The sequence below is a fragment of the Pseudomonas sp. NPDC087612 genome, from assembly GCF_044743505.1.
Taxonomy (GTDB): domain Bacteria; phylum Pseudomonadota; class Gammaproteobacteria; order Pseudomonadales; family Pseudomonadaceae; genus Aquipseudomonas.
On record NZ_JBIUWO010000010.1, the window covers coordinates 1 to 57,107 of the forward strand.

Genomic DNA, 57,107 nt, shown 5'->3' on the forward strand with positions numbered 1-57,107 from the left:
ACTCGGCATCGGCGAAGGTCATTTGCTTCATTGAAAAGCTCGGCGATTGGTGTCCGGGGATTTTGCCAAATCAGGAAGTCTTTTTCAGGATTTCCCTAGCAGTCTCGGCTTGACTCAAGCCAGCCTCCTTGCATTCCAGCACACTCTTCAGTTTGTTCAGATTCGTTGGCCGGGCTGCAGGTCGCTTCGCTACATCAACGCCAGTTAGGTGCGCCCTGATAGTCTGGCCCTGGTGGTCTAGTACATGAGAGCCTGGGCATCCGCCACGGCTCAATCACCGCGATTCATGACCTGAGCGGTGGCACCGATTTTTCGAGGCTTCATGCTTGTCCATATCTGTTCGGTTCTATTTAATGACTGCATTGTTTAGCCTTGGTGCAGAAATGCGAGGGAGAGCTACGAGTGAGCACGGAACCAAAGGGAGCTGGCATGGGCGGGGTGTTTGGACGTGCGTTAAATGACGTGGAGCATGCGCTAGGGATGTATGCTTATAGCTACTGCACCATTCCTGCAGAAGCTATTTATGACAAGGAACTTCTGCAGCCTATGATGGAAGTTATTGATAAGTGTCATATCTACTGCATCGGATATACGCCGATCGTAGATTTTGTTGGGGCCGAACAAATTGATGATAGGTTGACTCTTAAGCTCAAAGTGCTTGGGCAAGAGTATGGCGTTGACTATCAAGTGCCTGGCTTGACTCTGAAGGAGGATGAGGGATATTGGTGCATGGAGGACGCGGAAGGTGAACGTTACTGGCCAGATATGGAGCAGGCCCAGTCTCGCTTGAGCAGCGAATTCAAGGCCGTGACGTTCGAAGTCAAGTACATCGGACAAGCCTACGGGAAAGAGGGATCAAGGAATGCGATTGATCGACTCTTGAAGCACGAAACCTTGCAGAAAATCGCGCTAAAGGGTGTCCCCGCAGGCTATAAGTTGACATTGTTGTTGCTGGCAATTCAGCCAAGTAACCAGCTTATTACGATGCTTAATCCGTACGCAAAAAACGGAGATAGTGGCGATGCCCGGATAAAGCAAGGTATTGACAAAGCCTATAATACTACCGAGGCTGAGAAGATATCTTTGTACGAGGCTGCTTTGATCAGATATTTTTATCCTGAATTCAACAAAGAGTTCAAGGATAGCTTTCCGTCGACTAACCTTAAGATTCTACAGGATTGCTATGATAAAGATTTTAGCGCTGTGGTGGCCGAAATCTGTATTGATGAGCTTCCCTTTGCATTGTTTTCGGAAAGTGTTCAGCCCAAGTTTTATCATGTGGCCAGGCACAACCTCCACAAGGCAGAAGATCGAAAGATGTTTTTTGGGTACTGACATTCCTTAAGGGTTTAAGTATAAGCCCCACAAATTGCACCAGCGTTTGGATCCGTCCTGTAGGGGCCCGACCGAAGTGAAAGTCTTAGATGCTGACAGTTCCAGGGCCGTCTCGATCGCATCGCTGCGAATCGCCAATCATGGCAAGGCTCCCTTTCGGATTACCCCCAGAATTCAAGCGCGAAGCTGCCAGCCTGATGCTCGAGGCTTTGGATATGGTGTATGAGCAGCGTGGTCGGTCACAGAACGTTCTGTTTCACAGCGACCAAGGAAGCCAATACGGCAGCCGAAGCTTCCGTCAGCGGCTGTGGCGCTATCGTTTCAAACAGAGCATGAGCCGCCGCGGAAACTGCCACGATAGCACCGATGGAACGGCTGTTTCGCAGCTTGAAAACGGAATGGGTACCGACAGTAGGCTACATGAGCGCTTCGCTGGCACAGCAGGATATCGGCCGGTTTTTGATGCAGCGCTACAACTGGCAACGACCACATCAATTCAACGGCGAGCTGGCGCCAGCTGTGGCCGAGGAAAAACTTAACGCAGTGTCCGGGATTAGTTGACCACTACAAGGTGCCTATGGTGCCGGGGGCAGTCCAATTGGCTAGCGTGCCTGTCGATCCAAGCTAGGGCATGCGCAGGGAGATGATGAGTCAGAGCTTCACCACCCGAGTCGATGAGCTTTGGACTGTCTACTGCAAGTGAATGGCCAGGAGGGAGGTTTGTTGTTGAGTGTTTCATTTCCGCTGCTGAGTGCCTGATACTGCAACCGAGAGCCAATAAAGGGGAAATCGATCTATGAAGGCGTTTTGGAATGCACTGCGCGCAACTGCTGCCCAATGGCGAGCAAAGAATGAGGAGCGCCGGGGCGGGATTGTGATGATCTGGGAAGGGGAGGTGTACGCTTGGAAAAATGAGGTTCGAGATCCTCAATGCGAACGACCAGGCGTGTACGCAGTCGATGAGGCGGGACAGGTCTATATCGCGGTAGGCGGTGATGACTACAACGGAGCAGAGCGCTGGGCCGTTGTTGATACAGCAAGCGGTGGATGACTGTCTCAGCAAATATTCAGGGCCTTTTCGTTGAACTGCCACCATAGCATGCAATGCACGGTAGAAGGGCTAACAGCATTGTTAAACAGGCTCGCCCCTGAGCGGAGAACAACTGTATTGAACCTCTTGAAATGGTTTAGGATATTCCGCTTGTTTCCTTGTAATCCATTTCAAAGGATCACTCATGTCTCGTTTAGCGGAATTCCGCCAACTTGAGCAGCAGCTCGCCGCACAACTCGCAGAGCTCGAAGCCCTGAAGGGCAGTTCGGAGCTGCAGAAAGAAATTCAGTTTGAGACCAAACTGCGTGACTTGCTGGCCGTGTACGGCTATAGCCTTCGCGACATTATCAACATCTTGGATCCACAGGCAAACCGGCGTGTCGCTGCTCCGGCAGCAACTGAAAAGACTCCACGTCGCGCTCGCCAGGTTAAGCAGTATAAGAACCCGCACAACGGAGAGGTCATCAAGACCAAGGGCGGCAACCACAAGCTGCTCAAGGAATGGAAAGCCCAGCACGGTGCCGATGTGGTTGAAGGTTGGCTCGCCCGGTAACATTTGCCACCGGTAGTTTGCTGAAGCCCCCCTTAAGGGGGCTTTTTCAATGGTGGCGCGGTCACAAACCTATCCAGGTGGATCAGCTAGGTGGATAGCTTTCAGGCTGCCTCGCATCGTCGAACTTTAAGCATCTACTACCGAAGCGGCTACGCGAGCGATTGTGAGGGAGATGGGTTGGTGCCGTCTCTGCTATGCGAGAGACAGCCATTTATCGAATGCTTTGATGGTATGAGCATGATACGCAATTGGGAAAAGTGACCGCCTACGAGTAGGATCCGACGAATGTCATTTACCTATCAATTTGAGCCCTACCTATCATCCGAACATTTCTAACGCTTGGTGAATGTTGAGAGCGTCTTCATGAATTGTCTCGTGAGTTATCCCTTTGTTCGCCATGATTAAATATCGCGCAAGAACCAAATAGTGGTTGTACGTAGTAATTGGATCCTCGTGACCCATTTGGTTCATGATTACTTGGGTGAGGGCAAGGTGCATGACCTCGGCGTTCTTTTCTAGAATTTTTTCACCGTTATGATGCTGAACCATCATCATGGTTGGCCACCATTTCCTGGCGTGATAGAAAATATTCGTAACGCTGAAGCTAGGGTCTTTGGCAATGGCAAGCTTCTTAGCATAATTGGTCGCGTTCGAGATCATGCTTTGAGTTACCGGAACACCTTCTGATGTCAGGAACAGGGTCGACAGAGGGCATTTGTGGCCAAACCTCTCTCGGTACAGCTTGGCCCGAGCAAGATACTCGGTCTTGATGTATTCATCGTCGAGAAGCTTAAGGGCATATGCAGGAATAATAATGTCCCTGAGCTTGTTACCCTTACCTAAAACCTCGTATGAAAAAGATTTAGACTCTTTGTCCATTTCGCTATAGGGTAGAACATGGCGATTTTTGCCATTACCCATGTAGGGAAATTTAACAAGTTCCATCGGTCGCATCGCTGTGGCTAAGGCAAACTTGAAAAGTGTTGCATAAACTTTATCAGGATATGCTGACAGTAAGGTCTTAACCTCGCTATGTTTAATTAGGTGTACCGCCTTTTTTTGTCGTGATTGTTTATCAAGCACTCGGATGGGGTTCGAGTCGAGGGCGAATCTAGTTTTTTTGGCTATATAGCTAAGCATGCGTCTATCCTTAAAGTTGGCAGTCCAAGTCTTTAAAGAGATTTTGACGCTGGTGGGTATGCCTTCGTCGAATAGCCATTTGAAGAAATAGAGCACAACGCAAGCATCGTTGAATATGGTTTCAGATGTTGGGTGTGGACTAGCTTTGTTTACCCTATTTACCTGTCGATATATTTGCCATTGACGCAGTTCGGTGTTCGTGGCGTGAATGTGGTAATCGCCAGGTTCTAGAGATTTGAATCGCTTTTGGGTGGAAAGAAATCTATAGAACTGAGCTAGCAAGGTTGCATATCTTTTTGATGTTTGTAGTGATGATCGGCTTTTGTTGTAAAGGTAAAGGTTTGGAATGCTTATTAGTGTTGTTTTGCCTTTGTGCTCCGCTAGGAGTACGTAATGCTTAACATTGGTGCCAAGCATTACACTGAGGTATTTTATGACCTTGATTTCGAACTTAATCATCAGTCGCCCTGTTTGATCCTGGTTATTTGAATAGAATCAAACCCCCAATCCATCAATGGGGTTTTGGCCGTATCAGCGTCCTGCAACTCTTCAGCAGGTACGTCCCTAAAGCTGAATTGGCGCTTTGCTGAAATAACAGCGTCCGATGAGCTGTAAGGAATATGAATTGAAATGGAGTTTATGGGGCGGATTTCTTTTACGACAAGCTGAATCTCTTCGCGACTATAAAGAGGGAGTTGCAGTGCGACCAGCGTATGGCTCTCCCGAGGGTAGATCTTTTTACAAAATAGATTGAAGTCCGATATGTATCGCTCTTGGAAAATAACAACGTCAGCGTTCTGAGAGTCTGGTAGGGAATTGACGGTTTTGATGGCTTTCTGAATCTCGGTGTCTTTGGCATCCTCATAAGCTGAGAAATCATTTGAAGATGCATAAGCCTTCCGCGCTGCCTTGAGATCTAGCTCAAGTGCGATAAAATTCTTTGCCGAGTTTGTAGTGTAATTACTACCAGTAGAGGTTGGGGCAGATACAGCGTCCGCCACCATTTTAGCATTTCTTACCTCGAGCTCAGTAACCCGCTTGCTCAGATAAGCGTTGTGATTGTTTTGGTTAATGAGCGTCGAGCTTATCTGTCCTGATTCGTAGACCATGATGTCATTGTTCATCAATGATGTAATATGATGCTCAATGGCCTTTTCAAGCTCTTCTTTATGGGCAATACTCGCCTTAATAAGCTCCTGCTTCAGTTGGGCAATTTTTTCTTCCCTGTTTTCGAGCATTTCACTCAGTGAAGCGCTGTCGTCAACCAGTAGTCTGGCAATGGATTGTTTTCCAGTAGCATATTCCTTCAGGTCACCGTAATAACGGTTGAATGCCTGTCGGGTAATGCCGGAAAGTTCGGAAAGCTTTCCAACGGGTAGTTTGGACATGCCGTTATCGAGCTGGTGCTGCTTGATAATACCAATCAGCTTGTTGCGAGTGTCTTGGCTACTCATGCTTGTGCTTCCACCGAAGGAATGAGCTGATACGATTTATCATTTCTCAGTGCTTCCAGGTGTCGTGAGTTTTCCAAAAGCTTTCGCCGGAGCATAGCTTTGGAGGCCTCTGACAGCGTGTCGCTAGCTTTATTCAGCATCAGTTGATAGAAGTTAGTATTGTCTTCCAGGGCTTTAGCCGCTTTACCTACAATCACTGCATGTGGGCACGCTGTATCGCAGAAGAGAGGATCCGGGAGTGCGTTTTTCACAATACCATTGTTGTGCGCCAAGCATGGCGGTAGCTCAGGTGAGGAGTAGAGCTCTGTGCTCACGCAATAGCTGCCCACTGCTGTGCGGTGAATGAACAAAGGTTCGCCAGAAGAAAGCAGATGACTCACATAAGTAAAAATAGTTACTTTAAGCTGCTTTCCGCTGAAGGCATCGGGTTGCGCAGTGATCTTCTCAACAAGACGACGAGCACTTTCGCCCGAAGAGCCAGAGGTTTTAACCGACGTGATAATGTCGGTGAAATCTTCGATGTAGTTCTGCTCAATCGCATGGGCAACACTTTGGACAATGTACGGGTTGCGCCCAATGTATCGAAGCGTCATCGCATAACTAACGTGTCCAAAAAGAAGGCGGATAATGTCAATGTTCCGCTCGCTACGATTGATCAGGATTTCCGCGATCGTTTTTCGGAAACGATGAGTATGAATGCGCTCAATCCCAAGCAATTCTTCGAGCTCATCAGTAATCCGCTCAACCCTAATCGAAGACTGACGGTTGACTTTCTTAGTGCTACGGTTGGACTGGAACAAGTAACCTTCGCGTTCTAGCCCATAAATCGATCTGAGTTGCTTGTATTCCTCAATCTTCTCTCCGATATACCTGGGGAGAGGGATAAAGCTTGTATCACCTTTGTAATTTGGATCCTGACTAGTTTTGAAGCGAGTTACCTGAAGCTTAAACCTCCCATCCTTACCCTTGATGACGTGTTCAAATGTGAGTGGTTCAAGTTCGCTGGCTCGCAACCCGGTAACCAGAGCTACCAAAATATATAGTGCGTTCCGAATTGCATCGAGGGCGCTTTTATAGCTGCGTACCCAGGAGTAGTTCCATGAGCGCGCGCCTCCGTACTGACGTGCAATCTTGGTCACTGATAGAACCTGCGTTCCGTTAATCTCAAGATTCAAGGCGTTTTCCAAGGCGGGATCTTCTTGGTAACGCGTAAGTGTTTTCGAACTGAATTCAGCGAGGTTATTCGATTTAATGAAATCCCTAGCTTGCAGAAGCAAGGGCGTCGCCTTGTCTGTCCAAAAGAAGGCGTACTCGGCCAGCTTCTTGAGTTCAGGCTCGGTGAACGGAATCCAAGTGGAAAGCGAGCCTGTAAAATGGCGGATTACATCCTTCCTGCGTTCTGGTGTGTCGACAGCATTAGCCGACACAGAAATCCGATGCTCAACCGGAATCAGCTGTTGGGCGCTAAGCGAGAGCCAGAAACGAATGTGGTGGAAAAGATAGTGATAATGAGTGAAGGCCGGTGCTTCTTTTGCTTTGTTGAGAGCTTTAATAAGGAGTTGCGGAGTGATAAAAGATAAGGACTCGACATCACCTGCAAGGTGGTTATCTTGGAAGATATACTTGTTCAGGACTCGGAAGTTTGCGCTGTGACCCTTGGTAGTAGAGTAGGCGCGAATCCCACCGAATGGTGCAAACTCGGGGATCAGGTGATAGATGATCGATTTTTTGATTGAGGCGACGTGAGGAAGCAGGCCTTCAAACGACAGGCGAGTGGCAGTCCCGTACTGGTCTTTAAAAATAACCCAGCTAGGTTCGCTATACATCGAATAAGCTGAAACTGGGAAATATCCATCTGGGAACAGCTCAAGCTTCTTCAAAAGCGAGCTGTGGGTCTGCTTCACCGTTCCGCCAGTTTCTTGAAGAAGACGTTCAAGCTCCAGCTCAGCAGCATCTTGGAGGTCGTCGCGAAAATCAATCTCAAGCGATTCCTCCAAGCTGATCGATTCTGCTTCGCTTGTTTTAGATAACTTGTGTGTCATTCTTTATCTTCCTCTTCAAGGATAACTTGGAGAAAATTCAAATCTCTAGGCAGCAGTGGTGTGTTGCGGCGTTGATATCGAGAGGCTTCTTTGATCGCCCGATCATCTTCCCAGTTGTCCAAAATCGAATCGATTTTCAAGATCTCGATCTCAATATCATTGCTGTAATCCGATACTGAAGGCGGCTGATCATCCAGAATCTCAACGGCGTGAATTCGACGCTCCATCAAATAAGGTAGAGAGTCTTCGAACATAAATGCCTGAGAGCAGAAAATACACTTGCTCACTACATAGCACCTCTGATCCGGTTGAACGCGTGTTCTTGCTCCGTGCCAGGTCGGTTTCTTTTGATTCGTGCAGGCCCAAAGTGGTTTTTCCATGCCCGGAATATGGAAGACTTTAAAAGGGAGGTTGACAGCCTCTTGTGGAGAGGTGCCGAGCATACCCTCGAACCTTCCCGAGTACATCAATTTAACAATTGCCTCCAATTCGGACTCAAGTCGATCGTAGCGCTTCGCCTGAGCCAGCGGAGAGTTGTCGTAGTGAATGTCAGTAGTAGTGGGGGTGCTATGTCCTAAGAACAGCGCAAGGAGTCCATGCGAAGTGTCCCCAGACTGCTTTCGACGCTTGACCCATGTAGGTCGTAGGCGCACGGTAAGATCTTTAGCACTGGTTAGTCTGTTACCTGCCTCATAGATTTCATATTTCTTGAGGAACTGCTTGATTCCTTGCAGGAAAGCTTTTTCATTGGACGCTGATGTGTGTCGGCCTCCCTTGCTCACCCAGTCGGCGAAAAACCGAATGCATAGAAATGCTGGACTATAGTCTGCTTCTGTCTTGCCGTGGTTAATGTAGTCGAAGGGGTACTGTTTGAGAGGCTCCGAAAGGCTATTGGCAAGCGCAAACAAATTCCAGGCCGAGTATTTGTCTGAACGTTTGCTTGCAGCGATGATTTCCTTGGGCGCATAGAAAGGTTTTCCTACGCCTTGACTTCTGTTTTTCTCTGACTGCAGTACGACATGCTCTTCATTCATGGCGCCAGTCAGCGCATGTTCATAATTATCTGGATCCAGAGCTAGGACGGTTTCCTTATTCCAGTTAGTTTGAAGCATGATGAACTGAATAAGACACGCCATGTCGAGCATGGTCGGATAATACATGCCAAGGAGCTCATCCCAGACAGGCAGTGATTTGGTGTATGAAGTCCTGATGGGAGCGCGCCATCTCAACATTAGAAGCTGTACGACATCCTTGCATTTTTTTGGGCTGCTGATGCCGACAGTGCCATATTTTTCGCCAATAACTTGTAGGTCAGTGTTAAAAGGGTAGCCCGAATTAATCAGCGTTTTGATTGCTCGAGCGGGGGCTGGCGTGAAGCCAAAAATATTAACATCGTCAAAAGGGTTGAGTGGGTTGCTGAACCTGTAGGTTTTTTCGCGGTCATCATAGGCTTTATAAAATAGTTGATGCCAGTTCGTTTGGGCGGCTATTTTACGTAGCTCGATCTCTGGGGAGGCTGAAAGTCGACCCAGAAGAGTTTTATCAGAAACTGGCTTTCCCGCATCCCGGAATGATTGCACCCACTGGAAAATATTGGATTTTGAGTAATTGGGGGATACTAAATTGAATATTTCATCGAAGGTGTAAGGTTCTGCTGCGTGGACTTCGATGCGAAAAGCTAATTTTGTATAGAGAATATCTATGTGCCTTGTGAGTGCCTTTGCAAGGGCTTCATCAGCTTCATCATTCAATGGGGCTCTAGGCTGGTTGTTTGCCTTAATCACATGTGGTAGTAGAAGGTCAGGGATTGCTTCTGTTAACGAAGCCGCATTGTTCAAGGCAGTTTTCAGAGCGCCTGCGTTAGTAATCGGCTCCCCATTCTCGAGCAGGTAATGTTGGAACTTGTTGAAAACCTCAGTGCTGATATCTGAGATAGTCTTTATCTGCAATGGCCTCGGTTGGCGAAGGTTAAACACTTGTGCGAAGTCAAAAAAAATCCAGATCGCTCTGCGAAGGCTGCTTGCGGAAACACGCGTTCTCACGGGGCAATATTTCAAGAACACCAAATGAAGACCGACGCAAATAGCCTTGCCGATGCTGTAAAATGGATGGCCTTGGTAAGTGCACTCGACCTCAATGTTATCTGAGGTCATGACGGTGTCGTGCACTACTTTCTTTGCGTTAAATAGATGCTCCATTTTTAGTCCCGGTCTTTAATTGTCTTTGACAGGGCTTTCCAAGCTTCATCTAGGGTTGTTTTGTATTCGGCCAGGGTGCCATTGTTTTTTATCACAATATCGGCTGGTTCTGCTTTTATGCCAAATTCAGAAGAATGCGTATTAACTGATTCAGCATTGTCTCTGACAATATGCCAAATCGCACCATTTAATCCTCTGATGTACGCAGCTTCGTTCTCGAATCGAATATCTTTAATAATGATGATGCACTTTCCGTCAGTGTTAAGGATCGGCTTCTTGATATATTCTGATTCATTTATTGGCTGGAGAGGGGTGGCACTTCTGCGCTCAAAGAAGTCTGGGAAGTCTTGCAATGCTTTGGCTTTAACCAAACCAATCATTTCCGCAGGAGTCATCTTCCAAAACTTGTCGGTTTCGTTCGTCGCACTTGCATCCCAGCACTGTTCATCGCTGAGGTTAAAGAATGCCTTAGCAGCGAGAATGAACGGCAGCTCTGGGTGCGATAGCTGCGCAGGGGTGATAGGAGAAATAGCCTCCGGAGCATAGATCTCGCGATCCGCTCTCATGAGCCAATGCAGGGGGTTGTGGGCTCTCATCCACTCAGTTCCCACCCGCTGGAAGAATTCCCTTGGCGAGAGGCCCCAAGCGTCTACCTTGAGCTCCTTTACGTTATCATCCCAAGTCTGAGCATCTGAGAGATTGAAGAGAGCTTGGCAACCGCGTTTCAGCGGATCAGCGAGGGCATATGCTGTTACCTCCGGGTGCTGAAGCAGGATCGCAGCTCCCGTGTCTTTACCTGATCTGGCCTTCGCGGCTAGCCCAACTACCTTCTTCATCTCACCGAGCTCCTTGATTTGTATGAGGTTTTCTTCTTGTTTACATTTTTTTTCTTCAAGAGTATACCTGCTTGTTTCCATTTAGCGTAATTCCAAAACAAGATGCCACCTACGCCTATCAGGGCGGCGGGCGCGGCCTGTCGCTGGAGCGCATCGCCACCCTGGAGAATTTCGTCCAGGGCGATCTGCGCCCGGACCTGACCCTGGTGTTCGATTTGCCGGTGGCGATCGGTCTGTCGCGCGCTGCCGCCCGCGGCCGCCTGGACCGTTTCGAGCAGGAAGGCCAGGCCTTCTTCGAAGCCGTGCGCCAGGCCTACCTGGCTCGCGCCCAGGCTTCGCCGCAGCAATACCGGCTGATTGATGCCGCTTTGCCGCTGGCCCAGGTACAGCAGGCGCTGGACGCCTTGCTGCCGCAGATTCTGGAGCGTTGCCGTGGCTGAGGCGTTTCCCTGGCAGCAGGCGCTGTGGCAGCAACTGGCCGGGCGCACCCAGCATGCCCATGCCTATCTGCTGCACGGCCCGCAAGGCATTGGCAAGCGGGCCCTGGCCGAGCGCCTGATGGCCTTGCTGCTGTGCCAGCGTGTGCAAGGGCTGCAGGCGTGTGGGCAGTGCAAGTCATGCCTGTTGCTCGCAGCCGGCAGCCACCCGGACAACTACGTGCTGGAGCCGGAAGAGGCCGACAAGCCGATCAAGGTCGACCAGGTCCGCGAGCTGGTGTCTTTCGTGGTGCAGACTGCGCAGTTGGGCGGGCGCAAGGTGATCTTGATCGAGCCGGTCGAGGCGATGAACGTCAACGCCGCCAACGCCTTGCTCAAAAGCCTTGAAGAGCCCTCGGGCAATACTGTTCTGCTGCTGGTCAGCCATCAGCCCAGCCGCCTGTTGCCAACCATCAAGAGCCGCTGCCAGCAGCAGGCCTGCCCGCTGCCGAGCCGCGAGCAAAGCCTGGCCTGGCTCGAACAGGCCTTGCCCGACTGCGACGAGCAGGAGCGCCTGGAGTTGCTCAGCCTGGCCGCCGGCTCGCCGTTGGCGGCCGTCAGTCTGCAGGCCCAGGGTGTGCGCGAGCAGCGCGCGCTGGTGGTCGATGGGGTGAAGAAGCTGCTCAAGCAGCAGCAATCGCCTAGTCAGCTGGCCGATGCCTGGAATGCCATTCCCTTGCTGCAACTGTTCGACTGGTTCTGCGACTGGTCCAGCCTGGTCCTGCGTTATCAGTTGACCCAGGACGAGGAGGGGTTAGGCTTGAGCGATATGCGCAAGGTGGTCCAGTACCTGGCGCAGAAGAGCAGCCAGGCCAGGGTCCTGGAGATCCAGGACTGGATTCTGGCCCAGCGCCAGAAGGTCCTGGGCAAGGCCAACCTCAATCGGGTGCTGTTGCTCGAGGCGCTGCTGTCGTCCTGGGCGATGTTGCCGGGCCAGCGTTGAGCTGCGCCGTTCCTTCATTTCTTTTCAGCGTTGTCATGCACCCATGCTTGTAGATTCCCATTGCCACCTCGACCGTCTTGACCTCACCGCCCACCAGGGCTCCCTGGATGCGGCCCTGGACGCTGCCCGCGCGCGCGGCGTCGGCCACTTCCTGTGCATCGGCATCAGCGCCGACAACGCCCAGGCGGTCAAGGACCTGAGCGAGCGTTACAGTGATGTCGACTGCTCGGTGGGCATCCACCCGCTCGACCTCACCCCCGATGGCGCTCCGCCGCTGGACTGGCTGCTCAAGGAGCTGGAGCACCCGCATGTGGTGGCGATTGGCGAGACCGGCCTGGACTATCACTACGAGCCGGACGCGGCTCAGGTGCAGCAGGACTCGTTCCGCCTGCACCTGGAGGCAGCCAGGGTAACCGGCAAGCCGGTGATCATCCATACCCGCGCGGCGCGCGCCGACACCTTGGCCTTGCTGCGTGAAGCGGACCTCAAGCAGGCCGGCGTTCTGCATTGCTTCACTGAAGACTGGGACATGGCCAGGGCGGCGCTGGACCTGGGCTACTACATTTCGCTGTCGGGCATCGTCACCTTCCGTAATGCCGATGCGTTGCGCGATGTGGCCCGCCAGGTGCCTGCCGATCGGCTACTGGTCGAGACCGACTCGCCGTACCTGGCGCCGATCCCCTACCGCGGCAAGGCCAACTTGCCAGAGTACGTGCGTGAAGTGGCGGAGTTCGTGGCGATGGTGCGCGGTGAAAGTTATGAGCAACTGGCTGAACAGACCACGGCCAACTTCAAGCGCCTGTTTCCGTTGGCGCGGGTGGCCTGAGCCTGCGGGCGGTAAAAACCGCAGGCAAAAAAAACCCGGGTTCTGGGGGGTGAATCCGGGTTAAGACCATTAGGAGTAAAACAAAGGCACGCGGTCCCTGAGCACCTTTATCGGCGCGCCACATGGGGGGATGCGCTGCGCCAACACCTGAAGTATTGGCCAGGATTGACGCGCCGCCAGCCACAGCTGGTCGTTTTTTAAACAGATTTGGAATACGCCTGCCGCTGCTGAGCACTCATCGCTCTGCGATCTCGCGCACAATGGCCAGAGTTTCGTCGATTATCTGCCTAGGTGTGTAGAAGTGCGGGGAAAATCGGACCCCGGGGCCACGCGGAATGCAGATCACCTGTTCCTGCTTGAGGCGCTGATAAACCTGGGCGTTCTCGACGCCCTCAATGCTGAAGGACACGATCCCTGAGCGACGCGCAGGCTCCTGCGGGCTGTGTACGCGGACCCCAGGGATCGCTGCCAGGCCTTCGTTGAGCCAGTGCACCCGCTCCAGCAGCGCTGTGGCCACTTGATTGATGCCCACTTCTTCGAGCAGCGCCAGGCTGGATTCCAGTGCCGCTGCACCGAGCATGTTCGGGCTGCCGCATTCAAAGCGCCGGGCGCTGTGGGCCGGCTGCCATTCGCTGCGGCTGTAGTCGCCCATGTGTTCGAGCATGTGCCAGCCGTACTCGCTGAGCTTGAGCAGCGGGCGTACCTCGGCGCGGCAATAGAACACCCCGAGGCCTTCCGGGCCGAGCATCCATTTGTGCCCATCGGCCATGGCAAAGTCGCACTGATAGGCCTGGACGTCGAAGGGCAGGGCGCCCAATTGCTGGATGGCGTCGATGCAGAACAACACCTCACGCTCACGACAGCCTTGGCCCAGACGCACCAGGTCAAGGCGCAGGCCGCTGGCAAACTGCACGGCGCTGATTGCCAGCAGGCGCACCTTGGGGCCGCAGGCCGCGAGCAAGGCCGCCTCCGGGTCGCTGCCCTTGAGGCTTACCTGGATGACGCTGACGCCTTTGTCGGCCAGGGCTTCCCAGACAATCCGGTTGGAGGGGAATTCTTCGTCGCTGATGACGATCTGGTCGCCGGCCTGCCAGTCGATACCGAAGGCGACGAAAGACAGTGCTTCGGAGGTGTTCTTGACCAATGCGATGTCATCCGTCGACGGTGCATTCGTCAGGCGCATCAGGCGTTCACGTAAGCGCTGCTCCATGGCCATCCAGTCTGGATAGTCTCTTGCACCGAGCAAAACGTTCTCGCTGGCGAAGCGCGAAACCGCCTGGCTGGCGCGTTTGGGCCAGGGTGCGACGGCGGCATGGTTCAGATAACGAAGCCCCGGGGCCTGTTCAAACTCATCAAGAAACATAGACATGGTTGGATGATCCGTGCATTTTGGCGCAAGTTAGGCATAATAACCGGCTTCGATTTTGATCCAGTCCTTCTTATGCAGAAAGAACCTCGTAAGGTCCGTGAGTTTCGTCGCCGAGAGCAAGAAATTCTCGATACCGCGCTCAAGCTGTTTCTCGAACAGGGTGAAGACAGTGTCACCGTCGAGATGATCGCTGATGCTGTCGGTATCGGCAAAGGCACGATCTACAAGCATTTCAAATCCAAGGCGGAGATCTACCTGCGCCTGATGCTCGACTACGAGCGCGATTTGAACGAACTGCTGCACTCTGCCGACGTCGACCGCGACAAGGAAGCCCTGTCGCGCGCCTACTTCGAATTCCGCATGCGTGACCCGCAGCGCTACCGCCTGTTCGACCGCCTCGAAGAGAAGGTGGTCAAGGGCAACCAGGTGCCGGAGATGGTCGAGGAGCTGCACAAGATCCGCGCCTCCAACTTCGACCGCCTGACCCTGCTGATCAAGGGTCGCATCAGCGAAGGCAAGCTTGAGGACGTACCGCCGTACTTCCACTACTGCGCGGCCTGGGCCCTTGTGCATGGGGCCGTGGCGCTCTACCACTCGCCGTTCTGGAGCAACGTCCTGGAAGATCAGGAAGGCTTCTTCCAGTTCCTCATGGACATTGGCGTGCGCATGGGCAACAAGCGCAAGCGCGACCCGGATACCGCCGGTAGCTGAGACATTCAGCCAAACCATGGCGCTACTGGGATTGGGTGGCGAGGAATATACTCAGGTATGAGGCTTGCAAAAACCTGATTTTTGAGTCAGGTTTTGCAGGCCCGATTCACCCATGCCGGAGTCACCCATGATCGTCGACCGCCAAGGCAGGCGTTTTCGCAATTTGCGTGTCAGCCTCACGGCTGCCTGCAACTACGCCTGTACCTATTGTGTGCCCGACGGCAAGCGTCTGGTCGCGGCCCAGGACGAGCTCTCGGCCGAGGCCATGGCCCGCGGCGTGGCTTATCTGGTCGAGGCCGCCGGTATCGAGCGGGTGCGCGTCACCGGCGGCGAGCCGCTGGTCAGCCCCAAGCTGGAAACCTTCCTCAGCTCCATTGCCAATCTGGGCCTGGATGAAATCAGCCTGACCACCAACGGCCAGTTGCTGGCGCGCAAGCTGCCGTTGCTGCGCGCGGCGGGTATCCGTCGCCTCAACGTTTCCCTCGACACCCTTGATCCGGATGCCTTCCGGCGCATTGCCCGTGGCGGCGACCTGGCCACTGTGCTCGACGGCATGAGCCAGGCCAGCGCCGCCGGCATGCAGATCAAGGTCAACATGGTGCCGTTGCGCGGGCAGAACTTCGACCAAGTGCTGCCACTGCTGGGGTACTGCCTGGCCCACGGCTACGAGCTGCGCTTCATCGAGCTGATGCGCATGGGGCACCTGGCGCGCGACAGCAATGCCTTTTTGCAGCAGTTCGTCAGCCTTGAGCACTTGCTGCAATTGATCGGCGAGCAGTACGAGTACCTGCAGGCCAACGCGCCGGTGGATGCCACCGCCTTGCGCTACCAGATCCCGGGCCAGGGTTATTTTGGCGTGATCGCCAACGAGAGCGTGCCGTTCTGCCGTACCTGTTCGCGTTTGCGCCTGTCCTCCACCGGCTGGCTGCACGGTTGCCTGTCGTCGAGCAACCGCCACTATATCGGCGACCTGCTCGACAAGCCGCGCCACCAGGCCTTGCCGGCGCTACAGGGCTTGCTGGTCAAAGCCCTTGGCGACAAGCAGCCGGTGGCGTTTTCGGGCGGCGCGACGGTGATGAAAATCATCGGCGGCTAAGACTGGCGCAAAAGCTGCATCTGTCAGCTGTTCGCCGGTTTTCCGTCACCGGCCACTGGAGGATAGATGCGTAGCCTGGTTTTGCTGCTGGCGCTGATGGCGCTGGGCGGCTGCATGAATGTCAGCGATATGGGCGAGGGTGCCCGTTATCACATGAGCGATGTCGGTCTGCTCGATCACAGCGACACCCGTCGTTCGCTGTCGGTGCGCCTGCAGCCTGATTCATTCATTTACATTGGCCAGGGTGCATTCGTGCCGCCAGGCAAGGGCCCGTACCCGCGCCCCAACGTCGTGGCCGAGGAAGCCTTCAAAGGCTTTGTCGAATACTTTCCCCTGGTGCGCCGCGCCCCGGCGCCACTGGGCCTGGAGCAAGCGTTGGTCGAGGCGCGTGAAGTCGGCGCCCATTATCTGCTGTACACCCGTTTTGCCCGTACCGACGATCGTATCGGCAATGGCGATGAGTGGTACGACGAGCAGGCGGTGGATCGCCTGGGCATCGATACCGGCGTGGTGCAGCTGATGCTGATCGAAACCAGTACCCGTTATCTGATCGACACTGCACGGATCAAAAGCCGCGGCGGTTTGCTGACGTTCCACGACAACAAGCCGGAAGATTTGCTCCGCCCGCCGCTCGAGGATTACGCTCGCAGTCTGTTGGGCATGAGTCGTTAAGGAGAGGGTGATGCAAGACACCGGCAAGGCCAATGATCTGCTGGCGCAGATTCCCAAGGCAGAAAAGGGCCTGCCGCCCGTGCACCTGTGGAACCCGGATTTTTGCGGCGACATCGACATGCGCATCGCCCGTGACGGCACCTGGTACTACCTGGGTACGCCGATCGGGCGCAAGCCGATGGTGCGGCTGTTCTCGACCATCATCCGCCGCGACGGTGACGACTACTTCCTGGTGACGCCAGTGGAGAAGGTCGGCATCAAGGTCGATGACGCGCCCTTTGTTGCGGTTAGCCTGGAGGTGCAGGGCGAGGGTGAGCAGCAATTGTTGCGCTTTACCAGCAATGTCGACGACCAGGTCGAGGCCGGCCCCGAGCATCCGCTGCGCGTTGAAATCGACGCGCAGACCCAGGAGCCTTCGCCGTACGTGCACATGCGCAGCAACCTCGAAGCGTTGATCCATCGCAATGTCTTCTACCAGTTGGTCGAACTGGCGGTGCCCAGGCAGATCGATGGCCAGCAGTGGCTGGGCGTCTGGAGTGGTGGCTGTTTCTACCCCATCGGCCGGACCTGATCGTCCGCCCGGTTTTCCCTGAGGGGTGACCGGGCTGCGCGATTTAATCTGCCAGAACGAAAAAACCTCCAGTGCTCAGGGCAACTGGAGGTTTTTCAGGTGTTTGGCTCCGCGACCAGGACTCGAACCTGGGACCCAATGATTAACAGTCATTTGCTCTACCGACTGAGCTATCGCGGAATCTGTGGCGTATCTTACTGATTGCTAAGGGGAAGTCAAGCCTCCCCTATGCAATTGAGTAAATTACAGGACCTCGACGATCGCCTTGGTCACCACATGGATGTTGCTTTGGTTCAGCGAGGCGACGCAGATGCGACCGGTATCCAGAGCATAGATACCGAACTCGTTCTTCAGGCGCGCGACCTGCTCAACGGTCAGGCCCGAGTAGGAGAACATGCCGCACTGGCGACCGACAAAGCTGAAGTCCTGCTTGGCGCCGTACTCGGCCAGCAGCTCGACCATCTGCTTGCGCATGCCGTGGATGCGCTGGCGCATCTCGGCCAGCTCGTCTTCCCACATCTTGCGCAGCTCTGGGCTGTTGAGCACGGTGGCGACGATGGTCGCGCCGTGGGTCGGCGGGTTGGAGTAGTTGGTGCGGATCACGCGCTTGACTTGCGACAGCACGCGGGTGGCCTCTTCCTTGGACTCGGTGACGATCGACAGGGCGCCAACGCGCTCGCCGTACAGCGAGAAGGATTTGGAGAACGAGCTGGAGACGAAGAAGTCCAGGCCCGACTCGGCGAACAGGCGTACCGCGGCGGCGTCTTCAGTGATGCCGGCGCCAAAGCCCTGGTAGGCCATGTCGAGGAACGGCACGTGGCCCTTGGCCTTGACCACTTCGAGGACGTTTTTCCAGTCTTCTGGCGTCAGGTCGACACCGGTCGGGTTGTGGCAGCAGGCGTGCAGCACAATGATCGAGCCGGACGGCAGGGCGTTGAGGTCTTCGAGCATGCCGCTGCGGTTGACGTCGTGGGTGGCGGCGTCGTAGTAGCGGTAGTTCTGGACCGGGAAGCCAGCGGTTTCGAACAGTGCGCGGTGGTTTTCCCAGCTCGGGTCGCTGATGGCGACGACGGCGTTCGGCGACAGCTGCTTGAGGAAGTCGGCACCGATCTTCAGGGCGCCGGTACCGCCGACGGCCTGGGTGGTGATCACGCGACCGGCGCTCAGCAGTGGCGACTCGGCACCGAACAGCAGCTTCTGTACGGCCTGGTCGTAAGCGACGATACCGTCGATCGGCAGGTAACCGCGGGAAGCGTGCTGGGCAGCGCGCTGGGTTTCGGCTTCGATCACTGCACGCAGCAGTGGGATACGCCCTTCTTCGTTGCAGTAAACACCTACACCCAGGTTGACCTTGTTGCTACGGGTATCGGCGTTGAAAGCTTCGTTGAGGCCCAGAATGGGATCGCGTGGTGCCAGCTCGACAGCGGAAAACAGGCTCATTATTACCTTGGCTCTGAATGGAGAGTGGAAGAGGTCGCACGCTCCAGTCGCTTGCACTAGAGCGGTGCACAAACGGGGAGTCAGTATAGTGATACCGCTCGGTCACGGCGACAGTCTGTCGCAGCTTTTCCTGCTGTTTGACCGAATATTTTTCGACCGTTAGTCGATTTCACCGGTCCATACTCAGAAATGCCCGGGTTACTCAGTTGAAACTGGCGCAATGGGCCCTTAATTCGGTATAACTACTGTCTATAAATACAGTTGCCCGCGCCAGCGATGAAACCATCGCGATCACACAGAGGTTTGTCATGTCCGAGTTCCAGCTCGTCACCCGTTTCCAGCCGGCCGGCGACCAGCCCGAGGCCATTCGCCTGATGGTCGAAGGAATCGAGGCGGGCCTTGCGCACCAGACCCTGCTCGGGGTGACCGGCTCAGGCAAGACCTTCAGCATTGCCAACGTGATCGCCCAGGTGCAGCGCCCGACATTGGTGCTTGCGCCGAACAAGACCCTGGCGGCGCAGCTGTATGGCGAGTTCAAGTCATTCTTCCCGAACAACGCCGTCGAGTACTTCGTTTCCTACTACGACTACTACCAGCCCGAAGCCTACGTGCCGTCCTCGGACACCTTTATCGAGAAGGACGCCTCGATCAACGACCATATCGAGCAGATGCGCCTGTCGGCGACCAAGGCGCTGCTGGAGCGCCGTGATGCGATCATCGTCACCACGGTGTCCTGCATCTATGGCCTGGGTAGCCCGGAAACCTACCTGAAGATGGTCCTGCACGTGGACCGCGGCGACAAGCTCGACCAGCGTGCGCTGCTGCGCCGCCTGGCCGACCTGCAGTACACCCGCAACGAAATGGACTTTGCTCGCGCTACCTTCCGCGTGCGCGGTGATGTGATCGATATCTTCCCGGCCGAATCGGACCTGGAAGCCATCCGCATCGAGCTGTTCGACGACGAGGTCGAGAACATCGCCGCCTTCGATCCGCTGACCGGCGAGGTGATCCGCAAACTGCCGCGTTTCACCTTCTACCCCAAGAGCCATTACGTGACCCCGCGCGAGACCCTGCTCGAGGCCGTGGACGGCATCAAGGAGGAACTGGCCCAGCGCCTTGAGTACCTGCACAAGGCCAACAAGCTGGTCGAGGCCCAGCGCCTGGAGCAGCGCACCCGCTTTGACCTGGAGATGATCCTCGAGCTGGGTTACTGCAACGGCATCGAAAACTACTCGCGCTACCTCTCCGGGCGCCCGGCCGGGGCAGCGCCACCGACTCTTTACGACTATCTGCCGGACGATGCCCTGCTGGTAATTGACGAATCCCACGTCAGCGTTCCGCAAGTCGGCGCCATGTACAAGGGCGACCGCTCGCGCAAGGAAACCCTGGTCGAGTACGGCTTTCGCCTGCCCTCGGCGCTGGACAACCGGCCGATGCGCTTTGACGAGTGGGAAAACGTCAGCCCGCAGACCATCTTCGTTTCGGCGACCCCCGGCAACTACGAGGCCGAACATGCTGGCCGGGTGGTCGAGCAGGTAGTACGCCCAACCGGCCTGGTCGATCCGCAGGTCGAAGTGCGCCCGGCCACCACCCAGGTCGACGACCTGCTCTCGGAGATCCGCAAGCGCGTGGCCGTGGAGGAGCGCGTGCTGGTCACCACCCTGACCAAACGCATGGCCGAGGACCTCACCGACTACCTGGCCGACCACGATGTGCGCGTGCGCTACCTGCACTCCGACATCGATACAGTGGAGCGGGTCGAGATCATCCGCGACCTGCGCCTGGGTACCTTCGATGTGCTGGTGGGCATCAACCTGCTGCGTGAAGGCCTGGATATGCCGGAGGTGTCGCTGGTGGCGATTCTCGATGCCGACAAGGAAGGTTTCCTGCGTTCCGAGCGCTCGCTGATCCAGACCATCGGCCGCGCGGCGCGTAACCTCAATGGCCGGGCGATCCTCTATGCCGACAACATGACCGGCTCCATGCAGCGGGCGATTGGCGAGACCGAGCGGCGCCGCGACAAGCAGATCGCCTTCAACGCCGCCAACGGCATCGTGCCCAAGGGCGTGGTCAAGGACATCACCGACATCATGGAAGGCGCCAACGTGCCCGGCTCGCGCAGCAAGAAGCGCAAGGGCATGGCCAAGGCGGCAGAGGAGAGCGCCCGTTACGAAGCCGAACTGCGCTCACCGGGCGAGATCGCCAAGCGCATCAAGCAGCTGGAAGAGAAAATGTACCAGCTGGCGCGGGACCTGGAGTTCGAAGCGGCGGCGCAGTTGCGCGACGAGATTACCGCGCTGCGCGAGCGGATGATCACCACCTGAGGGCCCTATCGCTGGCAAGCCAGCTCCCACAGGGCTTGTGAATGCCATACCCGTGGGAGCTGGCTTGCCAGCGATGGCCTGCAAAGCAGGCCCTAAACGGGTCAGTGCGCTTCCCCAGCCTTCAACCCCTGCGGCAATTTGCGCGTCATCACCACCGCCAGCATGCTGATCGCCAAGCCGATGCCGACAAAGTGGAAGGCATCGTTATAGGCCATGATCATCGCCTGCTGGTGGGTGATTTCACTTAGCTTGCCCAGCGCCGCCGCATCGCTGCCCAGTCGCTCTGCCAGTTGCGCCAGACGCTCCGCGACTTGCGGGTTGCTTGGCACGATCGACTCGCGCAGGTAATCGAAATACACCTTGGTACGTGCATCCAGCAAGGTCGCCAGCAAGGCGATGCCGATGGCGCCACCCAGGTTGCGCAAGATGTTGAACAGGCTCGAGGCCGAGCCGGCGTCCTGCGGCTGGATGTACGCGGTGGCAATCAGCGAGATGGTCACCATGATCATCGGTTGGCCGAGGGCGCGGATGATCTGGATATGGTTGAACTGCTCGCCGGCAAAGTCCGGGTTGAGCACCCCGGAGCCGAAACTGGCCAGGCCGAACAGGCCGAAACCCAGGGTGCAGAGGATCTTCGGTGAAATCACCTTCATCAGCTGCGGCACCAGCGGAATCAGGAACAGCTGCGGAATGCCCATCCACATGATCACTTCACCGATCTGCAGGGCGTTGTAGTTCTGGATCTGCGCCAGGTAAAGCGGCAGCAGGTAGATCGAACCGTACAAACCCACGCCCATGCCCAGGCTGGCAATGCTCGACAGGCCGAAGTTGCGGTTGCCAAGGATGCGCAGGTTGATCAGCGGGTTGGGTTTGGAAAACTGCAGGATCACGAAGGTGATCAGGCTGAGCAGGGCGATGCTGCCCAGGGTGACGATCAGGCTCGACTCCAGCCAGTCCTTGCGGTGGCCTTCCTCAAGAAACACCTGCAGGCAGCCAAGGCCGACGCCGAGCGTGACGATACCGGCATAGTCAGTGCTTTTCAGCAGTTCCCAATGGGCTTCTTTCTTCTCCAGGCCGTACAGCAAGCCGCCGATCATGATCAGCCCCGGCGGGATGTTGATGTAGAAGATGTACTCCCAGCCCCAGTTCTCGGTCAGCCAGCCACCCAGGGTCGGGCCGATCGAGGGGGCGAAGGTGGCGGTCATGGCGAACATGGCCATGCCCTTGGCCCGGTGGTGCTCGGGCAGCTTGATCAGGGTCAGGGTGAAGGCCAGGGGGATCAGCGCGCCGCCGGTAAAGCCCTGCATGGCGCGGAAGACGATCATGCTCTCCAGGTTCCAGGCCATGGAGCAGAGTAGCGATGAGGCCAGAAAGCCCAGCGACACCCACACCGCCAGGCGCCGCGCCGACAGCAGCTGCACCAGCCAGGCGGCGAGCGGGATCATGATGATCTCGGCCACCAGGTAGGAGGTGGAAATCCACGAGCCTTCCTCCAGGGTTGCCGACAGCGCGCCCTGGATGTCCTTGAGCGAGGAATTGGTGATCTGGATGTCCAGCACCGCCATGAAGGCGCCGAGCATCACGCTCATTACCGCGATCCAGTCGCGCCGGCTGGGTTCGCCAGCGGGACGGATCAACTGGTCACCGGCCATGGTCGGCGTTGTCGCGGATATCAACGGTGGCGGTTACCGACATGCCCGGGCGGATCTTGCCGTGCAGCGGGTTGTTGGCGGCGAAGGTCAGTTTTACCGGAATGCGCTGCACCACCTTGGTGAAATTGCCGGTGGCGTTGTCGGGCGGCAGCAGGCTGAACTGCGCGCCGGAGGCGGCGAACAGGCTGTCGACCCGCGCTTCGATCGGGGTGTCCGGGTAGCTGTCGAATAGCAGTTCAGCCTTTTGCCCGGGCTGCATGTGGCCGATCTGGGTTTCTTTGAAGTTGGCCTGAATCCAGATGTCTTCATCGGGGACGATCGACAGCAGGTAGGCGCCGGCCTGGACCACCTGGCCATTGCGCGCGGCGCGCTGGCCGATGATGCCGCTGATCGGCGCGTGGATTTCGCTGCGGGTCAGGTTCAGCTCGGCCTGGGCCAGGTCGGCGCGGGCGTTGACGATCTGCGCATCGAGGCGCTTGATCTCGGCGGCCAGGGCGTTGACCTGCTGGCGCTGGCCTTGCAGGTCGGCCTGGGCCTTGCTCACCTGGGAGCGGGCGACGTGGTTTTCGGCTGACAGTGTGGTGACCCGTTCTTCCGAGACAAAGCCCGGTTTGCGCAGGGCCTCGGCGCGGTTCAGGTCCAGTTGCGCACGGCCGAGGGTGGCCTGGTTGGCGGCAACCTGCGCTTTTCCTGCGGCAATCAGGCTGGCTTGTTGGGTGAGCCGGCTTTCGGCCTGCAGGCGTTCGGCTTCGCGGGTATCAAGGGCGGCGCGGGCGCGTTCAACGGCCAGGCGAAAATCTTCGGGCTCAAGGCGCACCAGCAGGTCGCCCTTGGCCACGTGCTGGTTGTCCTGTACCAGCACTTGATCGATGCGCGCGCTCAGCTGGCTGGAAACCCGGGTTATTTCGCCCTGCACGTAGGCGTTGTCGGTGCTTTCATAGAAGCGTCCCTTGAAGTACCAGTGGGCCAGGAAGGCGAGGGCAATCAGCAGGACAAGGGCAAGAAAAATCAGCAGGCGACGCTTGAGTTGGGCAGGCATGGGTACGATCGTTGTAAAAATGTAAGCAAATTTAACAGCGTTTGCAGCCGTGCTTACAAGTGCCGATCGCGCCCATTGCTGGAGCCCGGTGCCCGCTCCCTGTTAACATCCAGCCTTTGTTTCATCTCTAGTTCGAGACTGTCCATGACCACCGTTCGCACGCGTATCGCGCCTTCGCCTACTGGCGATCCCCACGTCGGCACCGCTTACATCGCCCTGTTCAACTACTGCTTTGCCAAGCAGCACGGCGGCGAGTTCATCCTGCGTATCGAAGATACCGACCAGCTGCGCTCGACCCGCGAGTCGGAACAGCAAATCTTCGACGCTCTGCGCTGGCTCGGCATCGAGTGGAGCGAAGGTCCGGACGTCGGCGGCCCGCATGGCCCTTACCGGCAGAGCGAGCGGGGCGATATCTACAAGCAGTACGCCCAGCAACTGGTCGACCTTGGCCACGCCTTCCCGTGCTTCTGCACCGCCGAAGAGCTCGACCAGATGCGTGCCGAGCAGATGGCCCGCGGCGAAACCCCGCGCTACGACGGTCGCGCCTTGCTGCTGTCGGCTGAAGAAGTGCAGCGCCGCCTGGCCGCTGGCGAGCCGCACGTGATCCGCATGAAGGTGCCGAGCGAAGGCGTCTGCGTGGTCCCGGACATGCTCCGTGGCGACGTCGAAATCCCGTGGGACCGCATGGACATGCAGGTGCTGATGAAGACCGACGGCCTGCCGACCTACTTCCTGGCCAACGTCGTCGATGACCACCTGATGGGCATCACCCACGTGCTGCGCGGTGAAGAATGGCTGCCGTCGGCGCCCAAGCTGATCAAGCTGTACGAGTACTTCGGCTGGGAACAACCGACCCTGTGCTACATGCCGCTGCTGCGTAACCCGGACAAGAGCAAGCTGTCCAAGCGCAAGAACCCGACCTCGGTGACCTTCTACGAGCGCATGGGCTTCATGCCCGAAGCCATGCTCAATTACCTGGGCCGCATGGGCTGGTCGATGCCGGACGAGCGCGAGAAGTTCTCCCTGGCCGAGATGGTCGAGCACTTCGACCTGTCGCGGGTGTCCCTCGGCGGGCCGATCTTCGACATCGAGAAGCTGTCGTGGCTCAATGGCCAGTGGCTGCGCGAACTGCCGGTAGAGGAATTCGCTGCGCGCCTGCAGAAATGGGCGTTCAACAGCGACTACATGATGCAGATCGCGCCGCACGTGCAGGGCAGGGTAGAGACCTTCAGCCAGGTCGTGCCGCTGGGCGGCTTCTTCTTTGAAGGTGCGCTCAAGCTCGACGCCAAGCTGTTCGAAAGCAAAAAGCTCTCGGCCGACCAGGTACGCCAGGTGATCCAGCTGATCCTGTGGAAGCTCGAAAGCCTGCGCCAGTGGGAAAAAGAGCGGATCACCGCTTGCATCCAGGCGGTGGTCGAAGCCCTGGAGCTGAAGCTGCGTGATGCCATGCCGCTGATGTTTGCCGCCATCACCGGCCAGGCCAGCTCGGTTTCGGTGCTCGATGCCATGGAAATCCTCGGCCCGGACCTGACCCGCTACCGCCTGCGCCAGGCTCTGGACCTGCTCGGTGGTGTGTCGAAGAAAGAAAACAAAGAGTGGGAAAAGCTCCTGGGCACCATCGCCTGATTGCCTGACCTTGGTAAAACTTCGCGGGGCAAGCCCGCTCCTACCTGTTCAGTAGGCGCGGGCTTGCCCCGCGAAGAAGCCCGCAACCCCTGTAAAACCGGGGTGTTTCATCCGCTCGGGCGGTAAGTGTTTGTTATCTCGGAAATTTTTTTTGAATTTTGTTGAAAATATATTTGACAGGTTCGCCATCCGATCTTAATATGCGCCCCGTCCACAGCGATGAACGAAAACGAAACGCGAAGCACCCAGCCAAGCGATTCAAGTTCAAAGCGACATTGTGGGGCTATAGCTCAGCTGGGAGAGCGCCTGCATGGCATGCAGGAGGTCAGCGGTTCGATCCCGCTTAGCTCCACCAAATTCCGATTCGCAGTCAGCTAGACTGACTGCGGAATCAACCGGGTTCCAGCGACCGGGTTGGTAAGGTAAGAAGGTTCGTCCCCTTCGTCTAGTGGCCTAGGACACCGCCCTTTCACGGCGGTAACAGGGGTTCGAGTCCCCTAGGGGACGCCAGTTTTACACAAGCGACATCGAAAGAAGTCGCTGGGCCGCGAGGCTAGAAATCTGGGGCTATAGCTCAGCTGGGAGAGCGCCTGCATGGCATGCAGGAGGTCAGCGGTTCGATCCCGCTTAGCTCCACCAATTTTGCCAGGATTCGTGAAAACGGATCTGCACGAAGGTTACAAGTCCCCTTCGTCTAGTGGCCTAGGACACCGCCCTTTCACGGCGGTAACAGGGGTTCGAGTCCCCTAGGGGACGCCATTTTACCCACTTTGTGGGATTTCAAGGCTCATTCGATTATTGAATGAGCCTTTTGTTTTTGTCTTGAAAAAACTTCTCCTCACGCCTTTCTTGCCTGACGCGACCAGCGGCAGCAATTTCTGCTTGCTAAAAAATATGATGAGAATAATATTCTAACCATAATATTTTGGAGGCGAGCATGAACGACAAAAAGGCCAAGACCCGCGAACGGATTCTCGATGCTGCCTGCAGTGCGCTGATCCAGCATGGCCCCGCCGAGCCGAGCGTCAATCAGGTGATGGGCGCCGCCGGCCTGACCGTCGGTGGCTTCTACGCCCATTTCGACAGCAAGGACGCGTTGATGCTCGAAGCCTTTCGCCAGTTGCTGGGCGAGCGTCGGGCGCTGCTCGCCGAAGTCGACCCGAACATGAGCGGCGAGGAGCGCCGGGCTCTGGTTGCCGCCTTCTACCTGTCGCGCAAGCACCGCGACGCCACCGAGCGTGCCTGCCCGCTGCCCACCTCGCTGGGCGAAATGGCGCGCCTTCCGGAAGCCTTCCGCGAAGTGCTGGCCGAACACATTGAACTGATGATGGCCAACCTCGCCGACAGCCCGGAAGAGGCCGACAAGGTGCTCGCCGACATGGCCCTGATGATTGGTGGCCTGGCCCTGGCCCGGGCCCTGGGCACTGACGAGCTGTCTGACCGCATCCTGCGCGCCGCCAAGTCGGCGGTTGTCTGAACTACGCGATATCCACCGGAGTGAAGCGATGAATACCTTGAGCTGGATTCGTAGCGTTAACGGCACCCTCGGGCATCTGGCGCCGGAACATATCGCACGCAAGATGCGCCGTGCCTTCATGACCCCGCGCAACCGGCCGCCGCGAGACTGGGAGCTGCCGCTGCTGGCCCGCGCCGAGCGCATCACCTTGCGTTTCGGCCTCTCGGCACTGCGCTGGGGCCAGGGCCCGACCGTGCTGCTGATGCACGGCTGGGAAGGGCGCCCGACCCAGTTCGCCCACCTGATCGACAGCCTGGTCGACGCCGGTTACACCGCCGTGGCCCTGGAAGGCCCGGCCCATGGCCGCTCGCCGGGCAACGAAGCTAACGTGGTGCTGTTCGCCCGTGCCTTGCTGGAAGCCGCCGCCGAACTGCCGCCGCTCAAGGCCGTGGTTGGCCATTCCATGGGCGGCGCCAGCATGCTCCTGGCGTTGCAGTGGGGGCTGCGCGCCGAAGTGGCGGTGAGCATCGCCGCGCCGGCGCAGTTGCTTGGCGTGATCCGCGGTTTCGCTCGTCACCTGGGCATGCCGGCGCGGGCGCGGGCGGCGTTCATTCGCCAGATTGAGCGCGATGTCGGCGTGCAGATTTCTCGCCTGGATGTCAGCGGCTACCAACTGGAGCTGCCCGGCTTGATCGTGCATGCCGAGGACGACCAGTTGGTACCGGTAGACGAGTCCGACGCCATCCACCGCGCCTGGTTCGACAGCCGCCTGCTGCGCCTGCCCGACGGTGGTCACCTGCGGGTGCTGGCTGACCCACAAGTGCGCGAAGGGGTGCTGGCGCTGCTGCAGCGCAGCAGTTCACCGGCCCGGCAATCGGCCTGAGCATCCGGTACACTCTGCCCGTTAACCACGGATCTGGAGCGGGCATGAGTTGGGACCTGGCAACACCGTTCATCATCGACCTGCGGGTCGCTGCCGACGACATCGACGGCCTCGGCCACGCCAACAACGCGGTCTACGTCACCTGGCTCGAGCGCTGCGCCTGGCGCCACTCCCAGCGCCTGGGGCTGGACCTGGCCGAATACCGGCGCCTGGACCGGGCCATGGCGGTGGTCCGCCACGAAATCGACTACCTGGCCGCTGCCTACGAAGACGACGAGCTGCAACTGGCAACCTGGATCGTCGACTGGGACCAGCGGCTGAAAATGACCCGGCGCTTCCAGCTGGTCCGCCCCAGCGACGGCACCACCTTGCTGCGTGCGCAAACCACCTTCGTCTGCATCGAGTTATCCACAGGGCGACCCAAGCGCATGCCGGCCGAGTTTATCGACGGCTATGGCCCGGCGCTGATGGCCGGAGCGCTGTAAGCCGCGGATTTTGCTAGACTGCCGGCCTTTTCCAGCCGAGATGCAACCCATGCAAATTGCCCTGGCCCCGATGGAGGGGCTGGTCGACGATATTCTTCGCGACGTACTGACCCAGGTGGGCGGCATCGACTGGTGTGTCACCGAGTTCATTCGGGTCTGCGACCGCCTGCTGCCGGCGGCGACCTTCGAAAAGCTCGCGCCGGAGCTGAGCCAGGGCGCCCGCACTGCGGCCGGGGTGCCGTTGCGGGTGCAATTGCTCGGTTCCGACCCGGTGTGCCTGGCCGAGAACGCAGTGCTGGCCTGTGAGCTGGGCGCGCCGGTGATCGACCTCAATTTTGGCTGCCCGGCCAAGACCGTCAACAAGTCGCGGGGCGGGGCGGTGCTGCTCAAGGAGCCGGAACTGCTGCACGCGATCTTGCGTGAAGTGCGTCGCGCGGTGCCTGCGCATATCCCGGTCACGGCCAAGATGCGCCTGGGTTTCGACAGCCCCGACGGCGCCCTGGACTGTGCCCGGGCCCTGGCCGAAGGCGGCGCCGAGCAGTTGGTGGTGCACGCGCGGACCAAAGTTGACGGCTACAAGCCGCCGGCCCATTGGGAGTGGGTGGCGCGGGTGCAAGAGGTGGTCAAGGTGCCGGTGTATGCCAACGGCGAGGTCTGGACCCTGGAAGACTGGCGGCGCTGCCGCGAAGTCAGTGGCGTTGAAGACATCATGCTGGGGCGTGGCCTGGTTTCGCGCCCGGACCTGGCCCGGCAGATTGCCGCCGAACGCGATGGCGTCGAGTTCGTGCCCATGGACTGGCAGAGCTTGCTGCCGCTGATCCAGGACTTCTGGGGCCAGGCCCGCGCGCAGATGACCCCGCGCCAGGCGCCGGGGCGTCTCAAGCAATGGGTGGCGATGCTGACCCGCACCTACCCCGAAGCGGTGGCGCTGTTCACCGAATTGCGTCGGGAAACCGACTGCAATCGGGTCGGGCAGTTGATTGGTGTACCGGTCAGCGAGGCGGCCTGAAAAATTTTTTGCAGGGTTGCTTGAAAAGCAGGCGAGGGTCCTTATCTAGGGAGTACGCGATGCCGAAGTCGGGTCGCGTTACTACACAACCTCGCTGATTTTCAGGAGATGCATCATGACTACTGCTTTTTCTCTGGCTCCACTGTTCCGTCATTCCGTAGGTTTCGACCGTTTCAATGACCTGTTCGAGTCTGCGGCGCGTAATGAGGCGGGTAGCAGCTACCCTCCCTACAACGTTGAAAAACATGGCGATGACCATTATCGAATCGTCGTTGCTGCGGCCGGTTTCCAGGAGCAGGATCTGGACCTGCAGGTGGAAAAAGGCGTCTTGACCGTGACTGGCGGCAAGCGTGACAGCAACGCTGATAGCGTTACCTATCTGCATCAGGGCATCGCCCAACGGGCGTTCAAGTTGTCGTTCCGGCTGGCTGACCATATCGAGGTCAAGGCGGCTGGTCTGGCGAACGGGCTGCTGAGCATTGATCTGCTGAGGATTGTGCCGGAAGAGGCCAAGGCCAAGCGGATTCCTATCAATGGTGAGAGCAAGCCTGCTCTGAATTGATTGTTTGATGTGAATGAGGGCACCTTCGGGTGCCCTTTTTGTCTTTGGTGATTATCCATTGGCGAGGGTGCTGCCGAGGCACCTTTCCGCCCTTACGGCGGCTTACTTTTTTCAGTCGAAAAAAAAGTAAGCAAAAATTCTCGCCCCACCAGTGGGCCCTACGCTGCGCTTCGGGTTCCCTCGCTCCGGTGTCGCTACGGCCCTTCTGGTTAACGGGGCCGGCAGATCAAGAGCACGATTCGAGTTGCTTTTGTGGGAGCGGGCTTGACCCGCGATGCGATGTGGCGGGCGGGACGATATCGCGGAGCTAGCCCGCTTCTACATTTTCGAAAGCTTCAGTAGCCCGCCGGCGCTTCAAGCAACATCGCCCGAAACTCCCCCAGCGGCAACGGCCGGCTATGCAGGTAGCCCTGGTACAGGTGGCAGCCCAGCCGCTCAAGAAACTCCAGTTGCTCCGACAGTTCCACCCCTTCGGCAATCACCGCCAGGTCCAGGCTGCGGGCCATGGCGACGATGGCGCGGACGATTTCGGCGTCGTTAGGGTCGATCGGGGCGTCGCGGACGAAGGACTGGTCGATCTTCAGGGCATCCACCGGCAGGCGCTTGAGGTAGGTCAGCGAGGAGTAGCCGGTGCCGAAATCATCCATGGCAAAACTCACGCCAAAGGCCTTGAGCTCGCGCATTTTGCTGATGGTGTCTTCGAGGTTCTGGATGACGATGCCTTCGGTGATTTCCAGCTTGAGGATCTTGTGCGGCAGGCGGTAGTCGTCAAGGCTGCGCATTACCCGTTCGACGAAGTCGTTCTGGCGGAACTGGCGCGGGCTGATGTTCACGCACAGGCTGAAGTCGTCGGGGTCGATCAGGCCGTCGCGCAGCATACCGGCGCAGGCGTCGCAAGCTTCGTCGAGGATCCAGCTGCCAACTTCGAGGATCAGCCCGCTTTCTTCCAGTACCTGGATGAACTGCGCCGGCGGCTGCTGGCCCAGTTGCGGGTGGTGCCAGCGCAACAGCACTTCGGCGCCGACGATGCGGTTGTCGCGGGCGTCGACCTGGGGCTGGAAGTGCAGGGCCAGTTCGCCGCGGGCCAGGGCCAGGCGCAGGTCGTTCTCCATGCGCAGGCGCTCGCTGGCGGCCTTCTGCATGGTGGTGTGGAACATTTGCGTGGTGTTGCGCCCGGAGTCCTTGGCCCGGTACAGGGCGATGTCCGCACGCTTGAGCAAATCGGCCGGGGTCGAGCCGTGGTCGGGGATCAGCGCCACGCCGATGCTCGGCGTCACCTGCAGGCGCTGGCCGTCCAGCGACATTGGCTCGGCCAGCAGTTCGCGCAGGGTGTCGGCCAGTTCGCGGACTTTTTCCGTGACTTCCTCGCGGCTGCCTTCCAGGCCGCTGAGCAGCACCACGAACTCGTCACCGCCCAGGCGCGCGACGGTGTCTTCCAGGCGCACGCTGGCTTCCAGGCGCGCGGTGATGATCTTCAGCACCGTGTCGCCGACCGGATGGCCGAGCGAATCGTTGATGTGCTTGAAGTGGTCGAGGTCGAGAAACAGCAGGGCGCCACGCAGGTTGTGGCGCTTGAGCAGGGCGATCTGCTGGCTCAGACGGTCCATCAACAGGGCGCGGTTGGGCAGGTTGGTCAGCGGGTCGTGGTAGGCCAGGTGGCGGATCTGCGCCTGGGCATTCTTCAACTGGCTGACGTCGCGGGCGGTGAGCAGCAGGCACTCGGTTTCGTTGAGGTTGATCGGCTCGATCGAAACCTCGACGGTGAGGATGTCGCCACGCTTGTTGCGCCCGAGCATTTCCCGGTGATGCACGCGGCCTTTGTCGTGGAATTCGTTGAGCAGCGCGGCGCGCTGTTTGTCGTCAGCCCAGATGCCGATGTCGTGCACAGTCTGGCCGATCACTTCAGCGGCGCTGTAGCCAGTCAGGCGGCAGAAACCGTCGTTGACCTCCAGGTAGCGGCCGCTGTCGCGTTCGGTGATGGTGATGGCGTCGGGGCTTGAATGGAAGGCCTTGGCGAATTTCTCTTCGCTGGCCTTGAGCGCCGCTTCGGCGCGCTGCTGCTGGGTGATGTCGCGCAGGGTGGTGACGCTGCAGGGCTGGTTGTCGACCTTGATCAGGCGGCTGGAAATCACGCAGGTCAGCGGCTGCCCGTCCTTGTGGTTGACCACCACGGCGACGTTGTTCAAGGCCTGGTCGCGGATCACCCGTTCGATGCGCCGGGCGCGTTCGGCCGACTCGGCCCACAGGCCGATCTGTTCGGCGGTGTTGCCCAGTACCTGTTCGGCGTTCCAGCCAAACACCTGGGTAAAGGCCGGGTTGATCTCGATGAACTGGCCGCTGTCCTGGCGGGTCACGCAGATCGGGTCGGGGCTGGCCTGGAACAGGCTGGCGAACTTTTCTTCGGAACTGGTCAGGCGCTGCTCGCGCTCCACTTGTTCGGTGATGTCCAGCAAGGTGCCGGCCATGCGCAGCGGGTTGCCCTGTTCATCGCGGTACAGGCGCGCGCGGCTTTCAATGAAGCGCGAGCTGCCGTCTTCCATCTGGATGCGGTAGGTGATCTGGTAATTGCCGGCCGGACCTTCGCGCAGGCTGCGGTAGGCCTGGCGCATGCTGCTGCGTTCCATTTCCGGCACGCCTTCGAAAAACGACTCGAAGGATTCGTGAAACGGCACCGGCTCAAGGCCGTGCAGTTCGGCGGCGCGGGCCGAGCCATAGAGCATGCCGCTGGGGATGTGCCAGTCCCAGGTGCCCAGTTGTGCCGAGTCCAGGGCCAGGTCCAGGCGTTCCTGGCTGTCCTTGAGCGCTTGTTCGGCGCGTTTGCGCTCGCTGGTGTCGACGAAGGTGCTGAGCAGGTAGGCGGTGCCTTCCAGGTCGATGTTCTGGGTACAGAGCAGGCCGTCGTGAACTTCGCCGCTGCTGCCGCGAAACTGCACTTCGAGGGTCACCGGGCCGCTGGTGCCGCTGGTCGCCGCCAGCACCTGCAGGCGCTGCTGTGGATGCACCCACAGGCCAAGTTCGAGGGTGCTCTTGTTGATGATCTGGTGGCCCGGCCAGCCGAGGATGTTTTCGAAGTGCTGATTGACCTCGTAGATCATGCCGTCGGCGCGGCGGGTCAGGAGGATGACATTGGGGCTCAGGTGGAAGAGCGTGGCAAAGCGCTTTTCCGAGTTGATCAGCGCCGCTTCCCGTTCACGCTGGCGGGTAATTTCGCGAATCACCCCGACCATCTGTCGCCGGCCGTTGCGGTCCTTGGTCATGCTGCCGTTGATTTCCAGCCAGTGCAGGCTGCCGTCAGGCCAGCGGATGCGATGGCGCAGGGCTTGCTCGACCGGCTCGCCGTTGACCACCGCATGAAAGGCCTGCAGGGCGCGGGCGCGGTCTTCCATGGGCACCAGTTCCAGGTAGTCCAGGTCATTGGGCAGCGGCTGGTGCGGGTCAAAGCCGAACAGCGCCTGGGTGCCGCGCGACCAGCTGATCTGCCCGGTCTCGACATCCCAGAACCAGGCACCCAGGCGCGCACCGTTAAGCGCCGCCAACAGTTGCGGGGCGTTTTCCCAGGTTTGCTCCGATTCCTGGGGGTCCGCTGCATGAATTCGGGGCATGCGCGGAAAACGGTTTGCTGATTTGGGCATCGATACCAGACCTTTGGCAGATAACGCGTCCTTGAGCGGGCGGGTGTGCCCGGGTACTACCTCAGTGGTTCAAGGGGCTTGCATGGCTGTCGAGCAATGCCATAAAGGCCCTGGCGGCATTCGATAACGTTCGTTCGGTGTGCAGAATGTAGCCTAGCTGGCGCGACAGCTGTATGCCCGGCAAGGCGATGGGCGCAACCTGCTCGTCGAGCATAGTACGCGGCAGCACGCTCCATGCCAGGCCGATGGAGACCATCATCTTGATGGTTTCCAGATAGTTGGTGCTCATGGCGATGTTCGGCGTCAGGCCCTGGGCTTCGAACAGGCGCTGGACGATATGGTGTGTGAAAGTGTTACCACCGGGGAACACCGCCGGATGGTGGGCAATGTCGGCCAGGCTGACCGCGCCTTTGCGTGCCAGCGGGTGCTCTGGGGCGGCGACGAAGTCCAGCGGATCGTCCCATACCGGCACGGCACGCACCAGATGGTGCGGCTCCGGGGCCAGGGTGATGACGGCGATCTCTGCGCGGCCATGGAGGATTTCTTCGTAGGCAACTTCCGAATCGAGAAACTGGATATCCAGCGCCACCGCCGGGTACTGGCGGGTAAAGGCTCGCAGCAGCGGCGGCAGGCGGTGCAGGCCGATGTGATGGCTGGTGGCCAGGGTCAGGCGCCCGCTGACTTCCCCGGTGAGGTTGGTCAGCGCCCGGCGGGTGTCGTCCAGCACATTGAGGATCTGGTAGGCGCGCGGCAGCAGGGCGCGTCCGGCCTCGGTCAGGTTGACCTCGCGGCCGAGGCGGTCGAACAGGCGCACATCCAGTTGCTGCTCAAGGCCGGCGATGCGTTTGCTGATTGCCGGCTGGGTCAGGTGCAGGCGCTCGCCGGCCCCGGAGAAACTGCCAGTCTCGGCAATCGCGATAAAGGCATTGAGGTTGGCCAGGTCCACTACTCAGATTCCTTTTGGTTATCCAAAGCATAAAAATTATGAATTTGAGTTATTCAATCTACCGGCATAGCATCGTCCGTACAAGCCAAGGGGTTATTGGCATAGAAAGACGCTGATGAGGAACAGTCTGATGGCCGGCAAAACGCTTTACGACAAGCTCTGGGATTCGCATTTGGTCAAGCAGCGCGACGATGGTTCGGCGCTGATCTATATCGACCGTCACATCATTCACGAAGTGACGTCGCCGCAAGCCTTCGAAGGCCTGCGCCTGGCCAATCGCAAACCCTGGCGCATCGATGCCAACATCGCCACGCCTGATCACAACGTGCCGACCACCCCGGAGCGCAAGGGCGGTATCGACGCCATTGTCGACCAGGTCTCGCGTTTGCAGGTTCAGACCCTCGATGAAAACTGCGACGAGTATGGCATCGTCGAATTCAAGATGAATGACGTGCGTCAGGGCATCGTCCACGTCATCGGCCCGGAGCAGGGTGCGACCTTGCCGGGCATGACCGTGGTCTGCGGCGACTCGCACACCTCGACCCACGGTGCCTTCGGCGCCCTGGCCCACGGTATCGGTACGTCCGAGGTCGAGCACGTGCTCGCTACCCAGTGCCTGGTGGCCAAGAAGATGAAGAACATGCTGGTGCGCGTCGAAGGCACATTGCCGTTCGGCGTCACCGCCAAGGACATCGTCCTCGCCGTGATCGGCAAGATCGGCACCGCCGGCGGCAACGGCCATGCCATGGAATTCGCCGGCAGTGCGATTCGCGAGTTGTCGGTCGAAGGGCGCATGACCATCTGCAACATGTCCATCGAAGCCGGCGCCCGGGTAGGTCTGGTGGCCACCGATGAAAAAACCGTCGAGTACGTCAAGGGCCGCCCCTATGCACCCAAGGGCGAGCAGTGGGCGCAAGCGGTCGAAGCCTGGAAAGACCTGGTCTCCGACGCCGATGCGGTGTTTGACACGGTGATCGAGCTGGACGCTGCGCAGATCAAGCCGCAGGTCAGCTGGGGCACCTCGCCGGAGATGGTCCTGGCCGTCGACCAGCGCGTACCGGACCCGGCTGCCGAGGCCGATCTGGTCAAGCGTGGCTCGATCGAGCGGGCGTTGAAGTACATGGGCTTGAATGCCAACCAGGCGATCACCGACATCCAGCTCGACCGGGTGTTTATCGGCTCTTGCACCAACTCGCGCATCGAAGACCTGCGCGCCGCCGCCGAGATCGCCAAGGGCCGCAAGGTGGCCGCGACCATCAAGCAGGCGATCGTGGTGCCGGGCTCGGGCCTGGTCAAAGCCCAGGCCGAGAAAGAAGGCCTGGACAAGATTTTCCTCGAAGCGGGCTTTGAGTGGCGTGAACCAGGTTGCTCGATGTGCCTGGCGATGAACCCCGACCGCCTGGAGAGTGGTGAGCATTGTGCCTCGACCTCCAACCGCAACTTTGAAGGGCGTCAGGGCGCCGGTGGCCGTACCCATCTGGTGAGCCCGGCCATGGCCGCCGCCGCCGCCGTTACCGGCCGTTTTGTCGATGTACGCGAGTTGATCCAAGGGAGCGCAGCATGAAAGCCTTTACCCAGCACACCGGCCTTGTCGCGCCATTGGACCGTGCCAACGTCGACACCGACCAGATCATTCCCAAGCAGTTCCTGAAGTCGATCAAGCGCACCGGCTTTGGCCCCAACCTGTTCGATGAATGGCGTTACCTGGATGTCGGCCAGCCGTACCAGGACAACAGCAAGCGCCCGCAGAACCCGGATTTCGTGCTCAACCACGCGCGTTATCAAGGTGCCAGCGTGTTGCTCGCCCGCGAGAACTTCGGTTGCGGCTCGAGCCGTGAACATGCGCCGTGGGCGCTGGAAGAGTACGGCTTTCGCAGCATCATCGCGCCGAGCTATGCCGACATCTTCTTCAACAACAGCTTCAAGAACGGCTTGCTGCCGATCATCCTCAGCGATGAGGAAGTCGACGAGCTGTTCAAGCAGGTTGAAGCCGATCCGGGTTACCAGTTGAGCATCGACTTGCAGGCTCAGACCGTGACCCGCCCGGACGGCAAGGTGCTGACCTTCGAGATCGATGCATTTCGCAAGCACTGCCTGCTCAACGGCCTGGATGACATCGGCCTGACCTTGCAGGATGGCGATGCGATTGCCGCCTTTGAAGCCAAGCACCGGGCCAGCCAGCCCTGGTTGTTTCGTGACGCTTGATTGATGCCAATCGCGGGGCAAGCCCGCTCCCACATGCCCCGCGATAAGGCCCCAGGAGATGCAGATGACCAGCACCACCCATAAGGACGTCGTCCAGCGCCAGTTCGGCGAACAGGCCAGTGCCTACCTGAGCAGCGCCGTGCATGCCCAGGGCAGCGAGTTCGCCCTGCTACAGGCCGAGCTTGCCGGCCAGGGCCGGGCACGCCTGCTGGACCTTGGCTGTGGCGCCGGCCATGTGAGTTTCCACGTTGCCCCGCTGGTGCGTGAAGTGGTGGCCTACGACCTGTCGCAGCAGATGCTCGACGTGGTCGCCGCCGCTGCCAGCGAACGTGGCTTCGAGAACATCGTCACCGAACGCGGCGCCGCCGAGCGCCTGCCGTTTGCCGATGCTTCGTTCGAATTCGTCTTCAGCCGCTATTCGGCGCACCACTGGAGCGACCTGGGCCTGGCGCTGCGGGAAGTGAAACGGGTGCTCAAGCCCGGCGGCGTGGCAGCCTTCATCGACGTCATGTCGCCGGGCAGCCCGTTGCTCGACACTTACCTGCAGAGCGTCGAGGTGCTGCGCGACACCAGCCATGTACGCGATTATTCGGCCAGCGAATGGCTGCAGCAGGTCAGCGAAGCCGGCCTGTTCACCCGCAGCCACAGCCGCCAGCGCCTGCGCCTGGAGTACAGCTCGTGGGTCGAGCGCATGCGCACCCCTGAAGTGATGCGTGGCGCCATCCGCCAATTGCAGCAGGCGATGGGCGAAGAAGTACGGCAGTATTACCAGATTGAAGCCGACGGCTCGTTCAGCACCGATGTCGTGGTGCTCTGGGCCGAACGCTAGGTTTTTTCCGGCAGGCCAACAGGGCGTGCCGCTTGAATTGAATAGAGGAAAGCATGAGCAAGCAGATTCTGATTCTTCCAGGTGATGGCATCGGTCCGGAAATCATGGCCGAGGCGGTCAAGGTGCTGGAACTGGCCAACGACAAGTTCCAGCTCGGTTTCAGCCTGGAGCACGACGTCATCGGCGGCGCCGCCATCGACAAGCACGGCGTGCCGCTGGCCGACCAGACCCTGGAACGCGCACGCAAGGCCGATGCCGTGCTGCTCGGCGCCGTTGGCGGGCCGAAGTGGGACAAGATCGAGCGCGACATTCGCCCTGAACGCGGCCTGCTGAAAATCCGCTCGCAACTGGGCCTGTTCGCCAACCTGCGTCCGGCGATTCTCTACCCGCAACTGGCCGACGCTTCGTCGCTCAAGCCAGAAATCGTCGCCGGCCTGGACATCCTCATCGTTCGCGAGCTGACCGGCGGCATCTATTTCGGCGCACCCCGCGGCACCCGCGAGCTGGAAGGCGGCGAGCGCCAGTCCTACGACACCCTGCCATACAGCGAGAGCGAAATCCGCCGTATCGCCCGGGTCGGTTTCGACATGGCCCGCGTGCGCGGTAAAAAACTCTGCTCGGTCGACAAGGCTAACGTCCTGGCCTCCAGCCAGCTGTGGCGCGAGATCGTCGAGGAAGTCGCCAAGGACTACCCGGACGTCGAACTCAGCCACATGTACGTCGACAACGCCGCCATGCAACTGGTGCGTGCGCCCAAGCAGTTCGACGTGATGGTCACCGACAACATGTTCGGCGACATCCTGTCGGATGAGGCTTCCATGCTCACCGGCTCCATTGGCATGCTGCCATCAGCGTCGCTGGATGCCGACAACAAGGGCATGTACGAGCCTTGCCACGGCTCGGCACCGGACATCGCCGGCCAGGGCATCGCCAACCCGCTGGCGACCATCTTGTCGGTGTCGATGATGCTGCGTTACAGCTTCAATCAGCAGGCGGCAGCCGAGGCCATTGAAAAGGCCGTCAGCCTGGTATTGGATCAGGGGCTGCGTACCGGCGACATCTGGTCGGACGGTTGCAGCAAGGTAGGTACGCAGGAAATGGGCGACGCAGTAGTCGCAGCGCTGCGGAATCTGTAATCTCTCGGGCCCGCTGCTGTTTTTCCTAGTGAAGCAGCGGCCCACTTTTTAGCAAAGGTGTAGTTGCGATGAAACGTGTAGGTCTGATCGGTTGGCGCGGTATGGTCGGTTCCGTGCTCATGCAGCGGATGCTGGAAGAGCAGGATTTTGATCTTATCGAGCCGGTGTTCTTCACCACCTCCAACGTCGGTGGCCAGGGTCCGGCAGTGGGCAAGGATATTGCTCCGCTCAAGGACGCTTACAGCATTGAAGAGCTCAAGACCCTCGATGTGATCCTGACCTGTCAGGGCGGCGACTACACCAACGAAGTCTTCCCCAAGCTGCGCGAAGCCGGCTGGCAGGGCTACTGGATCGACGCCGCCTCCAGCCTGCGCATGCAGGATGATGCGGTCATCGTTCTCGACCCGGTCAACCGCAAGGTCATCGACCAGCAGCTCGACGCCGGTACCAAGAACTACATCGGCGGCAACTGCACCGTCAGCCTGATGCTGATGGGCCTGGGCGGCCTGTTCGAAGCCGGCCTGGTCGAGTGGATGAGCGCCATGACCTACCAGGCAGCCTCCGGCGCCGGTGCGCAGAACATGCGCGAGCTGATTCGCCAGATGGGCGCGACCCACGCCGCGGTCGCCGATGACCTGGCCAACCCGGCCAGCGCCATCCTCGACATCGACCGCAAGGTTGCCGAGGCCATGCGCAGCGACGCCTACCCGACCGAGAACTTCGGCGTGCCGCTGGCCGGCAGCCTGATCCCGTGGATCGACAAAGAGCTGCCTAACGGCCAGAGCCGTGAAGAGTGGAAGGCCCAGGCCGAGACCAACAAGATCCTCGGCCGCTTCAAGAGCCCGATCCCGGTCGACGGCATCTGCGTGCGCATCGGCGCCATGCGTTGCCACAGCCAGGCACTGACCATCAAGCTGAACAAGGACGTGCCGATTGCCGATATCGAAGGCATGATCAGCCAGCACAACCCTTGGGTGAAACTGGTGCCGAACCAGCGTGAAATCAGCATGCAGGAGCTCAGCCCGACCAACGTCACCGGTACCCTGAACATTCCGGTGGGTCGCCTGCGCAAGCTGAACATGGGTTCCCAGTACCTGGGCGCCTTCACCGTTGGTGACCAGCTGCTGTGGGGCGCGGCCGAGCCGCTGCGGCGCATGCTGCGCATCCTCCTGGAGCGTTGATCGCCAGGCAGTGTTGAACCCAAGCCCGTGCTGGAAACAGTGCGGGCTTTTTTGTTGGCCCTCAAGCATCGCTGGCAAGCCAGCTCCCACAGGTTCGGTTTGTACAGACCCTTGTGGGAGCTGGCTTGCCAGCGATGCGCTGCATAAGCAGCGCCAGTAGCAGCAGGCACAAGACTGCAAGACGAAATCCAAGTAAAGTGCCGCTCCCGCCGTTTCAGCAGAGGATTTTTCCATGAGCCAGCCTATTGATATCGCCGTTATCGGTGCCACCGGTACTGTCGGTGAAACCCTCGTGCAGATCCTTGACGAGTGCGATTTCCCGGTCGGCACCCTGCACCTGCTGGCCAGCAACGAATCGGCGGGCAGCGGCGTGATGTTTCGCAGCAAGAGTCTGCGCGTGCGCGAGGTCGACAGCTTCGACTTCAGCAAGGTCAAGCTGGCCTTCTTCGCCGCCGGCCCGGCAGTGACCCGCAGCTTCGCGCCACGGGCCCAGGCGGCCGGTTGCGCAGTCATCGACCTGTCCGGCGGCTTGCCGGCCGAGCAGGCGCCAGCGGTGGTGCCGGAAGCCAACCCGGCAGTGCTCGACAGCCTCAAGGCGCCGCAGCAACTGAGCAGCCCAAGCGCCGCAGCGATTGCCCTGGCGGTAACCCTGGCGCCCCTTAAGGGCTTGCTGGAGCTTGAGCGCATTAATGTCACCGCATGCCTGGCGGTCTCGGCCCAGGGGCGCGAGGCGGTCAACGAGCTGGCCCGGCAGACCGCCGAGCTGCTCAACGCCCGCCCGCTGGAGCCGCGCTTCTTCGACCGGCAGATGGCCTTCAACCTGTTGGCCCAGGTCGGTGCCAGCGATGCTGACGGCCATGGCGCCCTTGAACGCCGCCTGGTCAGTGAGTTGCGCGAAGTGCTCGGCTTGCCTTCACTGAAGATTTCGGTGGCCTGCGTTCAAGTCCCGGTGTTTTTCGGCGATAGCTACAGTGTGTCCGTGCAAAGCCGCACGCCGGTCGACCTGGCGGCGGTCAACGCCGCACTGGAAGCCGCTGACAGCATCGAACTGGTGGAAGAGGGTGATTATCCGACGCCGGTGGGTGACGCAGTGGGCCAGGACGTGGTCTATGTTGGACGGGTACGGGGTGGAATCGACGAGGTTGAGCAGCTCAACCTCTGGCTGACCACCGACAATGTGCGCAAAGGTGCGGCCCTGAACGCGGTCCAGCTGGCGCAATTGTTGATAAAAGGCCTTGTGTAAAAGATACTTGCCGACAATTTGCTCCACTTGTTCTCGCTTGCCGGGGAAGGTTCATTCAAAGGAAGAGGTCATGCTTCGAATTCGCAAACTGGTCTTAGCAATAGCCGCGGCGTCGGCGCTGTCGTCCGGTATGGCGCATGCCCTCGGGTTGGGCGAGCTGACCTTGAAGTCAGCGCAGAACCAGCCCCTGGATGCCGAGATCGAACTGCTCGATGTCCGCGACCTGACCGCGGCCGAAGTAGCGCCGAGCCTGGCGCCGGCCGAAGAGTTCGCCAAGGCCGGTGTCGAGCGCCAGGCGTTTCTCAATGACCTGACCTTTACCACGGTGATCAACCCCAACGGCAAGAGCGTGTTGCGGGTGACCTCGAGCCAGCCGCTGCCGGCGCCGATGGTCAAGTTCCTGGTCCAGGTCATGTGGCCGAGCGGCCGCCTGCTGCGCGACTACAGCGTGCTGGTCGACCCGGCCAAGTTCAATACACCTGCCGGACAACCGGCGCCAGCTGGCGTAGCGCCTGCGGTAACCGCGGCCAACTACACCACCGTGCGTCGCGACACCCTGTGGGAAATCGCCTCGAAAGCCCGTCAGGGCGGGTCGGTGCAGCAGACCATGCTGGCCATTCAGGCGCTGAACCCGGATGCCTTCATCAACGGCAACATCAACCTGCTGAAAACCGGCCAGGTCTTGCGCCTGCCCGATCAACAGCAGATCACCAGTATTCCCCAGGCCCAGGCCGTTACCGAAGTGGCCGAGCAGTATGCTGCCTGGCGCGAAGGCCGGCGCCTGGGCCCGCGCGCACGCCAGCTGGACGCCACCCGGCGCAGCGGCACCGAGGCGGCGCCGGCACGTATCGCCAACCAGGACAACCTCAAGCTGGTCGCACCCGGCAGCAAAGGCGCTTCGGGCAGTAAAGGTCTCAACGACAAGCTGGCTGTGGCCCAGGAAAGCCTGGACACCAGCCGTCGTGACAACGAAGAACTGAAAAGTCGCATGGCCGACCTGCAGAGCCAGCTGGACAAACTGCAGCGCCTGATCGCGCTGAAGAACGACCAACTGGCCAAGCTTGAAGCCCAGGGCGCCGCTGGCGCGCCGGCGCCTGAAGCTGCCGCGGCCCAGCCGCCGGCCATTGCCGCCGAGTTGCAGCCGGCTCCTGCCGAACCGGTGGTCACCCCGGCACCGGCTGCGGTCGATACCGCACCGGTTGAACCGGCGCAGCCTGCTGCCGACCAGGCGCCGGCCGACTCGAACAAGATGCTCGACGATCTGCTCGGCAACCCGTTGTTGCTGGCGCTGATCGCCGGTTCCGCGTTGTTGGTGCTGTTGCTTCTGCTGCTGTTGCTGGCCCGCAAGCGCAAGGCCGACCAGGAAGCGGAAAAACACCTGCGCATGGCCCGCGCCCTGGCCGAAGAGGGCGAGCGCGCCCCAGACCTGGACCTGCCGCCAAGCAGCTTTGAAGGCCTGGATATCGCGCCGCCGAGCGTGACCCTGGCACCGGCAGTGGTCGCGGCATCTGCCGCCGCCGCCACAGCCGCCGCCTTGCCTGCCGAAGAGCCGGCGCCTGTGGTGGCGGAGCCAGCGCCGAGCAAGCCGGTGCAAGGCCCGATTGCCGCGCCATTGGTTGCTCCGGCGGCCAGCCCGGCAGCCCCGACCGGCGACGCTGTGCTCGACGAAGCAGAGTTGAGCATTGCCCGTGGTCGCCTCAATCACGCCGCCGAACTGCTCGAGCCTGCGGTTGCCGCAGCCCCTGAGCGCAGCGACCTGCGCCTGAAGCTGATGGAAGTCTATGCCCGCCAGGGCGATCGCGATGCCTTTGTCGGCCACGAGCGGCAGCTGATCGCCACCGGCCAGAACCATGCCGATGTCGAAGCCCTGAAAAACCGCTTCCCGGCCATGCTCGCCGTCGCGGCGGCGGGCGTCAGCGCGGCGGCGCTGGCGGCCGAACTGGATGCTCAGTATGTCCAGGAGCTGCTGCAGGACGAGGCGCCAGCCGAACCGGTGGCTGAAGCCGAGCCAGCCGTCGAGCCAGCCGTTGAGCCAGAAGCAGGGGCCGAGCCTGAACCTGAACCTGAACCTGAACCTGTGGTTGAAGAATCGCTGGCCGAGCCTGAGCCTGTTCCTGAAGACGACCTGGACAGTGCCTTCGACCTGAGCCTGGATGACGACCTGCAAGGCCTGGAGCTGGACGCGCCGCCACTGCTCGACGAGCCCTCGCTGGCTGTTGAAGCGCCACAAGCCGAAGCAGTCGCGAGCGAAGCCAGCCCGGCGCAACCGGACTTCGACGCCTTGCTCGCAGAGCATCTTGCCGAGCCTGAGCAGGCCCTGGACGACCTCGCCGATTTCGACCTCGACGTCGCTGGCGACGAGCCGGCGCTGGCGCCGAACAGCGAGACCGTCGATATCGCCGCAGAGCTGGCGGCGTTCGATGAAACCATGCCCGAGTTCGACCCGCTGAGCGAGCTGGACCTGCCGGAAGACTTCGACCTGTCGCTGTCGCTGGAGGACTCGCAGGCAGATAAAAACTTTGCCTCGGAGCTCGATGACGTCAACGCCGAACTCGACAAGCTGTCGCAAAGCCTGGAGCAGCCGTCGATCGAGCCGCACTTCAGCGAAGCGGACGCCGCGATCAGCGACGACCTCGACGATGATTTCGACTACCTCGGCGGCGCCGACGAAGTGGCCACCAAGCTCGACCTGGCCCGGGCCTATATCGACATGGGTGACCATGACGGCGCCCGCGACATTCTCGACGAAGTGCGCAAGGACGGCAGCGATGCCCAGCGCCAGGAAGCCGACGAGCTGCTCTCGCGCCTGGTCTGAGTTCACCCTGTGTAAAACCAACGGCAGCCCAAGTGGCTGCCGTTGTCGTTATAATTGCCGCCATCTGCTAAACCGACAGGCTGTATCCCCTTGGAAATCATTGATAACGCGGCTGCCGAAGTGGCCGCCGAAGGCTTCTTTCGTATCGCCCTGGGCGTTGAGTACAAAGGTTCGCGCTACCGCGGCTGGCAGCGCCAGGCCAGTGGCGTGGCAAGCGTGCAGCAAACCCTCGAAGAAGCCTTGTCGCGGGTGGCCGATTCGCCGGTCACCCTGCACTGTGCCGGGCGCACCGATGCCGGCGTGCATGCCTGCGGCCAGGTGGTGCATTTCGACACCCAGGCGGTGCGCAGCATGAAGGGCTGGACCATGGGCGCCAACATCAACCTGCCGCACGACATCAGCGTGTCCTGGGCCAAGCAGATGCCGGCGCACTTCCATGCGCGCTTCAAGGCCATTGCCCGGCGTTACCGCTACGTGATCTACAACGACCAGATCCGCCCGGCGCACCTGGGCGAAGAGGTGACCTGGAACCACCGGCCGCTGGACGCCGAGCGCATGGCCCTGGCCGCCGAGTACCTGGTCGGCACCCACGATTTCAGTGCCTTTCGCGCCGGCCAGTGCCAGGCCAAGTCGCCGGTCAAGAACCTCCATCACCTGCGTGTTAGCCGCCACGGCCAGATGATCGTCCTCGACATCCGCGCCAGTGCCTTCCTGCACCACATGGTGCGCAACATTGCCGGCGTGCTGATGACCATCGGCGCTGGCGAGCGCCCGCCGGAGTGGGCCCTGGAAGTGCTGCAAAGCCGAGAGCGGCGCGCCGGCGGGGTGACCGCGCATCCGTATGGGCTGTACCTGGTGCAGGTCGAGTACCACGACGAGTTCGAACTGCCCGAGCGTTACATCGGCCCACACTTCATTACCGGCTACGAGGCATTGACGGGCTGACGGCCCGCAAGCCATTTGCTAACATCCGGGACTTTCCGCTTTCTGCTGAGGTTCACAGGTCATGAGCGCCGTTCGCAGCAAAATCTGCGGCATTACCCGCATCGAGGATGCGCTGGCCGCAGCCGAGGCGGGCGCCGATGCCATCGGCCTGGTGTTCTATGCCAAGAGCCCGCGGGCGGTCGATGTGCAGCAGGCGCGGGCGATCATCGCCGCCTTGCCGCCGTTCGTCACCACCGTCGGCCTGTTCGTCAACGCCAGCCGTTGCGAGCTGACGGACATCCTCGAAGCGGTGCCGCTCGACCTGCTGCAGTTCCATGGCGATGAAACCCCGGCCGATTGCGCAGGTCACAACCGTCCATGGATCAAGGCCTTGCGGGTGCGCCCGGGCGACGACCTGGAGGCCAGCTGCAAGCGCTACAGCGGTGCCAGCGGCATTCTTCTCGATACCTACGTGGCCGGCGTGCCCGGCGGTACCGGCGAGGCGTTCGACTGGTCGCTGGTGCCTGCGCAACTGAGCAAGCCAATCATCCTCGCCGGCGGCCTGTCGCCGGATAACGTCGCCCAGGCCATTGCGCAGGTGCGGCCTTATGCGGTGGATGTCAGCGGCGGCGTGGAGCAGGCCAAGGGCATCAAGGACCCGGCGCGGATCGAGGCGTTTATCCGCGCGGTCAAGCAAGCGTGAAAGCGCTGCGTGCTGCGGATGTGACGGCTGGCCGCGCGCCATCGTCCATAGCTTTCGCAGCCCAGTGCTGCCGGATCGCGCCCATGGGCCGGTCGAAATTAGCGGGTGACGCCACGGGCGTCGCCCTTACAGGTTGACGAGGGTGCGGTATCGGGGTGGCTCGCTGCAGGCGGGCGCCGGAGCCGCATCCTCATCGCGTCATACACGAATTGAGCTCAAGGGCATACGCGCGAGCCGGCAGCCATAGCCTGCCGGTCGCCGCTACTGGAGAAAGAAAGCATGAGCAACTGGTTAGTAGACAAACTGATCCCTTCGATCATGCGTTCCGAGGTGAAGAAGAGTTCGGTCCCTGAAGGCCTGTGGCACAAGTGCCCGTCCTGCGAGGCCGTGCTGTATCGTCCGGAGCTGGAAAAGACCCTGGATGTCTGCCCTAAGTGCAACCATCACATGCGTATCGGCGCCCGCGCCCGTATCGACATCTTCCTCGATGCCGAAGGCCGCGCCGAGCTGGGCGCTGACCTGGAACCGGTCGACCGCCTGAAGTTTCGCGATGGCAAGAAGTACAAGGACCGCCTGACTGCTGCCCAGAAGCAGACCGGCGAGAAAGACGCACTGATCTCCATGAGCGGTACCCTGCTGGGCATGCCGATCGTGGTCAGCGCCTTCGAATTCTCCTTCATGGGTGGTTCGATGGGCGCCATCGTCGGCGAGCGTTTCGTCCGTGCCGCCAACTACGCCCTGGAAAACCGCTGCCCGATGGTCTGCTTCTCGGCCTCCGGTGGTGCGCGCATGCAGGAAGCGCTGATCTCGCTGATGCAGATGGCCAAGACCTCCGCAGTACTGGCACGCCTGCGCGAAGAAGGCATCCCGTTCATCTCGGTGCTGACCGATCCGGTCTACGGCGGCGTTTCTGCCAGCCTGGCGATGCTTGGTGATGTCATCGTCGGTGAGCCCAAGGCGCTGATCGGCTTTGCCGGCCCGCGGGTGATCGAGCAGACCGTACGCGAGAAGCTGCCAGAAGGCTTCCAGCGCAGCGAGTTCCTTCTGGAGCACGGCGCCATCGACATGATCATCCCGCGTCAGGAGCTGCGTCAGCGCCTGGGCAACCTGCTGGCCCAGATGATGGGCCTGCCGACGCCCACGTTCGTCGCCCCGGTGATCGAGCCGATCGTCGTGCCGCCGGCGCCTGCCACCGTATGACCCAACGTACCCTTGGCGACTGGCTCGCCTACCTCGAGCAGTTGCATCCGTCGGCCATCGACATGGGCCTGGAGCGTTCGCAACAGGTCGCTGCGCGGCTCGGGCTGGGCCAGCCGGCGCCACGGGTAATCACCGTGACCGGCACCAACGGCAAGGGTTCGACCTGCGCCTTCGTTGCCGCGTTGCTGCGCGCCCAGGGCCTCAAGGTCGGCGTCTACAGCTCGCCGCACCTGCTGCGCTACAACGAGCGGGTGCAGATCAACGGCGCTGAAGCCGGCGATGAGCAGCTGTGCGAAGCCTTCGCCGCGGTTGAAGCGGCCCGCGGCGACATCTCCCTGACCTACTTCGAAGCCGGTACCCTGGCGGCGTTCTGGCTGTTCAAGCAGGCGGCGCTCGACGCCGTGGTGCTCGAAGTCGGCCTGGGCGGACGCCTGGATACCGTCAACATCGTCGATGCCGACCTGGCGCTGGTCACCAGCATCGGCGTTGACCATGTCGACTACCTGGGCGACACCCGTGAGTTGGTGGCCTTCGAGAAGGCCGGGATCTTCCGCCAGGGCAAGCCGGCCCTGTGTGGTGACCTCAATCCGCCGCAGCCGTTGCTGGACAAGGCCCGTGCCCTGAACAGCCCGCTGTTTTTGCGCGGTCGCGATTTCGACCTGGCCAGCACTGACCAGTACTGGCAGTGGCGTGGGGTCAATGCCCGTGGCGAGGTGGTCGAGCTGCAGGATTTGCCGCTGCTCGACCTGCCGATGGAAAACGCCGCGTTGGCATTGCAGGCCTACCTGTTGCTCGACCTGCCGTGGGATGCCGGGCAGATTGCCGAGGCCCTGCGCAGCACGCGCATGGTCGGCCGCCTCGATCGGCGGGCCTTTATCTGGCAAGGCAAACCTTTGACTATCCTCATGGATGTCGGGCACAACCCGCATGCTGCCGAGTACCTGGCTCAGCGCCTGGCCACCCGGCCGCCGCAGGGCAAGCGCCTGGCGGTGTTCGGTTTGCTCGCCGACAAGGACCTCGACGGTGTGCTCAAGCCGCTGCAGCACCAGGTTCAGGCCTGGGCCGTGGCGCCGCTGGACACCGCCCGCAGCCGGCCGGCTGGCGAGTTGCAGGCGGCGCTGACGAACCTTGGCGCTGCGGTGCAGTCTTACCCCAGCGTCGCCGCCGCCCTGGAAGGGCAGTGCGCGCAGGCAACGGCGGATGACGAAATCCTGCTGTTCGGATCATTTTTCTGTGTCGGCGAAGCCCTGCAGTGGCTCGACCGGCAGGCCACGGAGGACGGGGCAAATGGCATTGCTGGATAAAGTGGTCAAGCAACGCATGGTCGGGGCGCTGGTGCTGGTGGCGCTGGCGGTGATCTTCCTGCCGATGCTGTTCTCGCGCGAAGACGAAATGCGCCAGGTGCGCGTCGAAGCCCCCGAGGCACCGGCTGCGCCGACCCTGCCGCAAGTGCAGGTAGAGCCGGTGCAGGTCCCCGAGCCGCAGGTAGTGCCTGAAGAGCCGCTGATCGTCGAGCAGCCTGCGGCACCGGTGCAGGCGCCAAGCACGCCGATTGCCCCGGCGCCAGCCGCCACGCCGCTGCCGACACCGGCCCCGGCCGCACCGGCTGTCGCGGCAAAACCGGCGACGCCGGCGCCCGCCAAGGTAGAAGCCAAGCCGGCAGCCACCGTCGCCGCTGCGACCAAGCCTGCTGCGGGCAAGATCGACGCCAATGGCCTGCCGGTCAGCTGGTCGATTCAGATGGCCAGCCTGGCCAACCGCGCCAGCGCCGACAACCTGCAGAAAACCCTGCGCAGCCAGGGCTACAACGCTTATATCCGTTCGGCCGAAGGCATGAACCGGGTGTATGTCGGACCGTTGATCGAGCGCGCCGAGGCCGAGCGCCTGCGCGATGTGATCAACCGCCAGCAGAAGCTCAAGGGCTTTGTCGTACGCTTCCAGCCCGAGCGCAGTTGAACCCTTGCCGCCCGGCCCGTACCGGGCGGTAAATCACTGCTTACCGACAGCCCGTTGCTCTGGTAAAATGCGCCGCCTTATCCGTTTGCAGGCAACACTGTGGCATTTACCTGGGTCGACTGGGCGATTCTCGCGATCATCGCCATTTCTTCGCTGATCAGTCTCAAGCGCGGCTTTGTCAAAGAGGCCTTGTCGCTGCTTACCTGGATCATCGCCGGTGCCGTGGCCTGGATGTTCGGTGGCTCGCTGTCGCAGTACCTGGAAGCTTATATCCAGACGCCTTCGGCCCGGGTCATCGCCGGATGCGCCATTCTTTTCGTCGCCACCCTGCTGGTGGGGGCCATGATCAACTTTCTCATCGGCGAGCTGATTCGCGTCACCGGGCTGTCCGGGACCGATCGCTTCCTGGGCATGGCCTTCGGCGCCGCCCGCGGGGCCTTGCTGGTGGTCGTGGCGGTCGGGCTGTTGAGCCTGGGGCCGGTACAACAGGATCAGTGGTGGCAGGAGTCTCGCCTCCTGCCACAATTTCTATTGGTGGCTGACTGGTCGAAAAACCTCATTCTGGGGTTCACCAGTCAGTGGCTAGCCAGCGGGATCAGCGCACCGGCTGATCTCCCGTTCCAGGAACAGCTGCTGGGGCCCAAAACGCCTTGAGCGCTTTTCAATCCAGTTTCATTAAGTAGGGGTTGCGTCGCATGTGTGGCATCGTCGGTATCGTCGGTAAGTCGAACGTCAATCAGGCGCTGTATGACGCGCTAACCGTCCTCCAGCACCGCGGCCAGGACGCTGCCGGTATTGTGACCAGCCATGATGGCCGGTTATTCCTGCGCAAGGACAACGGCCTGGTCCGTGACGTATTCCAGCAGCGCCATATGCAGCGCCTGGTCGGTCACATGGGTATCGGCCACGTGCGCTACCCGACCGCGGGCAGCTCGACCTCGGCCGAGGCCCAGCCGTTCTATGTCAACTCGCCCTACGGCATCACCCTGGCGCACAACGGCAACCTGACCAACGTCGAACAGCTGGCCAAGGAGATCTACGAGTCCGACCTGCGCCACGTCAACACCAGTTCCGACTCGGAAGTGCTGCTCAACGTCTTCGCCCATGAGCTGGCGGTGCGTGGCAAGCTGCAACCGACCGAAGAAGACGTGTTCGCCGCGGTCACTGACGTGCACAACCGTTGCGTTGGCGGTTACGCGGTGGTGGCTATGATCACCGGCTACGGCATCGTCGGTTTCCGCGATCCCAACGGTATCCGCCCGATCGTCTTCGGCCAGCGTCACACCGACGAAGGCGTCGAGTACATGATCGCTTCCGAAAGCGTCTCTCTGGACGTGCTGGGCTTCACCCTGATCCGTGACCTGGCGCCAGGCGAAGCGGTGTACATCACTGAAGAGGGCAAGCTGCACACCCGTCAGTGCGCGACCAACCCGCAACTGTCGCCGTGCATCTTCGAACACGTCTACCTGGCCCGCCCTGACTCGATCATCGACGGCGTCTCGGTGTACAAGGCGCGCCTGCGCATGGGCGAGAAGCTGGCCGAGAAGATCCAGCGCGAGCGTCCTGACCACGACATCGACGTGGTCATCCCGATTCCCGACACCAGCCGCACCGCAGCGCTGGAGCTGGCCAACCACCTGGGCGTCAAGTTCCGCGAAGGCTTCGTCAAGAACCGCTACATCGGCCGTACCTTCATCATGCCCGGCCAGGCCGCGCGCAAGAAATCGGTACGCCAGAAACTCAACGCCATCGAGCTGGAGTTCCGCGGCAAGAACGTGATGCTGGTCGACGACTCGATCGTGCGCGGTACCACCTGCAAGCAGATCATCCAGATGGCCCGCGAAGCCGGCGCGAAAAACGTCTACTTCTGCTCGGCCGCCCCGGCGGTGCGCTTCCCTAACGTCTACGGCATCGACATGCCGAGTGCCCACGAGCTGATCGCGCACAACCGCAGCACCCAGGATGTCGCCGAACTGATCGGCGCCGACTGGCTGGTCTACCAGGACCTGCCGGACCTGATCGAAGCGGTCGGCGGTGGCAAGATCAAGATCGAGCATTTCGATTGCGCGGTGTTCGACGGCAAGTACGTCACCGGCGACATCGACGAAGCCTACCTGGACAAGATCGAGCAGGCGCGCAACGACGCCTCCAAGGTCAAGAACCAGGCGGTCAGCGCGATCATCGACCTCTACAACAACTAAGTTAGGAGCAGCGGCATGACACAGGAATGGGATGCCGGGCGCCTGGACAGCGACCTCGAAGGGGTCGCTTTCGACACGCTGGCGGTACGCGCCGGCCAGCATCGCACGCCGGAAGGTGAGCACAGCGATCCGCTGTTCTTCACCTCCAGCTATGTGTTCCGTACGGCGGCCGATGCCGCCGCGCGGTTCGCCGGCGAGGTTCCAGGCAACGTCTATTCACGCTACACCAACCCCACCGTACGCGCGTTCGAAGAGCGCATCGCCGCCCTCGAAGGCGCCGAGCAGGCGGTTGCCACCTCCACCGGCATGTCGGCGATTCTCTCGACCGTCATGGCCCTGTGCAGCGCCGGCGACCATGTGCTGGTGTCGCAGAGCGTCTTCGGTTCGACCATCAGCCTGTTCGAGAAGTACTTCAAGCGTTTCGGCGTGCAGGTCGACTACGTGCCGCTGACCGACCTGGCCGGCTGGGACCAGGCGATCAAGGCCAACACCAAGCTGCTGTTCGTCGAGTCACCGTCCAACCCGTTGGCGGAGCTTGTGGATATTGCTGCCCTGGCTGAAATCGCCCATGCCAAGGGCGCGCAGCTGGTGGTCGACAACTGCTTCAGCACCCCGGCCTTGCAGCAGCCGCTGAAGCTGGGCGCCGACATTGTCGTGCATTCGGCGACCAAGTTCATCGACGGTCAGGGCCGTTGTATGGGCGGCGTGGTTGCCGGGCGCAGCGAGCAGATGAAAGAAGTGGTGGGCTTTCTGCGCACCGCCGGGCCGTCCCTGAGCCCGTTCAACGCCTGGATCTTCCTCAAGGGCCTTGAGACCCTCAACCTGCGCATGCGCGCCCACTGCGCCAATGCCCAGGCGCTGGCCGAATGGCTGGAGCAGCAGGACGGCATCGACAAGGTCCACTACGCGGGCCTGCACAGCCATCCGCAGCACGAGCTGGCCAAGCAGCAGATGAGCGGCTTCGGTGCAGTGGTGAGCTTTGAGGTCAAGGGCGGCAAAGAGGGCGCCTGGCGCTTCATCGATGCCACCCGGCTGATTTCGATCACCGCCAACCTGGGTGACAGCAAGACCACCATCACCCACCCAGGCACCACCTCCCACGGCCGCCTGTCGCCGCAGGAGCGTGAGGCCGCCGGCATTCGCGACAGCCTGATCCGGGTTGCCGTGGGGCTGGAAGACGTCGCTGACCTCAAGGCCGACCTGGCCCGCGGGCTGGCGGCACTGTGATCGACTGGTCGGTGGGCGACAGCAGCCATAACGGCCGCGTCGCCCTGGTCACCGGCGCGGCGCGGGGCATCGGCCTGGGCATTGCCGCCTGGCTGATCAGCGAAGGCTGGCAGGTGGTGCTCACCGACCTCGACCGGGCTCGTGGCGCGAAAGTGGCCAAGGTGCTGGGTGACAACGCCTGGTTCGTCGGCATGGATGTCGCCGACGAAGCCCAGGTAATGACCGGCGTGGCCGAAGTGCTGGGCCAGTTTGGCCGGCTCGACGCCCTGGTATGCAACGCGGCGATTGCCGACCCGCACAATACCACCCTCGAAAGCCTGAGCCTGGCCCACTGGAACCGGGTGCTGGCGGTCAACCTCGGCGGCCCGATGCTGCTGGCCAAGCACTGTGCGCCTTACCTGCGCGCCCATTGCGGGGCGATCGTCAACCTGGCGTCAACGCGCGCCGGGCAATCGGAGCCCGACACCGAGGCCTATGCCGCGAGCAAGGGCGGGCTGCTGGCCCTGACCCATGCCCTGGCCATGAGCCTGGGCCCGGAGATTCGCGTCAACGCCGTCAGCCCCGGCTGGATCGACGCCCGTGATCCAGCCCAGCGCCGTGCCGAACCCCTGACCGAAGCCGACCATGCCCAGCATCCGGCGGGCAGGGTAGGGACGGTAGAAGACGTGGCGGCGATGGTGGCCTGGTTGCTGTCGCGCAACGCCGGCTTCGTCACCGGCCAGGAATTCGTGGTCGACGGCGGCATGACCAAGAAGATGATTTATCGGTAGCGGCAAGCGACAAGCTTCAAGCGGCAAGATGTCCGCGTTGTGATTTTGCTTTTTCTTGTAGCTTGCAGCTTGAACCTTGAAGCTGTTTTTTCCACCCCCGTGAAAAAAACTTCAATCAGGCTATTGACTTAGGTTCGATACCTGCGTAAATTTCGCCACCTCAGCGAAGCACACGGGTGATTAGCTCAGCCGGGAGAGCATCTGCCTTACAAGCAGAGGGTCGGCGGTTCGATCCCGTCATCACCCACCACTTCCTGAGATGTTCCTGACCCGACACTTTCGCAAGAAGGTGTTACCAGAGAGGAACCGGACGCAAGTCCATATGCGCAGCGGTAGTTCAGTCGGTTAGAATACCGGCCTGTCACGCCGGGGGTCGCGGGTTCGAGTCCCGTCCGCTGCGCCACTTTTCTCCAGATCGGTTTAACGACCGGTTTGAGGTTCCAGGGCCAAACAGCCTTGTAGCCAGATCCCAGTTTCAAGCGGGCGCAAGCCTGTACGATACGCAGCGGTAGTTCAGTCGGTTAGAATACCGGCCTGTCACGCCGGGGGTCGCGGGTTCGAGTCCCGTCCGCTGCGCCATCTTCGCTTCGAGGCCCTTGAACTCCTCGAAGCAACAAAGAGAGCGACCTGAGGTTGCTTTTTTTGTGCCCGGGATTTGCAGCCTTTGCGCAGCCCGGGTGAGCACGACACGCAGCGGTAGTTCAGTCGGTTAGAATACCGGCCTGTCACGCCGGGGGTCGCGGGTTCGAGTCCCGTCCGCTGCGCCATATTGCAGTACCAGAGAAAGCGACCTTCGGGTCGCTTTTTTTGTGCCGAAATTTTGGCACCGTGGTGCGGCCATCGCCGGCAAGGCCGGCTCCCATTCTGTGGGAGCGGGCTTGCCCCGCGATGCTTTTCAGGCCTGCTTGGTCTGCATCCAGTCCGCACAAGCGGTATGCTAGCGCCTCAAGTCTTCCACTGAGGTTCAGGATGAACAATCTTCAAGACTCGATCGCGGTCATCACCGGTGCCGGACGCGGCCTGGGTGCCGCGTTGGCCATCTCCCTGGCCGACGCTGGTTGTAAGGTGGTGCTCTGTGGCCGCAACGAAGCAGCCCTGGCCCAAGTCGCTGCCACGATCGAAACCCGCACCGCTCAACTGCCATTGACTGTCCAGGTCGATCTCGCCGACAGCGCCAGCGTTACCCAGGCAACGCAGGCCATCAGCCAGCGCTTCCCCACTATCGATCTGCTGATCAACAACGGCGCCATGTGGCTGGAGCACAACGAGGCAGGTTATTCCCCTGAAGACATCCACGGCGTGATCAACGCTGCGGTCACCGGCACTTTCCTCTTCACCCAGGGCTTGCTGGCCTCTCTGCGCCGCTCTCAGCGCCCGGACATCGTCACCATAGGCTCGATCAGCGCGCTGCCCAATGCCGCCTTGCACAGCGTCTCAGTGCCGTTCTACGCCGCCAAGCACGCCCAGCGTGCGCTGGCAGAGGGGTTGCGTCAGCAACTGGCCGGTACGCCGATCCGTTCGCTGTGCGTGCACCCGCCGTACCTGGACGACATCTGCCCGACGCAACCGGCCTGGGAGGCCGCCGCCCAACGCCAGAAAGGCGAGCGCGGCACCAACCGTGACGTGGTCGAGGCCGTGCTGTTTGCCGTGACCCGGCCGCGGCATGTGAGCCTGTCGTCGATCGTTATCGACAGCGACGACGGCGGCCTGTTCGGCTGACTTACCGGTTACACCCGAAAGCGCGCCACCAGCTGTTGCAGTTCACTGCCCAGGCGCGCCAGTTCCACCGACGAAGCCGCCGTCTGCTGAGACGCGGTGGACGACTGTTCGGCAACGTCGCGCACGCTGAGCACACTGCGGTTGATCGATTCGGCGACGCTGCTCTGCTGTTCGGCGGCGGTGGCGATCTGCAGGTTCATGGTCTGGATGCCGGTCACGGTCTGGGTGATGGCCTGCAGCTCGATACCGACCTGGTTGGCCAATTCCACAGTACCGCCGACCTGTTGCTGGTTGGCGTGCATCATTTCGGCGGCTTTCTGCGCGCCTTGTTGCAACGACAGAATCAGCGTCTCGATCTGCGCTGTTGATTGCTGTGTGCGCTGGGCCAGCCCGCGCACTTCATCGGCGACCACGGCAAAGCCGCGCCCGGCCTCACCCGCGCGCGCCGCCTCGATGGCGGCGTTGAGGGCCAGCAGGTTGGTCTGTTCGGCAATGGCGTTGATCACCGTCATCACGGTGCCGATGCGCTCGCTTTCTTCCGACAATTGGCTGACCGCACTGGCGCAATTGCCGATGTCGTCGGCCAGCTGGCCGATCTGGCTCAGGGCCTGCTGCACTACGCGGTTGCCCTGTTTGGCCTGGCTGTCGGCCTGGTGCGTGGCTTCGCTGGCTTCTTCTGCGTTACGCGCGACTTCCTGGACGGTGGCAACCATCTCGCTCATTGCCGTGGCCACCTGGTCGGTTTCGACCTTCTGGCTGGTGATGCCGGCGCTGGTCTGTTCAGTGATGGTCGACAGCTCCTCGGCGGCGGTCGACAGCTGGCGGGTGACATGCCCGGCCTGGCCAAGCATCTCGCGCAGGTTCTCGCCGCTTTGCGCCAGCGCCTGCAACAGCTGGCCGAACTCGTCGCGGCGCGGTTCGCTGGCAGTGTTGGTGAGGTCGCCTTGGCCAATGCGCCGGGCAATTTCCACCGCCTGGCGCAGTGGCTGGGTGACCTGGCGGATGATCAGCGCACTGATCAGCACGCCCAGCACCAGGGCTGCGAACAGCAAGCCCAGCATCAGGCTGCGGCTGTCGCTGGATTCCTCGGTGCTCTTCTGGTTCTGCAGGGTGATCAACTGGTTGATCGCCTCCAGGCCCTGATGCACGGTCTGCAGCAACTGGTCATGCAGCTTGCTCTGCAGCAGGGTGCCGCCGCTGGCCGCCTTGAGTTGCTCGAACTGTTGCAGGTACTGCTTGAGATCATCGCCAGTGGCCTTGAGCAGGCGCTGCGAGTCGGCATCGGGCAGGGCGCCGAGGTTTTCCTCGACCAGGCGGCTGGCCTCCTGGTGGGCCTGTACCAGCTGGCTGGCGAAGCTGCCTTCGCGGCGTTGCTCGAAGCTCAGCTGGGCGGCGCGCATTTCATTGAGGTTGTCGAGGATGTAGTTGACCGACACCAGGCGATCGGCGCGCTGGGTCAGGGTGTTCAAGCTGTTGATGGCGGTAATGGCGAGTAGCACCATCAGTACCAGAATGGGCGCAAAGCCAAGCAGCAACTTGATTTTCACAGATAGGTTTTTCACCGAGATAACTCCTGTCGACCGGTAGGCGGTGATGGCTAGTTGCCAGCGTAGTCGTAGAATGGGCAGGGCAAAAGTCGGATGGGTCCGATCTGTTCGTAGGGTTCGAGCGAAGGATTTGTGGGTTTATCGACCAATGGTCAAACCCCGGCATCAGGGGCGATCACTGGCCCCTTGTATGAATTTTCTGCGGTGATTGCCCGCCTGTGGTTTCAGCATTCCGTCGATGTGTTGCACAATAGGCGCCGACCGTTTCCTCAGGATTTGCAATGTCAAAGTCAACCGTCTGCGGTGCGCTCGGGCTGGCCCTTGTGCTGGCGGGTGTTTCCGGCTGTTCTTCGAAGAAAGCTGCCATTTACGAACACGAGAATTTCGACGACTCGGGTACCTTCTCGCGCAGCTTTGCGGTGAGTGAAGCCGGTACCTGCGAAGCGGCGCGCCGTGCCTTGCTCAGCCAGGGCTATATCATCACCAGCAGCGACGCTGGCCAGGTCAATGGCAACAAGAGCTTCCAGCAGACTGGCGATTCGCACCTGCAGATCAGCTTCAACGTGGTCTGTGCCCGCGACAGCGGCGACGAGCAGCGCTCGACCATGTTCGCCAACGCCCTGCAGGATCGCTATGCGCTGAAAAAATCCAACACCTCGGCCAGCCTCGGCGTTGGCGTGCTGGGTTCGGTGTCGATGCCGATCGGCTCCAGTGACGATTCGATGGTCAAGGTTGCCAGCGAGACCGTGACCTCGGCCAAGTTCTACGAGCGTTACTTCGCCCTGGTGGAAAGTTTCCTGCCCAAGGAAACCAAGAAGAAGGCTGAGGCAAAGCCTGCAGCCAAGCCAGCGGTGGAGCTGGGTGTGCCCGAGACCGCGCCGGCAGCACCAGCGGCCGCCCTGGCTCCGGCTCCGGTTGAAGCACCAGCGGCTGCAGCGGCTGGCGTACCGGTCAGCGAACCGTCGCCGGCCCCGGCTGCCGAAGTGCCGGCCGCGCCGGTGGTGGATGACAGCAGTAGCTCGCAGCCGGTGCCGCCGCCCGCCGAAGCTGCGCCGATCAGCGTCCAGGACAGCAGCACACCGGCACCCGTAGAGCCGACCCCGACCATCGCCCCGGTAGCACCG

General features: G+C 60.4%; 46 protein-coding genes, 9 tRNA genes and 3 pseudogenes (1 of these 58 running past the window's edge). 45 read left to right on the forward strand and 13 right to left on the reverse strand.

Translation table 11 applies throughout. The features are described from left to right. Positions 1–402 precede the first annotated feature (402 nt). From ACIOVF_RS20410 to ACIOVF_RS20430, 5 genes and pseudogenes are all read left to right on the forward strand, one after another. A complete protein-coding gene (locus tag ACIOVF_RS20410; protein WP_401292078.1) occupies positions 403–1,335 on the forward strand; it encodes a hypothetical protein in 933 nt (310 codons plus the stop codon). Between the two features lie 188 nt (positions 1,336–1,523). After that, positions 1,524–1,896: pseudogene (locus tag ACIOVF_RS20415) on the forward strand (DDE-type integrase/transposase/recombinase); the annotation flags it as partial. A 25-nt stretch (positions 1,897–1,921) separates the two neighbouring features. Further along, positions 1,922–2,038 (forward strand): annotated as a pseudogene (locus tag ACIOVF_RS20420) (DUF4113 domain-containing protein); the annotation flags it as partial. Positions 2,039–2,131: 93 nt separating this feature from the next. Next, positions 2,132–2,386: an antirestriction protein ArdR gene (locus ACIOVF_RS20425; RefSeq protein ID WP_401292080.1), complete on the forward strand. Its 255-nt coding sequence runs from the start codon at positions 2,132–2,134 to the stop codon at positions 2,384–2,386. Between the two features lie 184 nt (positions 2,387–2,570). Continuing rightward, the gene (locus ACIOVF_RS20430) at positions 2,571–2,939 is read left to right on the forward strand and encodes a histone-like nucleoid-structuring protein, MvaT/MvaU family (protein WP_401292083.1); all 369 of its coding nucleotides are present in this window, start codon (positions 2,571–2,573) and stop codon (positions 2,937–2,939) included. Positions 2,940–3,257: 318 nt separating this feature from the next. Here ACIOVF_RS20430 and ACIOVF_RS20435 read toward each other — a convergent pair whose 3' ends face one another. Genes ACIOVF_RS20435 through ACIOVF_RS20455 form a run of 5 tightly spaced genes read right to left on the reverse strand, consistent with a single transcriptional unit; the run spans position 3,258 to position 10,690 of the window. After that, a complete protein-coding gene (locus ACIOVF_RS20435) occupies positions 3,258–4,538 on the reverse strand; it encodes a tyrosine-type recombinase/integrase (protein ID WP_401292085.1) in 1,281 nt (426 codons plus the stop codon). Then, positions 4,538–5,533, reverse strand: coding sequence for a hypothetical protein (locus ACIOVF_RS20440; protein ID WP_401292088.1), 996 nt, complete (start codon positions 5,531–5,533; stop codon positions 4,538–4,540). The genes ACIOVF_RS20435 and ACIOVF_RS20440 overlap by 1 nt, the downstream gene beginning before the upstream one ends. Then, a complete protein-coding gene (locus ACIOVF_RS20445) occupies positions 5,530–7,575 on the reverse strand; it encodes a tyrosine-type recombinase/integrase (protein WP_401292090.1) in 2,046 nt (681 codons plus the stop codon). Before ACIOVF_RS20445 ends, ACIOVF_RS20440 begins: the two co-directional genes overlap by 4 nt. Next, the gene (locus tag ACIOVF_RS20450) at positions 7,572–9,773 is read right to left on the reverse strand and encodes a hypothetical protein (RefSeq protein ID WP_401292093.1); all 2,202 of its coding nucleotides are present in this window, start codon (positions 9,771–9,773) and stop codon (positions 7,572–7,574) included. The genes ACIOVF_RS20445 and ACIOVF_RS20450 overlap by 4 nt, the downstream gene beginning before the upstream one ends. Before the next feature lie 2 nt (positions 9,774–9,775). Next, positions 9,776–10,690 carry a deoxynucleotide monophosphate kinase gene (locus ACIOVF_RS20455; protein ID WP_401292096.1) on the reverse strand — a complete coding sequence of 305 codons (915 nt, stop codon included), beginning with the start codon at positions 10,688–10,690 and terminating at the stop codon, positions 9,776–9,778. Positions 10,691–10,710: 20 nt separating this feature from the next. On the opposite strand from ACIOVF_RS20455, the pseudogene ACIOVF_RS20460 reads away from it, so the two are divergent. From ACIOVF_RS20460 to ACIOVF_RS20470, 3 genes and pseudogenes are all read left to right on the forward strand, one after another. Further along, positions 10,711–11,049: pseudogene (locus ACIOVF_RS20460) on the forward strand (dTMP kinase); the annotation flags it as partial. Continuing rightward, entirely contained in the window at positions 11,042–12,028 is a 987-nt protein-coding gene (locus ACIOVF_RS20465) for a DNA polymerase III subunit delta' (RefSeq protein WP_401292099.1), read from the forward strand. The pseudogene ACIOVF_RS20460 and the gene ACIOVF_RS20465, both read left to right, overlap by 8 nt. A gap of 43 nt (positions 12,029–12,071) precedes the next feature. Beyond that, the gene (locus ACIOVF_RS20470; protein ID WP_093380593.1) at positions 12,072–12,854 is read left to right on the forward strand and encodes a TatD family hydrolase; all 783 of its coding nucleotides are present in this window, start codon (positions 12,072–12,074) and stop codon (positions 12,852–12,854) included. Positions 12,855–13,089: 235 nt separating this feature from the next. Here the strand turns inward: ACIOVF_RS20470 and ACIOVF_RS20475 are convergent, their stop codons facing one another. Next, positions 13,090–14,223: an aminotransferase class V-fold PLP-dependent enzyme gene (locus tag ACIOVF_RS20475; protein WP_401292101.1), complete on the reverse strand. Its 1,134-nt coding sequence runs from the start codon at positions 14,221–14,223 to the stop codon at positions 13,090–13,092. Between the two features lie 72 nt (positions 14,224–14,295). On the opposite strand from ACIOVF_RS20475, the gene ACIOVF_RS20480 reads away from it, so the two are divergent. The 4 genes from ACIOVF_RS20480 (at position 14,296) to ACIOVF_RS20495 (ending at position 17,273) form a co-directional block, all read left to right on the forward strand. Next, on the forward strand, positions 14,296–14,934 hold the full coding sequence (locus ACIOVF_RS20480) for a TetR/AcrR family transcriptional regulator (protein ID WP_045195146.1): 639 nt from the start codon (positions 14,296–14,298) through the stop codon (positions 14,932–14,934). Between the two features lie 127 nt (positions 14,935–15,061). Continuing rightward, the gene (locus ACIOVF_RS20485; RefSeq protein ID WP_401292103.1) at positions 15,062–16,030 is read left to right on the forward strand and encodes a GTP 3',8-cyclase MoaA; all 969 of its coding nucleotides are present in this window, start codon (positions 15,062–15,064) and stop codon (positions 16,028–16,030) included. Between the two features lie 66 nt (positions 16,031–16,096). Continuing rightward, positions 16,097–16,702, forward strand: coding sequence for a DUF4823 domain-containing protein (locus ACIOVF_RS20490; protein ID WP_401292105.1), 606 nt, complete (start codon positions 16,097–16,099; stop codon positions 16,700–16,702). Positions 16,703–16,712: 10 nt separating this feature from the next. Beyond that, a complete protein-coding gene (locus tag ACIOVF_RS20495; protein WP_045195140.1) occupies positions 16,713–17,273 on the forward strand; it encodes a DUF1285 domain-containing protein in 561 nt (186 codons plus the stop codon). A gap of 104 nt (positions 17,274–17,377) precedes the next feature. Here ACIOVF_RS20495 and ACIOVF_RS20500 read toward each other — a convergent pair. After that, positions 17,378–17,453, reverse strand: a tRNA-Asn gene (locus ACIOVF_RS20500). A gap of 63 nt (positions 17,454–17,516) precedes the next feature. Next, a complete protein-coding gene (locus ACIOVF_RS20505) occupies positions 17,517–18,713 on the reverse strand; it encodes an amino acid aminotransferase (protein ID WP_093380602.1) in 1,197 nt (398 codons plus the stop codon). Between the two features lie 308 nt (positions 18,714–19,021). Between ACIOVF_RS20505 and uvrB the strand changes: the two genes are divergently transcribed. Beyond that, entirely contained in the window at positions 19,022–21,037 is a 2,016-nt protein-coding gene (gene uvrB / locus ACIOVF_RS20510) for an excinuclease ABC subunit UvrB (RefSeq protein ID WP_045195137.1), read from the forward strand. Between the two features lie 101 nt (positions 21,038–21,138). Here uvrB and ACIOVF_RS20515 read toward each other — a convergent pair whose 3' ends face one another. Continuing rightward, entirely contained in the window at positions 21,139–22,689 is a 1,551-nt protein-coding gene (locus ACIOVF_RS20515) for an MDR family MFS transporter (protein ID WP_401292108.1), read from the reverse strand. Continuing rightward, positions 22,679–23,728, reverse strand: a complete 1,050-nt coding sequence (locus tag ACIOVF_RS20520; RefSeq protein WP_045195134.1) for an HlyD family secretion protein — start codon at positions 23,726–23,728, stop codon at positions 22,679–22,681. The genes ACIOVF_RS20515 and ACIOVF_RS20520 overlap by 11 nt, the downstream gene beginning before the upstream one ends. A gap of 144 nt (positions 23,729–23,872) precedes the next feature. Here ACIOVF_RS20520 and gltX point away from each other — a divergent pair, with 144 nt between their 5' ends. From gltX to ACIOVF_RS20570, 10 genes are all read left to right on the forward strand, one after another. After that, positions 23,873–25,354, forward strand: coding sequence for a glutamate--tRNA ligase (gene gltX / locus ACIOVF_RS20525; protein ID WP_045195132.1), 1,482 nt, complete (start codon positions 23,873–23,875; stop codon positions 25,352–25,354). A gap of 279 nt (positions 25,355–25,633) precedes the next feature. After that, positions 25,634–25,709 (forward strand) — tRNA-Ala (locus tag ACIOVF_RS20530). Between the two features lie 79 nt (positions 25,710–25,788). Beyond that, positions 25,789–25,864, forward strand: a tRNA-Glu gene (locus tag ACIOVF_RS20535). 53 nt (positions 25,865–25,917) lie between these two features. Further along, positions 25,918–25,993 (forward strand) — tRNA-Ala (locus ACIOVF_RS20540). A 44-nt stretch (positions 25,994–26,037) separates the two neighbouring features. Then, a tRNA-Glu gene (locus tag ACIOVF_RS20545) sits at positions 26,038–26,113 on the forward strand. A 178-nt stretch (positions 26,114–26,291) separates the two neighbouring features. After that, positions 26,292–26,831: a TetR/AcrR family transcriptional regulator gene (locus ACIOVF_RS20550; RefSeq protein ID WP_045195130.1), complete on the forward strand. Its 540-nt coding sequence runs from the start codon at positions 26,292–26,294 to the stop codon at positions 26,829–26,831. A 28-nt stretch (positions 26,832–26,859) separates the two neighbouring features. Further along, the gene (locus tag ACIOVF_RS20555) at positions 26,860–27,693 is read left to right on the forward strand and encodes an alpha/beta fold hydrolase (RefSeq protein ID WP_123567284.1); all 834 of its coding nucleotides are present in this window, start codon (positions 26,860–26,862) and stop codon (positions 27,691–27,693) included. Between the two features lie 44 nt (positions 27,694–27,737). After that, positions 27,738–28,178 carry a thioesterase family protein gene (locus ACIOVF_RS20560; protein WP_045195126.1) on the forward strand — a complete coding sequence of 147 codons (441 nt, stop codon included), beginning with the start codon at positions 27,738–27,740 and terminating at the stop codon, positions 28,176–28,178. 49 nt (positions 28,179–28,227) lie between these two features. Then, positions 28,228–29,187, forward strand: coding sequence for a tRNA dihydrouridine synthase (locus ACIOVF_RS20565; RefSeq protein ID WP_401292113.1), 960 nt, complete (start codon positions 28,228–28,230; stop codon positions 29,185–29,187). A gap of 115 nt (positions 29,188–29,302) precedes the next feature. Next, positions 29,303–29,749 (forward strand): Hsp20 family protein, encoded by a 447-nt coding sequence (locus ACIOVF_RS20570; RefSeq protein WP_045195122.1) that lies wholly within the window; start codon positions 29,303–29,305, stop codon positions 29,747–29,749. Between the two features lie 335 nt (positions 29,750–30,084). Here ACIOVF_RS20570 and ACIOVF_RS20575 read toward each other — a convergent pair whose 3' ends face one another. After that, positions 30,085–33,381 (reverse strand): PAS domain S-box protein, encoded by a 3,297-nt coding sequence (locus tag ACIOVF_RS20575; RefSeq protein WP_045195120.1) that lies wholly within the window; start codon positions 33,379–33,381, stop codon positions 30,085–30,087. A gap of 61 nt (positions 33,382–33,442) precedes the next feature. Beyond that, on the reverse strand, positions 33,443–34,327 hold the full coding sequence (locus ACIOVF_RS20580) for a LysR family transcriptional regulator (protein ID WP_093380610.1): 885 nt from the start codon (positions 34,325–34,327) through the stop codon (positions 33,443–33,445). A gap of 130 nt (positions 34,328–34,457) precedes the next feature. Here ACIOVF_RS20580 and leuC point away from each other — a divergent pair, with 130 nt between their 5' ends. From leuC to ACIOVF_RS20685, 21 genes are all read left to right on the forward strand, one after another. Continuing rightward, positions 34,458–35,891, forward strand: a complete 1,434-nt coding sequence (gene leuC, locus ACIOVF_RS20585) for a 3-isopropylmalate dehydratase large subunit (protein ID WP_045195116.1) — start codon at positions 34,458–34,460, stop codon at positions 35,889–35,891. Further along, positions 35,888–36,532: a 3-isopropylmalate dehydratase small subunit gene (gene leuD, locus ACIOVF_RS20590; protein ID WP_045195114.1), complete on the forward strand. Its 645-nt coding sequence runs from the start codon at positions 35,888–35,890 to the stop codon at positions 36,530–36,532. The genes leuC and leuD overlap by 4 nt, the downstream gene beginning before the upstream one ends. Positions 36,533–36,596: 64 nt before the next feature. Beyond that, the gene (locus tag ACIOVF_RS20595; RefSeq protein WP_093380612.1) at positions 36,597–37,361 is read left to right on the forward strand and encodes a class I SAM-dependent methyltransferase; all 765 of its coding nucleotides are present in this window, start codon (positions 36,597–36,599) and stop codon (positions 37,359–37,361) included. A 53-nt stretch (positions 37,362–37,414) separates the two neighbouring features. Beyond that, positions 37,415–38,497 (forward strand): 3-isopropylmalate dehydrogenase, encoded by a 1,083-nt coding sequence (leuB, locus tag ACIOVF_RS20600; RefSeq protein ID WP_045195110.1) that lies wholly within the window; start codon positions 37,415–37,417, stop codon positions 38,495–38,497. Between the two features lie 68 nt (positions 38,498–38,565). Next, positions 38,566–39,678: an aspartate-semialdehyde dehydrogenase gene (gene asd, locus ACIOVF_RS20605; RefSeq protein ID WP_045195108.1), complete on the forward strand. Its 1,113-nt coding sequence runs from the start codon at positions 38,566–38,568 to the stop codon at positions 39,676–39,678. 232 nt (positions 39,679–39,910) lie between these two features. Continuing rightward, a complete protein-coding gene (locus tag ACIOVF_RS20610) occupies positions 39,911–40,921 on the forward strand; it encodes an aspartate-semialdehyde dehydrogenase (RefSeq protein WP_401292120.1) in 1,011 nt (336 codons plus the stop codon). 70 nt (positions 40,922–40,991) lie between these two features. Further along, positions 40,992–43,736 (forward strand): FimV/HubP family polar landmark protein, encoded by a 2,745-nt coding sequence (locus ACIOVF_RS20615; protein WP_401292123.1) that lies wholly within the window; start codon positions 40,992–40,994, stop codon positions 43,734–43,736. A 120-nt stretch (positions 43,737–43,856) separates the two neighbouring features. Then, positions 43,857–44,681 carry a tRNA pseudouridine(38-40) synthase TruA gene (truA, locus tag ACIOVF_RS20620; RefSeq protein WP_045195741.1) on the forward strand — a complete coding sequence of 275 codons (825 nt, stop codon included), beginning with the start codon at positions 43,857–43,859 and terminating at the stop codon, positions 44,679–44,681. A gap of 61 nt (positions 44,682–44,742) precedes the next feature. Next, the gene (locus tag ACIOVF_RS20625) at positions 44,743–45,363 is read left to right on the forward strand and encodes a phosphoribosylanthranilate isomerase (protein ID WP_258594416.1); all 621 of its coding nucleotides are present in this window, start codon (positions 44,743–44,745) and stop codon (positions 45,361–45,363) included. A 279-nt stretch (positions 45,364–45,642) separates the two neighbouring features. Next, a complete protein-coding gene (gene accD / locus ACIOVF_RS20630; protein ID WP_045195100.1) occupies positions 45,643–46,563 on the forward strand; it encodes an acetyl-CoA carboxylase, carboxyltransferase subunit beta in 921 nt (306 codons plus the stop codon). Then, positions 46,560–47,867, forward strand: coding sequence for a bifunctional tetrahydrofolate synthase/dihydrofolate synthase (folC, locus tag ACIOVF_RS20635; RefSeq protein ID WP_045195098.1), 1,308 nt, complete (start codon positions 46,560–46,562; stop codon positions 47,865–47,867). Before accD ends, folC begins: the two co-directional genes overlap by 4 nt. Further along, entirely contained in the window at positions 47,851–48,519 is a 669-nt protein-coding gene (locus ACIOVF_RS20640) for an SPOR domain-containing protein (RefSeq protein ID WP_401292128.1), read from the forward strand. Before folC ends, ACIOVF_RS20640 begins: the two co-directional genes overlap by 17 nt. 99 nt (positions 48,520–48,618) lie before the next feature. After that, entirely contained in the window at positions 48,619–49,173 is a 555-nt protein-coding gene (locus ACIOVF_RS20645; RefSeq protein WP_045195095.1) for a CvpA family protein, read from the forward strand. A gap of 41 nt (positions 49,174–49,214) precedes the next feature. Continuing rightward, complete coding sequence (gene purF, locus ACIOVF_RS20650; protein ID WP_010223267.1) at positions 49,215–50,720, forward strand: amidophosphoribosyltransferase; 1,506 nt, start codon at positions 49,215–49,217, stop codon at positions 50,718–50,720. A gap of 15 nt (positions 50,721–50,735) precedes the next feature. After that, positions 50,736–51,947 (forward strand): O-succinylhomoserine sulfhydrylase, encoded by a 1,212-nt coding sequence (locus ACIOVF_RS20655; protein ID WP_093380622.1) that lies wholly within the window; start codon positions 50,736–50,738, stop codon positions 51,945–51,947. An 11-nt stretch (positions 51,948–51,958) separates the two neighbouring features. Continuing rightward, positions 51,959–52,717, forward strand: coding sequence for an SDR family oxidoreductase (locus ACIOVF_RS20660; RefSeq protein ID WP_174242333.1), 759 nt, complete (start codon positions 51,959–51,961; stop codon positions 52,715–52,717). A gap of 174 nt (positions 52,718–52,891) precedes the next feature. Next, positions 52,892–52,967, forward strand: a tRNA-Val gene (locus tag ACIOVF_RS20665). A 76-nt stretch (positions 52,968–53,043) separates the two neighbouring features. Then, positions 53,044–53,120, forward strand: a tRNA-Asp gene (locus ACIOVF_RS20670). A 99-nt stretch (positions 53,121–53,219) separates the two neighbouring features. Further along, a tRNA-Asp gene (locus tag ACIOVF_RS20675) sits at positions 53,220–53,296 on the forward strand. A 111-nt stretch (positions 53,297–53,407) separates the two neighbouring features. Then, positions 53,408–53,484 (forward strand) — tRNA-Asp (locus ACIOVF_RS20680). Positions 53,485–53,686: 202 nt separating this feature from the next. After that, positions 53,687–54,436, forward strand: coding sequence for an SDR family oxidoreductase (locus tag ACIOVF_RS20685; protein WP_401292132.1), 750 nt, complete (start codon positions 53,687–53,689; stop codon positions 54,434–54,436). 8 nt (positions 54,437–54,444) lie between these two features. Here ACIOVF_RS20685 and ACIOVF_RS20690 read toward each other — a convergent pair whose 3' ends face one another. Beyond that, positions 54,445–55,998: a methyl-accepting chemotaxis protein gene (locus ACIOVF_RS20690; RefSeq protein WP_275559096.1), complete on the reverse strand. Its 1,554-nt coding sequence runs from the start codon at positions 55,996–55,998 to the stop codon at positions 54,445–54,447. Between the two features lie 266 nt (positions 55,999–56,264). Here ACIOVF_RS20690 and ACIOVF_RS20695 point away from each other — a divergent pair, with 266 nt between their 5' ends. Continuing rightward, positions 56,265–57,107, forward strand: partial view of a DUF2242 domain-containing protein gene (locus tag ACIOVF_RS20695; protein ID WP_045195085.1) — the 5' portion only. Its footprint extends 27 nt past the window's final position; only the first 843 of its 870 coding nucleotides appear in the window; its start codon is at positions 56,265–56,267; its stop codon lies off the right edge, out of view.

Coding starts and splice junctions, on each gene's coding strand:
- ACIOVF_RS20440 (WP_401292088.1), bottom strand. CDS start 5,533: ATGAGTAGCCAAGACACTCGCAACAAGCTGATTGGTATTATCAAGCAG.
- ACIOVF_RS20520 (WP_045195134.1), bottom strand. CDS start 23,728: ATGCCTGCCCAACTCAAGCGTCGCCTGCTGATTTTTCTTGCCCTTGTC.
- ACIOVF_RS20640 (WP_401292128.1), top strand. CDS start 47,851: ATGGCATTGCTGGATAAAGTGGTCAAGCAACGCATGGTCGGGGCGCTG.
- gltX (WP_045195132.1), top strand. CDS start 23,873: ATGACCACCGTTCGCACGCGTATCGCGCCTTCGCCTACTGGCGATCCC.
- ACIOVF_RS20445 (WP_401292090.1), bottom strand. CDS start 7,575: ATGACACACAAGTTATCTAAAACAAGCGAAGCAGAATCGATCAGCTTG.
- ACIOVF_RS20475 (WP_401292101.1), bottom strand. CDS start 14,223: ATGTCTATGTTTCTTGATGAGTTTGAACAGGCCCCGGGGCTTCGTTAT.
- ACIOVF_RS20595 (WP_093380612.1), top strand. CDS start 36,597: ATGACCAGCACCACCCATAAGGACGTCGTCCAGCGCCAGTTCGGCGAA.
- ACIOVF_RS20480 (WP_045195146.1), top strand. CDS start 14,296: ATGCAGAAAGAACCTCGTAAGGTCCGTGAGTTTCGTCGCCGAGAGCAA.
- purF (WP_010223267.1), top strand. CDS start 49,215: ATGTGTGGCATCGTCGGTATCGTCGGTAAGTCGAACGTCAATCAGGCG.
- leuD (WP_045195114.1), top strand. CDS start 35,888: ATGAAAGCCTTTACCCAGCACACCGGCCTTGTCGCGCCATTGGACCGT.
- ACIOVF_RS20615 (WP_401292123.1), top strand. CDS start 40,992: ATGCTTCGAATTCGCAAACTGGTCTTAGCAATAGCCGCGGCGTCGGCG.
- ACIOVF_RS20470 (WP_093380593.1), top strand. CDS start 12,072: ATGCTTGTAGATTCCCATTGCCACCTCGACCGTCTTGACCTCACCGCC.
- ACIOVF_RS20575 (WP_045195120.1), bottom strand. CDS start 33,381: ATGCCCAAATCAGCAAACCGTTTTCCGCGCATGCCCCGAATTCATGCA.
- leuC (WP_045195116.1), top strand. CDS start 34,458: ATGGCCGGCAAAACGCTTTACGACAAGCTCTGGGATTCGCATTTGGTC.
- ACIOVF_RS20555 (WP_123567284.1), top strand. CDS start 26,860: ATGAATACCTTGAGCTGGATTCGTAGCGTTAACGGCACCCTCGGGCAT.
- ACIOVF_RS20560 (WP_045195126.1), top strand. CDS start 27,738: ATGAGTTGGGACCTGGCAACACCGTTCATCATCGACCTGCGGGTCGCT.
- ACIOVF_RS20455 (WP_401292096.1), bottom strand. CDS start 10,690: ATGGAAACAAGCAGGTATACTCTTGAAGAAAAAAAATGTAAACAAGAA.
- ACIOVF_RS20435 (WP_401292085.1), bottom strand. CDS start 4,538: ATGATTAAGTTCGAAATCAAGGTCATAAAATACCTCAGTGTAATGCTT.
- accD (WP_045195100.1), top strand. CDS start 45,643: ATGAGCAACTGGTTAGTAGACAAACTGATCCCTTCGATCATGCGTTCC.
- uvrB (WP_045195137.1), top strand. CDS start 19,022: ATGTCCGAGTTCCAGCTCGTCACCCGTTTCCAGCCGGCCGGCGACCAG.
- asd (WP_045195108.1), top strand. CDS start 38,566: ATGAAACGTGTAGGTCTGATCGGTTGGCGCGGTATGGTCGGTTCCGTG.
- folC (WP_045195098.1), top strand. CDS start 46,560: ATGACCCAACGTACCCTTGGCGACTGGCTCGCCTACCTCGAGCAGTTG.
- ACIOVF_RS20550 (WP_045195130.1), top strand. CDS start 26,292: ATGAACGACAAAAAGGCCAAGACCCGCGAACGGATTCTCGATGCTGCC.
- ACIOVF_RS20450 (WP_401292093.1), bottom strand. CDS start 9,773: ATGGAGCATCTATTTAACGCAAAGAAAGTAGTGCACGACACCGTCATG.
- ACIOVF_RS20570 (WP_045195122.1), top strand. CDS start 29,303: ATGACTACTGCTTTTTCTCTGGCTCCACTGTTCCGTCATTCCGTAGGT.
- ACIOVF_RS20425 (WP_401292080.1), top strand. CDS start 2,132: ATGAAGGCGTTTTGGAATGCACTGCGCGCAACTGCTGCCCAATGGCGA.
- ACIOVF_RS20490 (WP_401292105.1), top strand. CDS start 16,097: ATGCGTAGCCTGGTTTTGCTGCTGGCGCTGATGGCGCTGGGCGGCTGC.
- ACIOVF_RS20685 (WP_401292132.1), top strand. CDS start 53,687: ATGAACAATCTTCAAGACTCGATCGCGGTCATCACCGGTGCCGGACGC.
- ACIOVF_RS20610 (WP_401292120.1), top strand. CDS start 39,911: ATGAGCCAGCCTATTGATATCGCCGTTATCGGTGCCACCGGTACTGTC.
- leuB (WP_045195110.1), top strand. CDS start 37,415: ATGAGCAAGCAGATTCTGATTCTTCCAGGTGATGGCATCGGTCCGGAA.
- ACIOVF_RS20505 (WP_093380602.1), bottom strand. CDS start 18,713: ATGAGCCTGTTTTCCGCTGTCGAGCTGGCACCACGCGATCCCATTCTG.
- ACIOVF_RS20655 (WP_093380622.1), top strand. CDS start 50,736: ATGACACAGGAATGGGATGCCGGGCGCCTGGACAGCGACCTCGAAGGG.
- ACIOVF_RS20430 (WP_401292083.1), top strand. CDS start 2,571: ATGTCTCGTTTAGCGGAATTCCGCCAACTTGAGCAGCAGCTCGCCGCA.
- ACIOVF_RS20515 (WP_401292108.1), bottom strand. CDS start 22,689: ATGGCCGGTGACCAGTTGATCCGTCCCGCTGGCGAACCCAGCCGGCGC.
- ACIOVF_RS20495 (WP_045195140.1), top strand. CDS start 16,713: ATGCAAGACACCGGCAAGGCCAATGATCTGCTGGCGCAGATTCCCAAG.
- ACIOVF_RS20485 (WP_401292103.1), top strand. CDS start 15,062: ATGATCGTCGACCGCCAAGGCAGGCGTTTTCGCAATTTGCGTGTCAGC.
- ACIOVF_RS20565 (WP_401292113.1), top strand. CDS start 28,228: ATGCAAATTGCCCTGGCCCCGATGGAGGGGCTGGTCGACGATATTCTT.
- ACIOVF_RS20625 (WP_258594416.1), top strand. CDS start 44,743: ATGAGCGCCGTTCGCAGCAAAATCTGCGGCATTACCCGCATCGAGGAT.